Annotated in this window: 28 protein-coding genes; 17 read left to right on the forward strand and 11 right to left on the reverse strand. The window is 72.0% G+C overall.

Annotated features, from left to right (window positions below; all coding sequences use genetic code 11):
- The 4 genes from AOK00_RS03095 to AOK00_RS03110 form a co-directional block, all read right to left on the reverse strand.
- A partial coding sequence (locus AOK00_RS03095) for a maltokinase N-terminal cap-like domain-containing protein (RefSeq protein ID WP_437441380.1) occupies nt 1-420 on the reverse strand: 420 nt, incomplete at its 3' end.
- A gap of 246 nt (nt 421-666) precedes the next feature.
- Nucleotides 667-2,361 (reverse strand): maltose alpha-D-glucosyltransferase, encoded by a 1,695-nt coding sequence (treS, locus tag AOK00_RS03100; protein ID WP_055598780.1) that lies wholly within the window; start codon nt 2,359-2,361, stop codon nt 667-669.
- On the reverse strand, nt 2,358-4,343 hold the full coding sequence (locus AOK00_RS03105) for an alpha-1,4-glucan--maltose-1-phosphate maltosyltransferase (RefSeq protein WP_063886509.1): 1,986 nt from the start codon (nt 4,341-4,343) through the stop codon (nt 2,358-2,360). The genes treS and AOK00_RS03105 overlap by 4 nt, the downstream gene beginning before the upstream one ends.
- A 322-nt stretch (nt 4,344-4,665) precedes the next feature.
- Nucleotides 4,666-5,589 carry an SDR family oxidoreductase gene (locus AOK00_RS03110; RefSeq protein ID WP_079041817.1) on the reverse strand — a complete coding sequence of 308 codons (924 nt, stop codon included), beginning with the start codon at nt 5,587-5,589 and terminating at the stop codon, nt 4,666-4,668.
- Between the two features lie 118 nt (nt 5,590-5,707).
- Here AOK00_RS03110 and AOK00_RS03115 point away from each other — a divergent pair, with 118 nt between their 5' ends.
- The 6 genes from AOK00_RS03115 (at nt 5,708) to glgP (ending at nt 15,083) form a co-directional block, all read left to right on the forward strand.
- Entirely contained in the window at nt 5,708-6,691 is a 984-nt protein-coding gene (locus AOK00_RS03115; RefSeq protein WP_055598783.1) for an AraC family transcriptional regulator, read from the forward strand.
- Between the two features lie 217 nt (nt 6,692-6,908).
- Complete coding sequence (locus AOK00_RS03120; protein ID WP_055598784.1) at nt 6,909-8,339, forward strand: 4-hydroxyphenylacetate 3-hydroxylase family protein; 1,431 nt, start codon at nt 6,909-6,911, stop codon at nt 8,337-8,339.
- Complete coding sequence (locus AOK00_RS03125; protein ID WP_055598785.1) at nt 8,336-9,769, forward strand: MFS transporter; 1,434 nt, start codon at nt 8,336-8,338, stop codon at nt 9,767-9,769. Before AOK00_RS03120 ends, AOK00_RS03125 begins: the two co-directional genes overlap by 4 nt.
- A 93-nt stretch (nt 9,770-9,862) precedes the next feature.
- Nucleotides 9,863-10,969 carry a monodechloroaminopyrrolnitrin synthase PrnB family protein gene (locus AOK00_RS03130; protein WP_055598800.1) on the forward strand — a complete coding sequence of 369 codons (1,107 nt, stop codon included), beginning with the start codon at nt 9,863-9,865 and terminating at the stop codon, nt 10,967-10,969.
- Nucleotides 10,970-10,991: 22 nt separating this feature from the next.
- A complete protein-coding gene (locus AOK00_RS03135; RefSeq protein WP_079041818.1) occupies nt 10,992-12,377 on the forward strand; it encodes an FAD-dependent monooxygenase in 1,386 nt (461 codons plus the stop codon).
- 129 nt (nt 12,378-12,506) lie between these two features.
- On the forward strand, nt 12,507-15,083 hold the full coding sequence (gene glgP, locus AOK00_RS03140; protein ID WP_055598786.1) for an alpha-glucan family phosphorylase: 2,577 nt from the start codon (nt 12,507-12,509) through the stop codon (nt 15,081-15,083).
- 22 nt (nt 15,084-15,105) lie between these two features.
- Here the strand turns inward: glgP and AOK00_RS03145 are convergent, their stop codons facing one another.
- Nucleotides 15,106-16,647 (reverse strand): sensor histidine kinase, encoded by a 1,542-nt coding sequence (locus tag AOK00_RS03145; RefSeq protein ID WP_055598787.1) that lies wholly within the window; start codon nt 16,645-16,647, stop codon nt 15,106-15,108.
- On the reverse strand, nt 16,640-17,296 hold the full coding sequence (locus AOK00_RS03150; RefSeq protein WP_055598788.1) for a response regulator: 657 nt from the start codon (nt 17,294-17,296) through the stop codon (nt 16,640-16,642). The genes AOK00_RS03145 and AOK00_RS03150 overlap by 8 nt, the downstream gene beginning before the upstream one ends.
- A gap of 399 nt (nt 17,297-17,695) precedes the next feature.
- Between AOK00_RS03150 and AOK00_RS03155 the strand changes: the two genes are divergently transcribed.
- Together AOK00_RS03155 and AOK00_RS03160 are read left to right on the forward strand one after the other, a co-directional pair.
- On the forward strand, nt 17,696-23,968 hold the full coding sequence (locus AOK00_RS03155) for an RHS repeat-associated core domain-containing protein (RefSeq protein ID WP_254047221.1): 6,273 nt from the start codon (nt 17,696-17,698) through the stop codon (nt 23,966-23,968).
- Between the two features lie 30 nt (nt 23,969-23,998).
- Nucleotides 23,999-24,775 (forward strand): DUF4253 domain-containing protein, encoded by a 777-nt coding sequence (locus AOK00_RS03160; RefSeq protein ID WP_055598790.1) that lies wholly within the window; start codon nt 23,999-24,001, stop codon nt 24,773-24,775.
- Between the two features lie 95 nt (nt 24,776-24,870).
- On the opposite strand, the gene AOK00_RS03165 is transcribed toward AOK00_RS03160, so the two are convergent.
- A complete protein-coding gene (locus AOK00_RS03165; protein ID WP_055598791.1) occupies nt 24,871-26,901 on the reverse strand; it encodes a M4 family metallopeptidase in 2,031 nt (676 codons plus the stop codon).
- A 204-nt stretch (nt 26,902-27,105) separates the two neighbouring features.
- Nucleotides 27,106-28,020, reverse strand: coding sequence for a TetR/AcrR family transcriptional regulator C-terminal domain-containing protein (locus AOK00_RS03170; RefSeq protein ID WP_055598792.1), 915 nt, complete (start codon nt 28,018-28,020; stop codon nt 27,106-27,108).
- Nucleotides 28,021-28,145: 125 nt separating this feature from the next.
- Here AOK00_RS03170 and AOK00_RS03175 point away from each other — a divergent pair, with 125 nt between their 5' ends.
- Nucleotides 28,146-29,639, forward strand: a complete 1,494-nt coding sequence (locus AOK00_RS03175; RefSeq protein WP_055598793.1) for an MFS transporter — start codon at nt 28,146-28,148, stop codon at nt 29,637-29,639.
- 176 nt (nt 29,640-29,815) lie between these two features.
- On the opposite strand, the gene AOK00_RS03180 is transcribed toward AOK00_RS03175, so the two are convergent.
- The gene (locus AOK00_RS03180; protein ID WP_055598794.1) at nt 29,816-31,633 is read right to left on the reverse strand and encodes an ABC transporter ATP-binding protein; all 1,818 of its coding nucleotides are present in this window, start codon (nt 31,631-31,633) and stop codon (nt 29,816-29,818) included.
- A complete protein-coding gene (locus AOK00_RS03185; RefSeq protein ID WP_437441381.1) occupies nt 31,630-33,501 on the reverse strand; it encodes an ABC transporter ATP-binding protein in 1,872 nt (623 codons plus the stop codon). Before AOK00_RS03185 ends, AOK00_RS03180 begins: the two co-directional genes overlap by 4 nt.
- Nucleotides 33,502-33,670: 169 nt before the next feature.
- On the opposite strand from AOK00_RS03185, the gene AOK00_RS03190 reads away from it, so the two are divergent.
- Genes AOK00_RS03190 through AOK00_RS03205 form a run of 4 tightly spaced genes read left to right on the forward strand, consistent with a single transcriptional unit; the run spans nt 33,671 to nt 37,273 of the window.
- Complete coding sequence (locus AOK00_RS03190; protein WP_055598795.1) at nt 33,671-34,576, forward strand: ABC transporter ATP-binding protein; 906 nt, start codon at nt 33,671-33,673, stop codon at nt 34,574-34,576.
- Complete coding sequence (locus AOK00_RS03195; RefSeq protein WP_055598796.1) at nt 34,573-35,322, forward strand: ABC transporter permease; 750 nt, start codon at nt 34,573-34,575, stop codon at nt 35,320-35,322. Before AOK00_RS03190 ends, AOK00_RS03195 begins: the two co-directional genes overlap by 4 nt.
- A 14-nt stretch (nt 35,323-35,336) precedes the next feature.
- Entirely contained in the window at nt 35,337-36,635 is a 1,299-nt protein-coding gene (locus AOK00_RS03200; protein ID WP_254047222.1) for a sensor histidine kinase, read from the forward strand.
- Entirely contained in the window at nt 36,632-37,273 is a 642-nt protein-coding gene (locus AOK00_RS03205) for a response regulator (protein WP_055598797.1), read from the forward strand. Before AOK00_RS03200 ends, AOK00_RS03205 begins: the two co-directional genes overlap by 4 nt.
- A gap of 30 nt (nt 37,274-37,303) precedes the next feature.
- Here the strand turns inward: AOK00_RS03205 and glgX are convergent, their stop codons facing one another.
- A complete protein-coding gene (gene glgX, locus AOK00_RS03210; RefSeq protein ID WP_055598798.1) occupies nt 37,304-39,514 on the reverse strand; it encodes a glycogen debranching protein GlgX in 2,211 nt (736 codons plus the stop codon).
- A gap of 143 nt (nt 39,515-39,657) precedes the next feature.
- On the opposite strand from glgX, the gene AOK00_RS03215 reads away from it, so the two are divergent.
- The 4 genes from AOK00_RS03215 (at nt 39,658) to AOK00_RS03230 (ending at nt 43,797) form a co-directional block, all read left to right on the forward strand.
- Nucleotides 39,658-40,896: a L,D-transpeptidase family protein gene (locus AOK00_RS03215; protein WP_107097300.1), complete on the forward strand. Its 1,239-nt coding sequence runs from the start codon at nt 39,658-39,660 to the stop codon at nt 40,894-40,896.
- Nucleotides 40,897-41,091: 195 nt separating this feature from the next.
- Complete coding sequence (locus AOK00_RS03220) at nt 41,092-42,357, forward strand: L,D-transpeptidase (protein WP_079041820.1); 1,266 nt, start codon at nt 41,092-41,094, stop codon at nt 42,355-42,357.
- Nucleotides 42,358-42,442: 85 nt separating this feature from the next.
- The gene (locus tag AOK00_RS03225; RefSeq protein WP_030320435.1) at nt 42,443-43,210 is read left to right on the forward strand and encodes an enoyl-CoA hydratase/isomerase family protein; all 768 of its coding nucleotides are present in this window, start codon (nt 42,443-42,445) and stop codon (nt 43,208-43,210) included.
- 68 nt (nt 43,211-43,278) lie between these two features.
- Nucleotides 43,279-43,797: an ATP-binding protein gene (locus AOK00_RS03230; RefSeq protein ID WP_437441382.1), complete on the forward strand. Its 519-nt coding sequence runs from the start codon at nt 43,279-43,281 to the stop codon at nt 43,795-43,797.
- Nucleotides 43,798-44,287: the final 490 nt, after the last annotated feature.

Below are 44,287 nucleotides of genomic sequence, written 5' to 3' on the forward strand. Positions count from 1 at the left end.
GTGCAGGGGGCCGGTCCGGCCCGGGGTGCGCAGTCGCTCGTAGAGGAGGCCGGCGAGCCGCGGGTCGCGCAGCCCTTCGTACACGGCGCGTCCTGCGAGCGGCCCCTGCCGGATCCGTCCGATCAGGGCGGGGGCGAGGCGGGGCGGGAGCTGGGTCCTCACGCCCAGGAGCAGTTGGTAGCAGTCGGCGGGTGTTCCGGCCGGGCGGCCCGGCTGTTCGACCCGTACGAGCAGATGGAGGAGGCCGGGGCCCGCGCCGTCCAGAGGCAGCAGCTCGGTGGCCGCGTCCAGCGTGAATCCGGTGACTCGGCGGCCCTTGCCCGCGAACCAGCGCTGCCGTGGCAGCCATTCGTGGAGCAGGGGAGCGAGGGACGGAAGGAGGGCGTCCGGGGCCCGGGTGGTGGATGCGGTCTCCGGCATGGCATCGCGTCCTTTCCCCGGGGCGCGCAGTTGGCTGTCGTGTGCGTTCAAATGCGCAGAGTGTCCCGGATGGCGGCTGGGGCTGTCCGGATGTGCGGGACGTGTCGGAAGGGGAAGATCCGTATGGGCCCGGCAATAAGGCCCGTATGGACCTGAATCGTGCTGCGGAACGTGTGTGGGTCACAGTGCCCAGAGTGGGACGGGAGGAAACCGTCCCACCCAGGACGAATCCGAACTGACCAGCGGTCAGCCCTTCTTGAGACGGAACCAGTAGAAGCCGTGTCCCGCAAGGGTCAGGAGGTAGGGGAGCTGGCCGATGGCCGGGAACGTCACCCCTCCGATCAACTCCACCGGCTGGGTGCCGTCGAAGCGTCGCAGGTCGAGTTCGGTCGGCTGCGCGAACCGCGAGAAGTTGTTCACACAGAGGACCAGATCGTCACCGTCCTCACGGAGGAAGGCGAGCACCGCCGGGTTGGACGCCGGGAGTTCGGTGTACGTCCCCGTCCCGAACGCCCGGTTCTGCTTTCGGATCTCGATCATCCGCTTCGTCCAGTGCAGCAGCGAGGACGGCGAGGCCATGCCCGCCTCGACGTTGGTCACCTGGTAGCCGTGGACCGGGTCCATGATGGCCGGCAGGTAGAGCCGTCCCGGGTCGCAGGAGGAGAAGCCGGCGTTCCGGTCGGGGGTCCACTGCATCGGGGTGCGGACCCCGTCCCGGTCGCCCAGCCAGATGTTGTCTCCCATGCCGATCTCGTCGCCGTAGTACAGCACCGGCGAGCCGGGCAGCGAGAAGAGCAGCGCGGTGAACAGCTCCATCTGCTTGCGGTCGTTGTCGAGGAGCGGGGCGAGACGGCGCCGGATGCCGATGTTGGCCCGCATCCGCGGGTCCTTGGCGTATTCGGCGTACATGTAGTCGCGCTCTTCGTCCGTGACCATCTCGAGCGTGAGCTCGTCGTGGTTGCGCAGGAAGATGCCCCACTGGCAGCCGGAGGGGATCTCCGGGGTCTTGGCCAGGATCTCCGAGACCGGGTAGCGCGACTCGCGCCGTACGGCCATGAAGATCCGCGGCATGACCGGGAAGTGGAACGCCATGTGGCACTCGTCGCCGCCGGAGCGGAAGTCGCCGAAGTAGTCGACGACGTCCTCCGGCCACTGGTTGGCCTCGGCGAGCAGAACCGTGTCCGGGTAGTGGTCGTCGATCTCCTTGCGGACCCGCTTGAGGAAGGCGTGGGTCGCGGGGAGGTTCTCGCAGTTGGTGCCCTCCTGCTGGTACAGGTACGGCACCGCGTCGAGCCGGAAGCCGTCGATCCCCAGATCCAGCCAGAACTTCAGCGCGGACAGGATCTCCTCCTGCACCGCCGGGTTCTCGTAGTTGAGGTCGGGCTGGTGCGAGAAGAACCGGTGCCAGTAGTACTGCTTGCGGACCGGGTCGAAGGTCCAGTTCGAGGACTCGGTGTCGACGAAGATGATCCGGGCGTCCGCGTACTGCTTGTCGTCGTCGGCCCAGACGTAGTAGTCGCCGTACGGCCCCTCCGGGTCGCGCCGCGACTCCTGGAACCACTCGTGCTGGTCGCTCGTGTGGTTCATGACGAAGTCGATGACCACGCGCATCCCGCGCTGGTGGGCCGCGTCGACGAACTCGACGAAGTCGGCCAGGTCGCCGAACTCCGGCAGTACCGACGTGTAGTCGGCGACGTCGTAGCCGCCGTCCCTCAGCGGGGACTTGAAGAACGGTGGCAGCCAGAGGCAGTCCACGCCCAGCCACTGGAGGTAGTCCAGCTTGGACGTGATGCCCTTCAGGTCGCCGACGCCGTCCCCGTTGCTGTCCTGGAAGGACCGGACGAGGACCTCGTAGAAGACGGCCCGCTTGAACCAGTCGGGATCGCGGTCCTTGGCGGGGGTGTCCTCGAAGGTGTCGGGGACGGGCTCGTTGACAGTCATGATGTGGGTGACCCTCCGGTCTGCGGGGACGGTCGCAGGACGAGGACGTGCGCGGGTGTGACACCCGGCTCTAGGCGCACGTAGCTGGTCCTGCCCCAGTGATAGGTCTCGCCGGTGAGCTCGTCGCGCACCGGCACGGTCTCGTGCCAGTCGAGGCCGAGTTCCGGCATGTCCAACGAGAGCGTCGCCTCCTGGGTGTGGTGCGGGTCGAGGTTGACGACCACCAGAACGGTGTTCGAACCCGAGCGCTTGCTGTACGCGATCACCTGCGGGTTGTCCGCGTCATGGAAGGTGAGGTTCCGCAGCCGGCGCAGGGCCGGGTGACGCCGCCTGATCCGGTTCAGGGCGGTGATCAGCGGGGTGATCGTCGCCCCCGCGCGCTCCGCCGACTCCCAGTCCCGCGGGCGAAGTTGGTACTTCTCCGAGTCGAGGTACTCCTCGCTCCCGTCCCGCAGCGGGGTGCCCTCGCACAGCTCGTACCCGGCGTACATGCCCCACGAGGGCGACAGCGTCGCCGCGAGCACCGCACGCGCCTCGAACGCCGGCCGGCCGCCCTCCTGGAGGTAGGCGTGCAGGATGTCCGGGGTGTTCACGAAGAAGTTCGGCCGCATCTGCGCCGCCGTCTCACCGGACAGCTCCGTCAGGTACTCCGTGAGCTCCTCCTTGGTGTTCCGCCAGGTGAAGTACGTGTACGACTGCTGGAAACCGATCGCGCCCAGCGTCCGCATCATGGCCGGCCGGGTGAAGGCCTCCGCCAGGAAGATCACGTCCGGGTCGGCGGCGTTGATCTCGCCGATCACCCGCTCCCAGAACACCACCGGCTTGGTGTGCGGGTTGTCGACGCGGAAGATCCGCACCCCGTGGTCCATCCAGTGGCGGAGGATCCGCACGGTCTCCGCGACGATCCCGTCCATGTCGACGTCGAACGCGATCGGGTAGATGTCCTGGTACTTCTTCGGCGGGTTCTCGGCGTACGCGATCGAACCGTCCGGGCGGTGGTGGAACCACTCCGGGTGCTTCTCCACCCACGGGTGGTCGGGGGAACACTGGAGCGCGAAGTCCAGGGCGATCTCCAGACGCAGCTCCCGGGCCCGCGCCACGAAGGCGTCGAAGTCCTCGAAGGTCCCCAGGTCCGGGTGGAGCGCGTCGTGGCCGCCCTCCGGCGAACCGATCGCCCACGGCACGCCGACGTCGTTCGGCGCCGCGGAGAGGGAGTTGTTGGGGCCCTTGCGGTGGGTCTCGCCGATGGGGTGCACCGGCGGCAGGTAGACCACGTCGAAGCCCATCGCCGCCACCGCGGGGAGCCGCTCGGCGGCGGTACGGAAGTTCCCGGGAACCGTACGGCCCTTGACCTTCCGCACGCCCTCCGAGCGCGGGAAGAACTCGTACCAGGAGCCGAACAGGGCGCGCTCCCGCTCCACCTGGAGAGGCAACGCGGGCGAGGACGAGAGGAGTTCGCGCAGCGGATGCCGGTCGAGGGACTCGACGACCCGGGGGTTCAGGGCCGCCGCGAGCCGGACCGCGGCGGGCCGGGACGCGTCGCGCAGGGCGTCCGCGGCGGCGAGCACGGCCTCCCGGGCGCCGCCCTTCTTCGGGACGCCCTTCGCGGCCCGCTCGTGCAGCTCGGCGCCCTCGGCGAGGACCAGTTCGGAGTCGATCCCGGCCGGGATCTTGATCCTCGCCGTGTGGCGCCAGGTGGCCAACGGGTCGCTCCACGCCTCGACGGTGTACGTCCACAGGCCCTCGGCGTCCGGGGTGACCTCGGCCCCCCAGCGGTCGGTGCCCGGGGCCAGTTCGCGCATCGGGGTCCAGGGGCCGGGGCGGCCCGACGGGCCGTGCAGCACGACATTGGCGGCGACCGCGTCGTGGCCTTCGCGGAAGACGGTCGCCGTCACCTCGAAGGTCTCTCCGGCCACCGCTTTGGCGGGGCGTCGGCCACAGTCGACCAGCGGGCGTACGTCCAGTACGGGAATGCGTCCCATGAGCGGATTCACAGCATCACCTGACGGGTTACGGGGGTGCGGGTGGTGGTTGTGCGCTCTTTCTAGCTCCGTCGACGGCCGACGGGTTGCGGGCATGGCCGCTCCTGTCCGCGTTCACTCGGATGGGGGGTCCACAGGGATGAACAGGGGTCACGGGGAGAGAGGTTCGAGGGGTACCGCAGGAGCCTTCCACGGTCTTCGGGCGGGCAATCCAGGCGCTTTGTTAACTACTAGGGCGTAGCCGAAGCGGCAAGCACAGGACCCGGACAAAGAAAAGACCCCGCCCTTGTGGGGCGGGGCCTGTTCGCGCCGGACCGAGCCCTCAGGAGAGAAGGGTGTCGGAGGACCAGACCTGCCAGGGCTGGCGGGCCACCCATTCCTCCACCGGGGGCGGTTCGAGGGCCAGGACCTCCGTGGACACGCCGTCGTCGTCCGCCATCAGGAGCGGATCGGCGCCGCTCGCCATGAAGTGGTAGATCCCGGCCACCCCGGCCGCCGTCTCCGGGCCGAGCAGCTCGGCGAGGCTCCGTTCGAAAGAGGCCGGATCCAGCTCCTCGTACCGCACCGCCCGGCCGAGCCCCCGGCCGAACGCCGCCGCGAGCTCGCCGCCCGTCAGGGAGCGTTCCCCGCCGATGTCGAACGTCCGGCCCTCCAGGTCCTCCCGGGTGAGCGCCGCGAGCGCCGCCTCCGCCAGGCCCCGGTGCGACAGCCACGCCGTCCGCGCGGCCGCCGGCAGCGGATAGGCGAGCACGCCGTCGTCGACCAGGGCCGGCCCGTTCCACGGCGAGAACAGGTTGTCCAGGTACACCGGCGGCCGGATCACCACCAGCGGCACCCCGCTGTCCCGCAGCACCCGCTCCGCCAGCCGGCGCGTCTCGAAGGCGGCCACGTCCGTCGGACCCAGCGGGATCCGGGTGTTGGCGTTGAAGACCAGCCGCTCCGTGCCCGCCTCCAGGGCCGCCTCCGCGACGTTCCGCGCGTACGCCTCCACCCGCTCGCTCTCGTACACCAGCGGCATCGTCATGAACGCGTGCGTCGTCCCCTCGAAGAGCCGCCGCACGTCGTCCGGCCGTCCCAGATCGCCGGCGAGGAAGGCGGCCCCGGGCAGCGGCGGCCGGTCCGCCGACGGCCGCCGCGTCAGGGTGCGGACCCGGTGGTGCCGCTCGGCGAGAAGGCGGGCCACCGCGCCCCCCTGGAACCCTGTCGCGCCCACGACCGCCACCCGCATCGGAATCTCACTGGACATGTGTGTCTGAGGCCCTTCGATAGACTTTCCCGGCTGTCGTGTCGGCGTCCCTCCAGGCTCGCCGCCGCGGCTTCGGCCGTTCAATTAACAAACCGGGGCGGAAGTTGAAGGATCGTCCATGGCAATCGTGGGAACCGACCGTCACGCACAGCAGCCCGAGCAGGAAGAGCAGGACGACCTGCTGAGCGAACTGCTCAAACCCCTCCGGCTCACCGGAGTCTTCGACAGCCGCTGGCACGTCCGCGCCCCCTGGGCCATCGAGGGCGACGCCGAACGCAGCTGCGCCGTCCTCCACTACGTCGTCGAGGGCGACTGCTGGATCACCACCGAGGCCGAGGCCCCGGTCGAACTGCACGCCGGCGACCTCGTCGTCTTCCCGACCGGCACCGCGCACCGGCTTTCCGACCGGCCCGAACGCCAGGGCCTCCCGCTCAAGGCCGTCCTGCCCGAGCGGCTTCCCGGCACCTCCGGCGAGATCGTCATCGAGGGCAGCGGCCCCGAATCCCGGCTGCTCTGCGCCGGGCTGCACTACGACGCCAGCGCCGCCACCGGCCTCTACACCTCGCTGCCCTGGGCACTCGTCCTCGACGGACCGCAGGTCGACCGCGAGCCGCTGCTCCGCGACACCCTGCGGCTGCTCGCCGCCCCCGACCGGCCCGTCGGCCCCGGCGACCGGCTCATCACCCTGCGCGCCTTCGAGATGGCCCTGGTCCTGGCGCTCCGGCCGCTGCTCCGCGAACTCGCGGGCAACCCGGCCTCGCTGCCGCTGCTCCGGCACCCCGGGATCAGCCGGGCGGTCGTCATGATGGCCACCCGGTTCGCCGAACCCTGGACCATCGACTCCCTCGCCAGGGAGGTCGGCATGTCCCGCTCCGCCTTCACCGCCTCCTTCCGCGACCTGGTCGGCGAGTCGCCGGCCCGCTACCTCGCCGCCCGCCGGATGCAGGAGGCGGGCCGCCTCCTCACCGAGACCTCCCTGCCGCAGTCGGCGGTGCCCGCCCGGGTCGGCTACCAGAGCGCCGTCGGCTTCCACCTCGCCTTCCGCAAATGGTTCGGGGTGACCCCGGGGGAGTACCGCGCGGGAGCCGACCGGGCCGCCTGAAGGGCGGCGGACCGGCCCTCCGGAACGGCCGCGGGCCGGCCGTCCGGGCGGTGCCCGGCGGGCGTCCGCGCCGCCCCGGATCCACCGACCTGACATCTTCGGGATTCCCTGGCCGGTTCTTAAGGACCCCTGGACGGACGCTCATTGTCCGGACGGGTCGCCCCGGACAGGCTCGGGACCGGCACAGCCGTGACACCCGAGGAGAGGCGACACACCGGTGACGAGGTCCGGGCAGGAGTATCTGGAGGGGCTGCGCGACGGGCGCGAGATCTGGCTCGACGGGGAACGGGTCAAGGACGTCACCGCCCACCCCGCCTTCCGGTCCACCGCGGCCTCCTTCGCAGGGCTCTACGACCTCGCCGACGACCCCGTCCACCACCCGGCCCTCGTCCAGGGCGGGGTGCGCCGCGCGTACGCCGTGCCCCGCTCGTACGAGGACCTCGTCGCCCGCCGCCGCGCCTTCCGCACCACGGCCCGGGCCAGCTTCGGCTTCCTCGGCCGGACCCCCGACTACATGGCCGCCGGCGCGGCCGGGTTCGCCGCCGCGCCCGCCGTCTTCACCGGCGGCACCTTCGACGGCGCCGAGCACGCCCTCGCCTTCCACCGCCGGCTCACCGAGGGCGATCTGCACTGCGCGTTCACCCTCGGCAACCCGCCCCCGGGGCACGGCGGGGAGGACCTCACCCTGCGGGTCGTGGCCGAACGGGACGGCGGGATCGTCGTCCGCGGCGCCAAGACGGTCGGCACGGGCGCCGTCTTCGCCGACGAGATCCTCGTCGGCACCATCGAGCCGCTCCCCGCCGACGACCTCGCGCACGCCCTGACCTTCGCCGTACGGCTCGACACCCCCGGCCTCCGGCTGATCTCCCGCACCTCGTACGAGGAACGCTCCCGGTCCGTCTTCGACCACCCGCTGTCCTCCCGGTACGACGAGAACGACGCGATGCTGGTCTGCGAGGACGTCCACGTCCCCTGGGAACGGGTCCTCACCCACCGCGACCCGGCCATCACCGGCGCCGTCTGGTGGCAGACCCCCGCCTACCTCAACTTCGTCCACCAGTCCGCGACCCGCTTCTGGACCAAGCTGGAGTTCCTCACCGGACTCGCGATCCTCATCACCCGCTCGAACGGCACCGAGAGCCTCCCGCCCGTCACCCAGGCCGTCGGCCGGCTCCTCGGCATGGTCGCCCAGGCCAAGGCCTTCGTGCTCGCCGCCGAGGCCTCGTACGAGGAGGTCGACGGCGGGCGCGGCGGCGTCCGCCCCGGGCAGGACATCTCCTTCGCCCAGCGGATCATGGCCGGCGAGCTCTACCCGCGGGCCGTCCAGGACATCAGGCTTCTCGCCGGCGGCGCCCTCGTCCAGCTGCCCGCCAGCGGCCGTGACCTCCTCCACCCCGAACTCGGGCCGCTGGTCCGCCGCTACTTCGGCACCACCGGCCACCCCGCCGAGGACCGCGTGAAACTCCTCAAGCTCGCCTGGGACGCCCTCGGTTCCGAGTTCGCCGGACGCCACGAACAGTACGAGCGCCTCTACCACGGCGCCCCGCACGTCTATCTGACCATGCAGACCTGGGCCGGCGCCGCCGACGACTGCGAGAACCTCGCCCAGGCCTGTCTCGACGGCTACGGCCTCGGGACGACCCGGTGACGACGGCACCGGCACCACGGCGCGGGGCACTCACCCTGCTCGCCGCCACCCAGCTGCTGCTCATCATGGACACCGCGATCGTCAACGTCGCGCTGCCGTCCGTCGGCGAGGACCTCACCGCCGGCTCCACGGGCCTCTCCTGGGTCGCCAACGCCTACCTCATCACCTTCGGCGGACTCCTCCTCCTCGGCGGCCGGATCGCCGACCTCCTCGGCCACCGGCGGGTCTTCCTCGGCGGCCTCGGCCTGCTCGCCGTCGCCTCCGCCGCCGGTGGTCTCGCCCCCGGCGCCGACGCCCTCGTCGCGGCCCGTGCCGTCCAGGGCGTCGGCGCCGCGCTCGCCGCGGCCGCCGCCTTCGCCCTGCTCCTCCTGCTCTTCCCCGAGGGGCCCGCCCGGCACCGGGCGCTCGGCGCGTTCGCCGCGATGGGCGGCCTCGGCGGGGTCCTCGGCACGGTCCTCGGCGGCGTCGTCACCGACCTCCTCGGCTGGCGCTCCACGTTCTGGCTGAACGTGCTGCTCGCGGCCGCCCTCGCCGTCCTCGCCCGCCTGGTCCTCGACCGCCGCGCCGGCCCCGCCCGGCACGGCGGCTTCGACCTCGCCGGGGCGCTCACCGCCACCGCCGGACTCGGACTCGTCGCCTACGCGCTCGTCGGCGCGGCCGACGCCGGGTGGCTGTCCGCCCGTACCCTCGGCGCCGGAGGAACGGGACTCGCGCTGCTGCTCGCCTTCACCGCCGTCGAAGCCCGGGCCGCCGCGCCCCTCGTCCCGCCGTCCGTCCTGACCCGGCCCGCGCTCCGGCTGTCCAACACCCTGGCCGCGCTCGCCCAGACGACCCTGTTCCCGATGTTCTTCCTGGTCGGCCTCTACCTCCAGAACGTCCTCGGATACGCGCCCCTCGGCGGCGGCCTCGGCCTGCTGCCGCTGTCGCTCGTCGTCGTCGCGGTCGCCCCGCAGACCGGCCGGCTCATCTTCCGGATCGGCCTGCACCGGACCATGACCCTGGGGTTCGTCCTGCTGTGCGCGGGAACGCTGTGGCTGGCCCTGGCACTCACCCCCGACGGCGGCTTCGCGAGTACCGTCCTCGCCCCGAGCCTGCTCCTGGGCGCGGCCCTGCCGCTCGTCACGGTCACCACGAACGTGGCGGCGACGGCGGAGGCCGCGGCCGAGGAGACCGGACTCGCCTCCGGACTCGTCAACACCAGCCAGCAGTTCGGCTCCGTCCTCGGCCTCGCCGTCCTGGTGGCCGTCGCCACGAGCCGTACGGAGGCCGTCGACGCGGCCCGCGCGGCCGCCGAGACCTCCGGACACCGCGCCGCCCTGCTCACCGGCGCCGCCTTCGCCGCCGCGGCCGCACTCCTCTCCGTACGCCTCCACCCGCCCAGACGGGTTCCGGAACCGTCCCCCGGGCAACGGGTCCCGGACCGCCGCTGATCCGCCCCCCACCAGGAACACTGCCCACGACCACCGGCCGGTGCGCCGTGCCTCTTCGGCGAACCGAGCCCCGGCATACAGGAGCCCCCCGTGCTGTTGGGCGATCCGCGTCACCGCACCGAGGACATACGCGCCGCCGACCCGCTCGGCGCCGACGGCCTGCTCGCCGCCGTGCCCGCGATGAACGCCGACGCCGACGTCGCCGCGCTCACCGTCGCGCTGCGCGCCCTCGTGCCGGACATCGACCGGGCCGCCCAGTGGAGCGTCGGCCACGCGCTCGCCGCCATGCGGGACCTCGGCATCCTGATGGGCTCGCTGAAACGGCACGGCGTACAGCCCCTCGCCGCCGTGCCCGAGGCGCTGCCCGTCCTCGAACTCCTCGGCCGCCGCACCGACATGGTGCCGAGGGACACCGTCCACCACTACACGACCTGGAACCCGCCCGGCCCCCGCCGCCGCTCGTACACCGGCCACCTGACGGAGGCCCGGCTCCAGGACGCGGTACGGATGGTCTTCCCCGGCCTCGTCGCCGCGCTCGACGACTGCGGCCGGGTCGCCCGCCTCGAACCGTACGACCCGGGCTTCGCCACCGCCCTCGACCGGGTGGCCCGCCATGTGCGGGCGATGGTCGACTCCATCGACCTCACGGTGGCTCAGGTGCCCCCGGAGTACTTCGCGGTCACCCTGCGCCCCTACTTCGAGGAGATCGAGGTGGACGGCCGGGACTACCTCGGCCCGGCCGCCGCGCAGGTGCCGCTCTGGCTGGTCGACCTGACGCTGTGGCAGTGCGACCGCTCCGACCCCTCCTACGAGGCCTTCCTCGCCGAGTCCGTGCCGTACGCGCTGCCGGCCTGGCGCGCCTTCCACACCCGGCACCGGGGCGGGGTCTCGGCGGTGAGCAAGCTGTCGGCCGCCGTCAGCTGGGAGGGCGCGGACCGGCTGCCGCCCTCGCTGACCGCGTCGGCGGAGGCACTCGGCCGGGTGCTGCGCCTCCTGAAGACCTTCCGCGCCCGGCACCTCGGCATCGCCCGCAAGGCCTACAGCGAGGAGACCCGGCTGTACGAGGAGGGCAGCGGCGGGGCCCCGGTCGCGCTGCTGCGCTCGATCCTGGATCTGACCAGGGAGAACGAGACCATGGTGCGCCGCGCGACCGTGCGGCGCCGTCCCGCAGGGGCCCCCGTCGGGCCGTCGGCCGCGTAGCGGCGCCGAAGGAGCAGTCGTCATGTCCCCCCACACCCCCTCCGCGTTCCTGCCGGTCCACGGCCGTGGCCGCCGTCCGGCACCGGACTACGGGCAGAGCCCGCACATCGTGATCGCCGGCGGCGGCGTCGCCGGCCTCACCGCCGCCCTCTCCCTGCACGCCGCCGGCTTCGAGCGGGTGACGGTCGTGGAGGCGGCGCCCGCGATCCGCCCGGTCGGCGCCGGGCTCAACCTGATGCCGAACGCCGTCCGCGAACTGGACGCGCTCGGCCTGCTCGACGCCCTGGAGGCGGGTGCCCTGCGCACCCGCGAACTGCGCTACTACCACCGCTCCGGCGGGCTGATATCCCGGGAGCCGCGCGGCCTCGGCGCGGGCCACCACTGGCCGCAGCTCTCGGTCCACCGCGGGCACCTCCAGCAGGTCCTCGCCGGCGCCGTGCGAGCCAGGCTCGGCCCCGCCGCCCTGGTCACCGGGGTCCGGGTGAGCGGCGTGGAGCCGACACCGGACGGGCGGCCCCGGCTGCGGCTCGAACACCGGGAGGGCGCCGTGCACGGCCGCGCCTCCCTCGAACCGGACGTCCTCGTCGGCGCGGACGGCATCCGCTCGACGGTGCGGGCGGCGCTGCACCCGGGGGAGGGCGGGCCGTCGTGGAACGGGATGCTGGTGTGGCGGGGAGTGTCCCGGATGCCGGCCAGGGCGGTGGGCTCGTTCATGCTCATCGCCGGCGACGACCGGCAGAAGGCCGTCGTCTACCCGATGGGCCGGCCGACCGGGCCCGACCGGGAGGTCCTGGTGAACTGGGCGGTGGCCCGCCCGGCCGAGCACACGTGCGGGTCCGGGACGGCCTCGGGGGAGGAGCGGCTCCTCGGCGACTGGAACCGGTCCGTCCCCGTGGAGACGTTCCTCCCGTTCTACGAGGGCTGGGAGTTCGACGGCGTCAGCGTCCCCGACATCCTGCGCGCCGCCGACTCCGCGTACGCGTACCCGATGGTCGACCGCGAGCCCCTGGGCCGGTGGACCCACGGACGCACCACCCTCATCGGCGACGCCGCCCACGCCATGTACCCGACCGGCTCCAACGGGGCGACCCAGTCGGTCGTCGACGCGCGCGCCCTCGCCCACGCCCTCGCCCGGCACGCGGACCCGGAGGACGGCCTCGCCGCCTACGAGCGGGACCGCCGCCCCGTCACCACCGCGCTCCAGCGGGCCAACCGCGAAATGGGCCCCGAGGTCGTCATCGACCTCGCGCACGCGCGCGCCCCGCACGGCTTCACCGACATCCACGAGGTCATCCCCGCCGAGGAACTCGCCGCCATCGCCAGCCGGTACGCCGCCACCGGCGCCTTCGACCCGGCGACCGTGAACCAGGGCTCCCCGTACGAGGTCCCCCTGCCGGCCATCGGCTGACACGCGCCCCACCGCTCCCCGTGCGCCGTCGCACGGCGGGAGCGGTGTGCCCTAACGTCTGAGCGGAACGACGGACGCACAGCGTGGTGCGTCCACTCCGCTCCGTACTCGCCTGCGAAGGTGGAACGCGTGAAGGCAATCCGTCGATTCACCGTGCGTCCCGTCCTCCCCGACACCCTTCGACCCCTCGCCGACCTCGCGCACAACCTGCGCTGGTCCTGGCACGAACCCACCCGCGCCCTCTTCGACTCCCTCGAACCCCCCGGCCCGGCGACGCCTTCCGGCGGCACCGACCCCGCCCGGATCCTCGGCGCCCTCGAAGCCCCCCGGCTCGCCGCGCTCGCCGCCGACCAGGACTTCCTGGCCCGGCTCCGGGCCGCCGCCGAGGACCTCGACACCTATCTCCATGCCCCCCGCTGGTACCAGCAGGCCTCCGAACGAACAGCCGGCGCGCCCGCCGCCATCGCCTACTTCTCGCCCGAGTTCGGCGTCACCGCCGCCCTGCCCCAGTACTCCGGCGGCCTCGGCATCCTCGCCGGCGACCACCTCAAGTCCGCCAGCGACCTCGGCGTCCCGCTCATCGGCGTCGGACTGCTCTACCGGCACGGCTACTTCCGCCAGTCCCTCGGCCGGGACGGCTGGCAGCAGGAGCAGTACCCCGTCCTGGACCCCGGCGAGCTGCCGGTCACCCTGCTCCGCGAGGCCGACGGCGCCCCCGCCCGGATCACCCTCGCCCTGCCCGGCGGGCGCAGCCTGCACGCCCACCTCTGGATCGCGCAGGTCGGCCGCGTCCCCCTCCTCATGCTCGACTCCGACGTCGAGGAGAACGCCCCCGGCGAACGGAGCGTCACCGACCGGCTGTACGGCGGCGGCAGCGAGCACCGGCTCCTCCAGGAGATGCTGCTCGGCATCGGCGGCGTCCGCGCCGTCCGTACGTACACCCGGCTCACCGGCGCCCCCGCGCCCGAGGTCTTCCACACCAACGAGGGCCACGCCGGCTTCCTCGGCCTCGAACGCATCCGCGAACTCCAGGGCGAGGGACTCGATTTCGAGAGTGCCCTGGAGACCGTCCGCGCCGGGACCGTGTTCACCACCCACACCCCCGTCCCGGCCGGCATCGACCGCTTCGACCGCACCCTGGTCGCCCGCCACCTCGGCGAGGACGGCGCGCTCCCCGGCGTCGACACCGGGAAGGTCCTCGCGCTCGGCGACGAGACCCCGCTGGGCGGCGAACCCGGCGTCTTCAACATGGCCGCCATGGGCCTGCGCCTCGCCCAGCGCGCCAACGGCGTCTCCACCCTCCACGGGGCCGTGAGCCGGGCCATGTTCGCCGGGCTCTGGCCGGGCTTCGACGCCGACGAGGTGCCGATCACCTCCATCACCAACGGCGTCCACGCCCCCACCTGGGTCGCCCCCGAGGTCGGCCGGCTCGGCCCCGACCCCGCCGACCGCGAGCTGTGGGAACTCCGCCGCACCCTGCGCGAACGGCTCGTGACCGACGTACGGGAGCGGCTGCGGGCGTCCTGGCGGCAGCGCGGAGCGGCAGCCGCCGAACTCGGCTGGACCGACTCCGTCCTCGACCCCGACGTCCTCACCATCGGCTTCGCCCGCCGGGTCCCCTCCTACAAGCGGCTCACCCTCATGCTGCGGGACAAGGACCGGCTCCGGGCGCTGCTCCTGCACCCCGAGCGGCCGGTGCAGCTCGTCGTCGCCGGGAAGGCCCACCCCGCCGACGACGGCGGGAAACGGCTCGTGCAGGAACTCGTCCGGTTCGCCGACGACCCCCGGGTCCGGCACCGGATCGTCTTCCTGCCCGACTACGGCATGGCGATGGCCCGCGGCCTCTACCCCGGCTGCGACGTCTGGCTCAACAACCCCCTCCGCCCCCTGGAGGCCTGCGGCACCAGCGGCATGAAGGCCGCGCTCAACGGCTGCCTCAACCTCTCCGTCCTCGACGGCTGGTGGGACGAGTGGTTCGAGCCGGACTTCGGCTGGGCGATCCCCACCGCCGACGGGGCCGCCGCCGCGGACGAGGACCGCCGCGACGACCTGGAGGCCGCCGCCCTCTACGAGCTGATCGAACGCCGGGTCGCCCCCCGCTTCTACGACCGGGGCCCCGACGGCGTCCCGGCCGGCTGGACGGCGATGGTCCGCCGCACCCTCACCGACCTCGGCCCGAAGGTGCTCGCCGACCGCATGGTCCGCGAGTACGTCGAGCGTCTGTACGTCCCCGCCGCGGCCGCCCGCCGGGCGCTCACCCCGGACCGGGCGCGGGACCTCGCCGCCTGGAAGGCCCGGGTCCGGGAGGCCTGGCCCAAGGTGACCGTCGACCACGTCGAGGTCGGCGACGACCTCGCGGACGACCTCGCCGACGCGGAGCTCGGCGCGACACCGGTCGTCCGGGTCCGGGTCGCCCTCGGCGCCCTCGCCCCCGACGACGTCGAGGTGCAGGCCGTCACCGGCCGGGTCGACGCCGACGACACCCTCGCCGACACCCGTACCGTCCCGCTGAAGCCGGCGGGCGGCCCGGACCTGGAGGGCAGGCAGCCGTACGCGGGCACCCTGGCACTCGACCGCACCGGCTCCTTCGGCTGCACGGTCCGCGTCCGCCCCTCCCATCCGCTCCTCGCCCACCCGGGGGAACTGGGCCTGGCGGCCCTGCCGGAGGAGACGACGGGGGAGGGCGCGGGGGTGCTGCTCCGGTAGGGGCGTGACCGCGCCCCGCCCCCTAGGGCACCTCCGCCTTGTCGGCGAGGTGCCCGCCGACGAAGCACAGCCGGTACACCGGCACGGCGGCCAGCATCGTCGAGCGGTAGTACCGGCACTCGTCCATCCCGGGCGGCTCCGGCGGAGCCATCCGCGGTGCGCCGTCCAGCGGATGCTCGGGCCAGTCGTCGACGGTCTCGTCGAGCTGCGCGGGGGTCTGACCGATCCTGATCCTCGCGTAGTCGTCCGGCTCCAGGTACGACTGGGCCTGCGTCCACGCGGCGACCCCCAGCATCAGCGCGCCGAGTGCGGCGAGGAGCGCGAGCGGGATCCAGATCGCCCGCGCCAGACCCTTGCGGACCTCGCGGCGCGCCCGGTCCAGCTCCCTGGCCGAGGTGGGGGCGGCGGGCAGTGGCGCGGGGGCCGTGCGGGGCAGCACGGCGGTCAGGGCGAAGCCGCCGTCCCCGGTGGCGCGGTGGGTCAGGGTGCCGCCGGCGAGGCGGACGCGTTCGCCGAGGCCGACGAGGCCGGTGCCACCGGAGCCGGACCCGGGGGAGGGCCCGCCCGTGCCGGGACCGCTGACCACCTCGACCCGTACCGTCGCCGCCTCGTCGTCCTCCGGGGTGACGGCGATCGAGACCGCCGCGCCGGGCGCGTGCTTGGCAGCGTTGGTGAGGCCTTCCTGCACGACCCGGTGCAGGGCCATCCCCGACATGCCCGGCAGCGTGGGCACCGGCGTCGCGGCGAGGGTGACCGTGAGCCCCGACGCGCGGGCGCGGGCCGCCAGTTCCTCGACCGTCTCGCCGGCCGGGCTCGTCGGCGCCGCTTCGTCCCCCTCGCGCAGGACGCCGATGATGTCGCGCAGCCGGGCCGTCGCGTCCGCCGCCGCGCGACGCAGCTCGCCCGCCGCCCGCTGCTGGTCGGGGCCGAGCTCCGGGGAGACCTCCAGGGCGCCCGCGCGGATCGCGATCAGGGCCAGGTCGTGGCCGAGCGAGTCGTGCATGTCACCCGCGATCCGGGACCGCTCCCGCAGCCGCTCCCGGTCGGCGACCGCCGCCTGCTCGCGTTCCATCCGGTCCGCCAGCTGCCAGCCGCTCCGCACGAGGCGGTCGTACTGGCGCACGTACCGGCCGATCAGCCAGGGCGCGACGACGGCGAGGGCGAGCGCGAGCAGCAGCGTGAACCACTGGCCGAGCGAGGTCCGGGTGACCCAGGTGAGGACGAGACCGGTGGCCGCGATCGCGCCGAACAGCCAGAGCGCGGCCCGGGTGTGGTCCTGGCGCCGCCCCGCGAGGTAGCCGAAGGCGACCAGGGCCAGGCTGTACGAGGGGGTGAACAGCTCCAGTGTGGCCGGCAGGCTCGCCGCGACCGTGGCCGCGAGCGACACCAGCGGCCACCTCCGGCTGACCGCGACGCAGCCCGCGAGGACCACCACGCCCACGGCGACCCGGGTCCAGCTGCCGCCGTCGTTCGGGTCCGACCTCAGCAGGACGGGGACGCAGAGCAGCAGCCACAGGAGGAGGTCGAAGAGGCGCTCGCGGACCGCGCTCGGTGCCTCACGCATCGGTCACCAGGCCCGCCTCGTACGCGAGGACCGCGAGCTGGACCCGGTTGCGCAGGCCCAGCCGGCCGAGGACCGCGCTGACATGGGCCTTGACGGTGCCCTCGACGACGTACATGCGGTCCGCGATCTCCTGGTTGGAGAGCCCGGCGCCGAGCAGGGCGACGACCTCCCGCTCCCGGCCGGTGAGCTGGTCGAGGCGGGCGCGCGCAGCGGCCGCGCGGGTGAGGCGCTGGCCGCCGAGGGTGTCGATGACCCGGCGGGCGACGGTGGGGGAGAGGGCGGCGCCGCCGCCGGCCACGGCCCTGACCCCGGCGATCAGTTCGCGCGGGTCCCCGGACTTGAGCAGGAAGCCGCTGACGCCGCTGCCGAGGGCCCGCGCGATGTACGCGTCCTCGGAGAAGGTGGTGAGCATGACGACGGCCGCGCCCGGGACGGCCCCGCGCAGTTCCTCGGCCGCGCCGAGTCCGTCGAGCCGGGGCATCCGGATGTCCAGGAGGACGACGTCGGGGCGGTGCTCGCGGGCGAGCTCGACGGCCTCGTGGCCGTCGCCGGCCTCGGCGACCACCTCGATCCCGGGGTCGGTGGCGAGGATGGCCCTTACCCCGGCCCTGATCATCGTCTCGTCGTCGGCCAGCAGCACCTTGATCATGCGGCAAGGGTATCCCGAGTCATTTGCCGTGCCGCGGGTGAAAACCCTTCGGATTTCTTTCCGTTCTTGAATGCCCGCGGTTCCGGTTCCCTTTTCTCATTCTGTTGCCGGGGGTGATTTCCGAATCCTTTGTGAGTGATGCACCGTCGACCGCATCCGGCTGGCGAGGTCGACGTGGGACGGCAGGTCAACCCACGCCTGAACAGGCACCTTTGCGTGCGATGGGTGGTTCGTCCGATTTCTTGATCGGAGATCAACTTTGCCTTGATTTCACATCTTGAGTGCCGGTCCTGCGGGTGCGGAACGGAATTCGGGCGGCTGCTAGCCTGACCCGGAAAAATTCCATACGAATTTACCTAGGGGTGGGTGTTGAAACGCAGAGGTTCGAGAGGGCTGGCGGTGGCATTGGCCGCGGCGGTCCTCGGCGGTGTGCTGCCGACGGTGGCCGTCGCGGCAGAGGGGGGACCGTCGCTGCCGGAGGTACGGCAGCCGAAGGCCGTTCCCGTGACGGAGATGCGGTCGGGCGGCGAGAAGCGCCCTGACGCGGCTGCCGGAAACCTGAGGCCGAAGGCCACGTGGCCCACGGCCGGAACAGGCTCGGTCCCGCTGGCGCGGGGAGGTCGGGCCGGATCGCTCCCGGTCCGGGTGGAGTCCGCCGCCCCGCGGCCGAGGACCAAGGCCGGCGAGGCCGCGGCGGCGGCCCGTCCCGCCACCGCCACCGGCGATGTCCGGGTGACACTCGGCGACCGCCGGGCCGCCCACGAGGCGGGCATCGAGGGCATCGTGCTGTCCGTCGTCCGGACCGGCGCCAAGGGCGCCGCGGCCGACCCGACGCGGATCGAGGTCGCCTACGACTCCTTCCGCGGCGCGTACGGCGGCGACTGGGCCGGGCGGCTCCGTCTGGTGGAGCTTCCGGCCTGTGCCCTGACCACGCCGGAGAAGCCCGCGTGCGGCACACGGAAGCCGCTGAAGACGGAGAACGATCCGACGACGGGCACACTGTCCGCCGTCGTCTCGCTGGCCGGGGCACCCATGGTCCTGGCGGCGACGGCCACCGACGGCGGACCGACCGGCACGTTCAAGGCGACGTCCCTGCAGTCCTCGGGGAACTGGAGCGCGGGCGGAGCGACCGGCGCCTTCACCTGGACCTACCCGATCGAGGTCCCCGGCGTCCCGGGCGGCGCCGCTCCGAACATCAGCCTGGGCTACAACTCCCAGGCGGTCGACGGCCGCACAGGAGCCACCAACTCCCAGGCGTCCTGGATCGGCGACGGCTGGGACTGGGAACCCGGCTTCATCGAGCGCAAGTACACGTCGTGCGACGACGACAAGACCGGCGGGACGAACACCACCAAGGTGGGCGACCTGTGCTGGTTCAACGACAACGCGACGCTGTCGCTGAACGGTCGCACCACCGAGCTCGTCTTCGAGGCGGGCAAGGGCTGGCACCCGCAGGGCGACGCCGGTGAGGACGTCGAGAAGCTGACCGGCGCCGCGAACGGCGACGGCGGCACCGACGGCGTCGACGGCAAGGGCGAGCACTGGAAGGTCACCGGCACCGACGGAACCCAGTACTTCTTCGGCCGGAACCGGCTGCCCGGGTGGAGCGACGGCGGCACCATCACGCCCGAAGACGACGACCCGGTGACCAACTCCACCTGGACCGTCCCCGTCTTCGGCAACCACGCGGGCGAGCCCTGCTACGACGCCGCCTTCGCCGACGCCTCGTGCAAGCAGGCGTGGCGCTGGCAGCTCGACTACGTGGTCGACCCGCGCGGCAACGCGATGGCGTACTACTGGAAGACCGAGGCCAACAACTACGGCCGCAACGTCTCGGAGACCACGGGCAAGGCCACCGTCACGCCCTACATCCGGGGCGGCTGGCTCGACCGGATCGACTACGGCCTGCGCGACGACGCCGTCTACGACGGCAAGCCCATGGGCCAGGTGCAGTTCGCCGTGGACGAGCGGTGCATCACCGGCTGCGGCACCTTCGACGAGACGAACGCCAAGAACTGGCCGGACGTCCCCTACGACCTGTACTGCAAGGACGGGGCCACCGAGTGCAAGAGCCAGTACTCGCCGAGCTTCTGGTCCCGCAAGCGCCTGACCGGCATCACCACCAAGCTGCGCACCGGCGGTGCGCTCAAGGAGGTCGACACCTGGACGCTGGACCAGAACTTCCCGCCCTCCGGTGACGGCATCTCCACGCCGATGTGGCTGAAGTCCATCCAGCGCACCGGCAAGGCCGGCGGCACCCTCGGGTTGCCGGCGGTCACCTTCCTCGGTGAGCAGAAGGCCAACCGCGTCGACAGGACGGGTGACGGCCTCGCGCCCTACGTCAGGCTGCGCATGTCGCAGATCAACACCGAGACCGGCGGCACCATCGGGGTCTACTACTCCCCGGAGGACTGCACCCCGGCGACCCTGCCGCAGCCGGACGCGACCAACACCACCCGCTGCTACCCCGTCAAATGGGCCTGGGAAGGTGATGTCGCCCAGCTCGACTGGTTCAACTCGTACGTCGTCACCCGTGTCGTCGAGGGCGACAACCTGGTCGAGTCCCCGGACCAGGTGACCTCGTACAGCTACCTCGGCGGGGCCGCCTACGCCAAGAACGAGGACGAGTTCACCAAGGCCGAGGACCGGGTGCACTCGATCGTCCGTGGCTACGAGCGGGTCCAGACCCGTACGGGTGCCGCCGACGACCCCCGCACCCTGACCGAGACCCGCTACTTCCGCGGCCGCGACGGCCAGGCGGTCGTGGACTCCTTCAACGACTCCGTCACCGACCGTCCCGAGTTCGCGGGCATGGTCCGGCAGAGCCTGACGTACAACGGCGACGACACGTCGAAGCTCGTCACCTCGACCTCGTACATCCCGTGGCGCTCCGCCGCGGTCGCCACCCGCGTCCGGCCCGGTCTGCCGGCGCTCGTGTCGTACAAGACGAACGTCCAGAAGGACATCACCCGCACCACCGTCACCGGCGGTGTCCGCACCACGGAGCGGACCCGCGGCTTCGACGCCTACGGCATGCTCACCACCGAGTCGTACACCGGTGACATCGACGTACCCGGCGACGAGCAGTGCACGACGACGAGCTACGCCCGCAACACCGCGGCCCACATCCTGGACCCGGTCAGCCGCGTCGAAAGCGTCTCCGTCCCTTGCGGCGGCACCGTCAGCCGCCCGGGCGACGTCATCGACGACGTCCGCAACTACTACGACCACGGCACCTTCGGCACCGTCCCGGGCTCCGGCTTCCTCACCCGCACCGAGAAGATCAACGGCAAGGGCGACGGCTACGACGTCCAGTCCTCGATCCCGAAGGACTGCGGGACCAGCCGTGACCAGGCCTGCGTCGACGTCTACGGCCGGTCCCTGTCCGTCGCGGACCCGTTCGGCAAGGTGACCACCACGTCGTTCACGCCGGCCGCCGGCGAGGCACCCACCGGCATGGTGGAGACGAACCCGCTCGGCCACGTGACCACCACCGTCTACGACCCGCTGCGCAGCCAGCCGACCCAGGTCACCGACGCCAACAACAGGGTGACGACGACCGCGTACGACCCGCTGGGCCGCGTCTCCAAGGTGTGGCAGCCGACCCGCTCGGCGGTCACGTACCCCGACTCGCCGAACTACGTCTTCGACTACCTGGTCCGCAAGGACGGGCCCATCGTCACCACGACGAAGGTCCTCGGCCACGACTCGACCTACCGCACGGCGTACGCCTTCCAGGACGGCCTGCTGCGCGAACGGCAGTCGCAGGAGCCGTCGCCGGACGGCGCCGGCCGGCTCGTGACCGAGAAGTTCTACGACACCCGCGGACAGGTCTGGCGCGACTCCGGCCGGTTCTTCGCGACCGGCGCGGCCGAGCCCGCCCTCGTCACCGGCCAGGACCTGAACTACCCGGCGTCCACGGACACCGAGTACGACGGCGCGGGCCGCGTCACCGCCGTGATCTCGAAGCGCTTCGGTGACGAGACCAAGCGCACGACCACGGTCCACAACGGCGACAGCACCACGGTGATCCCCCCGCAGGGCGGCATCGCCACCACCAAGGTCGTCGACGGCATCGGACGTCCCACCGCCCTCGTCTCGTACACCACGGCGGACCGCACCGCGTCGGAGACCACCCGGTACACCTACGACAAGCAGGGCCGGCTGAGCGCGGTGGCCGACCCCTCCGGTGCCTCGTGGACGTACAAGTACGACGTCCGCGGCCGCGAGACCGAGATCAACGACCCCGACAAGGGCACCTCCAAGTTCACCTACGACGCCGCGAACCGGGTCACCGACGTGACCGAGGTCGGCCGCGGGATCACCCTGCACACCGACTTCGACGCGCTGGGTCGCAAGACCGCCCTCAAGAAGGGCACGACCACGCTCGCGGAGTGGACCTACGACACGGCCACCAACGGCAAGGGGCAGCCCGCCAAGTCGGTCCGCTGGGTGAACGGCCAGGCGTACGAGTCCGCCACCACCGCGTACAACGCCTTCTACCAGCCGGTCCTCCAGCAGGTGACCATCCCGTCCGTCACCGGCCAGACGGCACTGGCGGGCACGTACAAGTGGACCAACTCGTACAACGCCAACACCGGCCAGGTGATGTGGGTGATGCAGCCGGCCGCCGGCGGGCTGCCGGCGGAGAAGCTGGCCAACAGCTACACGGCGGGCGCCGGACTGCTGAACACCGTCGGCGCCGGCAGCGACGCGCTCATCTCCGCGAACACCTACGACCACTACGGCCGGAACGTCAAGCAGGAGTACGGGGCCTTCGCCCAGCACCTGTGGGTGTCCCGGCAGTACGACGAGCACACCGGACAGCTCACCCGCTCCTACCTGGACCGGGAGGTGGCGCCCCAGCGCATCGAGGACGTGAAGTACTCGTACGACCCGTCCGGCAACATCACCTCCATCGCCTCGGCCTTCGGCCAGGACGCCGGACGCACCACCGACACCCAGTGCTTCCGGATGGACGCCCTGCGCCGTGTCACCGAGGCGTGGACCAACACCGGTGAGGCCTGCGCCGCGGCGCCCTCGACCGCGGTCGTCGGAGGCCAGGACGCCTACTGGACGTCGTACACCTACGACGCCGTCGGCAACCGCAAGACCGAGACCGACCACAGGACGGCCTCCGGCCCGACCGCTGACACCCTCCGCACCTACGCGGCCCCGCCAGCCGGCAAGCACAACCTGCCCAAGGTCACCCAGACCGGCACCGACCCGCACGAGGAGCTGTTCACCTACGACGCGTCGGGCAACACCGAGACCCGCAAGATCGGAGCGGCCGCGCAGCAGACCCTGGTCTGGAACGACGAGGGCCGGCTCGCGTCGGTCGTCCAGGGCACCAAGACCAGCGGCTACGTCTACGACACCGAGGGCAACCGGCTGCTGCGCACGGACTCGACCGGCACCACCCTCTACCTGCCCGGCGGCAACGAGCTCAAGCTCGACAAGACGACCGGCACCGTCACCGGAACCCGCTACTACACCGTGGGCGGCCAGGCCGTCGCCATGCGCACCGGCGGCAAGCTGACGTTCCTCTTCAACGACCACCACGGCACCGGCTCCACCCAGGTGTCGGCCGACGCCGCGCAGACGGTGGTCCGGCGCAAGACGGGCCTCTTCGGCGAGACGCGCGGCGTCCAGCCGGCGACCTGGCGCGGTGACAAGGGATTCGTCGGCGGCACCAAGGACGCCGACACGGGCCTGACCCACCTGGGTGCCCGCGAGTACGACCCGGCCATCGGCCGCTTCGTCTCGGTCGACCCGATCATGGACGTGGCGGACCCGCAGCAGACGCACGGGTACACGTACTCCAACAACAACCCGGTGTCGCTGTCGGACCCGAGCGGCCTGAAGCCGGACGACTGTCTGTTCGTCGACTGCAAGCTCACGAGCGGCGGCTGGGAGGTCAGCGACAAGCCCAAGGGCCACGGCAATTCGCCCGCACCGAAGACGACCACGTACCAGAACCAGGACTCGGACAACCGGGTCGCCACGACGAACAAGCAGCGGGCCAAGGAGCAGCGCGAGAAGCGGCTCCACCAGATCATGGAGGAGCACAAGTTCTACATCGGCAAGTACATCGAGGAAATCGATGACGCCAACAAGCTGGCCTGCCGAATGACGCCAGGCCCCGAGAGGGCGGGCTGCAACTTCAACCGGTACGCGAACCTCTACGGCGCCAGTCTCTTCGGCCTGGAGTACGGGGGCCTCGAAGGCATGGTCAAGGAGACGCTCGAACGCATCGACGAGTCGGCGCTGTCGGGGAACAAGCCTGGCGAGTTCGGCTTCGAGGAAGAGGAGTTCGAGATCGCGTTCATGCTGGCCAAGGAAGGACGCACAGTTGTCGCACGCAGCTCGGACACCGGTGCTCCTGGTTCCCTCGAAGGCAAGAAGAGCTTCGATGCCTGGGTGGACGGCGTCCGCACCGAGTTCAAGGAACAGGACAGCAACAAGCCGAAGACGATCGCTCGTGAGATCCGCAGTGCGGACGAACAGGGAGCCGACGCCGTGATCATCCATCTGCCGGAAGGGAACGAGAGGCTCGCCCGCGCGGCCATCGCGAGTGCCAAGAAGACGGCCTTCACCTCGAACACCCCTTTGCGGCTGAACAGCATCCGGTTCGTCGGCGACGGGTGGGGCTTCACCGAGCACCTCCCGTAGCATCGTAGGAAAGGACGACGGAAGCGGGATATGGACAGGGACCAGGTAGCGGAGACCCTGCGGACGGTGGGATCCGCCGTCGCGTACACGGACGTCGAGGAGGCGGTCGCGCCCTCAGGCGCCCGTGTGCTGGGGCGTCCGGTGCCCGAAGAGGAGGCCGCGGGCATGTGGCGGCGGCTGCTGGCCCTGCGCGGCAGCACGGGGTTCCACCCCGTGCTGTCCACCCGGCCTCCCTCGGCCCTGGTGGACGCACCCTCCTCGGAGCCGTACGTCTTCGACGAGCGGGCTTTCACGGCACCCCGTGAGGTTCTTGCCGAGATCACGGAAGCGGCGCTGACGGACTGCCTCCGCTTCGCCGACGAGGAGGAAGCGGAGGAGTGGCGAGCCGAGTTCGATCCGGAGCGGCTGGCCAGGGCCATCGCACCGGAGCCCCGGCTGCCCGACCGACGGCGTAACTACAGGCCGTCCTGGTTGTGTCTGGTCGAATCCACGACCGGGTACGCCGTGCCGGGCCTCCTGCCGGGACGTCCTAACGGACGCAACTGGCGTCATGGGCCGAACGGGCGGGAGATGCTTCCGTCGGACCACGTGGCGTTCCTGCACGCCTGGCACGACCGGTTCGGGGCCGAGTTGTGCTACCTCGCCGACTCGGTGCTGATGCTCGATGTCGCCCGGCCTCCGCAGGAGCCGGTCGCTGTGGCCGAGGCCGCCATCGAGCAGTACGCCTACAGTCCCGACGGACGTGACGCGATCTCCTACGCGAACCGCCAGACCCGTACAGGGCACTGGCAGTTCTGGTGGGACTGAGCGGTCCAGGTATGCGGTCATGAACGCACGGGCGCCCGGAGGGAGAATTCCCTCCGGGCGTCCGGCACTTGTGATGCGGGGTGGTGCTACTGGCCCTACGGGAAGGTCAGCTTGAAGTTGTTGATGTAGCCGGTGTCGATCGAGGCCTTGTCCTGGACGCGGAGCTTCCAGGCACCGTTGGCGACCTCCGAGGAGGCGTTCACGGTGAAGGTCTGGACGATGTTGTCGGCGCTGCCGCCGGAGCGGTTGCTCAGGCTGTAGGCCGAGCCGTCCGGGGCGACCAGGTCGACGACGAGGTCACCGCGGTAGGTGTGGACGATGTCCACGTCCACCTTGAGGGTCGAGGGCGCGTTGCCGGCGATGCCGGTGACGTTGACCGTCGAGGTCACCGCGGCGCCGTTGTCCGGGATGGAGACGTCCGCGGCGTTCTCGAAGACCTTGCCGGGCTGCGGCTCGCCGCCACCCGGGCGGGTGCCGACGTTGACGCCGGCCCAGGCGTGCTGGACCGCGAGGACCTCGGGGCTGTTGGCGCCGTACAGCTCGGTGGCCACCGCGACGGTGCCCGTGCGGGCGCCGGCGTAGTTGGTGGACGAGTTGAACTTGGTGGTGAGCGCCTTGAACCAGATCAGCGAGGCCTTGTCACGGCCGATGCCGGTGACGGGCAGGCCGTCGGAGGTCGGCGAGTCGTAGTTCACGCCGTTGACGGTCTTGGCGCCGCTGCCCTCGGAGAGCAGGTAGTACCAGTGGTTCGCCGGGCCCGAGGAGTAGTGGACGTCGATCGAGCCGATGCCCGAGTACCACGCGTCCTTGGACGAGCCGTCCTTGCTCGGCTTGTCCATGTAGCGCAGCGGGGTGCCGTTGCCGCGGATGTCGATCTTCTCGCCGACGAGGTAGTCGCCCTTGTCCTGGGCGTTGTTGGCGTAGAACTCGACGGCCGCCGCGAAGATGTCCGAGGTGGCCTCGTTGAGGCCGCCGGACTCACCGCTGTAGACCAGGCCCGCGGTGACGGACGTGAGGCCGTGCGTCATCTCGTGCGCGGCCACGTCGATGGACGTGAGCGGCTTGGTGTTGTTCGCGCCGTCGCCGTACGTCATGCAGAAGCAGGAGTCCTGCCAGAAGGCGTTGACGTAGGCGTTGCCGTAGTGGACCCGGGAGTACGCGCCGGCGCCGTCGCCGCGGATGCCGGACCGGCCGTGCACGTTCTTGTAGTAGTCCCAGGTGAGGGCGGCGCCGTAGTGCGCGTCGGCGCCCGCGGTCTCCGCGTTCTGCGGGGTGCCGTCGCCCCAGATGTCGTCGGAGCCGGAGAAGAGCGTGCCGGTGCCGGACGTACCCCGGTTGAGGTTGTACGTCTTGTGGTTGCCGCGGCCCGTGTCGGTGAGCGTGTACGAGGGCGCGGTGCCGAGGGTCACCTGGCCGCTGTACTGGGTGTTGCCCGTGCCGGTGTGCACGGCCTGCCACTCGTACAGCTTCGCGCCGCTCTTGGCGTCCGTCACGACGTGCAGCTCGTTCGGGGTGCCGTCGTGCTGGAGGCCGCCGACGACGGTCTCGTACGCGAGGACGGGCGAACCCTGCGCCATCCAGACGACCTTGCGCGGGGCGCGCTCGGCGGCGGTCTTCTTCGAGCCGTCCGCCTGGGCGAGGCCGAGGGCCTGCTTCTCGGCGGCGGCCGGGGCGACGGCGGCCGAGAGGTCGACGTTCTTGAGCTCCGCCCGGGAGGACTTGGTGACACCGGTGGTCGCGCCGGCCTTGGTCTCGGCGACGATCAGGTCGCCGCCCAGGACGGGCAGGCCGGCGTAGGTGCGCTCGTAACGCGTGTGGGTCGTGCCGTCGCGGTCCTGCACGACGTCACGGACGACCAGCTTCTCCTGGGCGCCGAGGCCGAGCTCCTTGGCCGTTGCGGCCTTGTCGGCGTCGGCCGCCTTGATGAGCGCGGTGCGCTCGGCGGGGGTGAGGTCGGCCGGGAGCTTGCCGGGGTTCGCCGAGGTGCCCTGCTGGGCCTTCGGGGCGATGCTCCAGGGGGCGTCCGCCGCGGTGGCGGCACCCGTCTGGACGCTCACGGCGAGCATGGCGGCGGCAGCGATCAGAGCGCCGGTCGCGGTGGCGCGACGGCTGGGCGTGGATCTCACGCAGACTCCTTCTTGCGAGGGGGGTACCGGCGGACTGGGTCGGCCCGGCCGGGCGGAGCAAGCAGAGCTGTGGAGCACGTTCGGGTGAAGCGGCGAACTCTGGTGCGAAGAGCCGGGGAGAGAGTGACAGGAATGACGAGGACCTGTCAGGAGTGCGTCGACAAGTTGGCCGGAAATCGTTCGCTGCTCGTAAGGCCGTGTTCGTTAACCGGACGTTTCATCGATCAAGGACGCGATGCCGTCCAATGTTCGCCCGAGCCCGAATTCGAAGAGCGTCCGCAGATCGAGACCGAACCCGTCGCCGCTCGTCACCGAAGCCAACTCCGGGTACGCGCCACCCGAATGGATCGCGTCGAAGCGTGGCTCGTTCTGTTCCATCCACTCGCCGTCAGAAATGCCCGAATCCTGTCGGGCCTGCTCCTCCAGATCGTTCGCCATCGACAGCCCCTGGACGTAGGCGAGGAGCATCAGATGGGTGTGGAGCTTCTGGGAGTGGGTGAGTGGCGTGCCCCTCATCGCCCGCAGCATCCACTCCGTGTACGCCATCGCGTTCGGCGTCGCCACGGGCCGCGTGTACGAGGCCAACGCGTGCGCCAGCCACGGGTGCCGGGCGTACACGTCACGCAGCCAGCGCGCGCCCCGCTCCAGGCCCGTCCGCCAGTGGGCCGGCACCGGACCGAGCGGGACCTCGCCGCAGGCCGCGTCCGCCATCAGCCGGATCAGCTCCGGCTTGCCCGGGACATGACGGTACAGGGCCATCGTCGAGACGCCGAGCCTCGTCGCCACCCTGCGCATCGTGAGGGTGTGCAGCCCCTCCGTGTCGGCGAGTTCGAGGGCCGCGGCGACGATCTCCTCGCGGGCGAGGGGAGCCACCGCCCCGCCCTCGCCCCGGGTGCCCTTCGCCGCCGGCACGACCACCGTGCCCACCCCCGGCTCGGGCCGGGCCAGGCCCTCCTGACGCAGGACCGCGAGCGCCCTCGTGGCCGTCGCCATGGCCACGCCCCACTCGCGGGTGATCGCCCGCGTCGACGGAAACCTGTCCCCCGGCCCCAACTCGCCCACCTGCACACGGCGACGGAGCTCGGCGGCGATCGCGAGGTAGGGCGGTTGCGTCGTCATGCGAGGAGCGTACTAGTGCGCCCAGAGAGCCGTACAAGCCCCTGAACTGCCCTTTGGTAAAAGAGAGTCCAGGTGCACTAGGGCGGGAGTGGCGACGTACACACCCCGCTGCTTCCCTCCTCCCCATGACCTTCACCGCACAGTCGGACCCCGCGGCCGGCCCCGGCCCCGCTCGCGCCGGCCGCCGTGAATGGACGGCCCTCGGCGTCCTCATGCTGCCGCTGCTCCTCGTCTCCATGGACGTGTCCGTCCTCTACTTCGCCATCCCCTCCATCAGCGCCGACCTGCGGCCCGGAGCCACCGAACAGCTCTGGATGCTCGACATCTACGGCTTCGTCCTCGCCGGGCTCCTCATCACCATGGGCGCGCTCGGCGACCGCGTCGGGCGACGCAAGGTCCTGCTCGGCGGCACGGCGCTGTTCGGCCTCGCCTCCGTGGCCGCGGCGTACGCGCACACCCCCGGCGCCCTGATCGGCGCCCGCGCGCTGCTCGGCATCGGCGGAGCCTGCCTCATGCCCGCCACGCTCGCCCTGCTCCGGGTGCTGTTCGCCGACCCGGCCCAGCGCGCGAAGGCCATCACCCTGTGGACCTCGGTGATGGCGAGTGGCATCGCCCTCGGGCCCGTCGTCAGCGGCGCGCTCGTCGAGCACTTCTGGTGGGGGTCCGTCTTCCTCGTCAACCTGCCGGCCATGGCCCTGCTCCTCGTCCTGGCGCCGCTGCTGCTGCCCGAGTCCAAGGGGGCCGCCTCCGGACGGTTCGACGTCCTCAGCGCCGCCCTCTCGCTCGGCGCCCTGCTGCCGCTCATCCACGGCGTCAAGGAACTGGCCGAGGACGGCTGGGCGCCGCTTCCGGCGGGCGGTGCGGCCGTGGGGCTGCTCGTCGGTCTGCTGTTCGTCCGCCGCCAGGCACGGCTCGCCCACCCCATGGTCGACCTCGCCCTGCTGCGGAACCGGGCCTACGGAGGTTCCGTCCTCGCCAACCTGCTCGCGATGACGGCGACGGTCGGCTTCGCCGTCTTCCTCACCCAGTACCTGCAGTCCGTCCTGGGCCAGAGCCCCTTCGAGGCGGCGCTCTGGAGCCTCGTGCCGACCGCGGGCGTGCTGGCCGCCGCACCCGCGACCGCGGTGCTGGCCCGGAAGACCGACCGGGCCCACGTGATGGCCGGCGGGTTCCTCGTGTCCGCCGCCGGCTTCACCTGGCTGGCCGGCATCGACCGCGCCACGCCCCTGTGGGTGGTCATCGCGGCCAGTGCCGTCTACGCCGGCGGCCTCGTCTCCGCGATGACGCTGGCCAACGAACTGGCTCTGGGCGCCGCGCCGCCCGAGCGGGCGGGGTCCGCCGCCGCCGTCCTGGAGTCGGGAGCCGAGCTGGGCGGAGCGCTCGGCATGGCGCTCCTGGGCAGCCTGGGGGCGGCGGTCTACACCGGCGCGATGCCCGCGGACGCACCCACGGTGGCACGGGAGACCTTGGGCGGTGCGCTGACAGCAGGGCCCGAGGTGATGGGAGCGGCCCGCACCGCGTTCGTCGAGGCGATGGGAGCGGTCGCCGTGGGGGCGGCGGTGCTGATGGTCGGGGCAGGGCTGCTGTCTCTCGTCCTGCTGCGGAAGGCACGACGCTGAAACACGCCCCTGAAACAGGAGTGGGGGACGTGGAGGGGGCCGCGTTCGGGACGTGAAGCGTGATGTGCGGCGCAACAAGAGCGTCCAGCGGATACTGCGCCAGAGGCGCCGTAAATCACGCAGTCCCGAACGCGGCCCCCGGAACGGCCCCCACGGCACCCCCACGGGGTCGAGCCTCAGCCCACCAGACTCTCCCGCCAAGCCTGGTGCAGCCCCGCGTAGTGGCCCTCGTCGGTGACCAGGTCCGAGGGCGCGCCGTCCTCGACGATCCGGCCCGACTCCATCACCAGGACCCGGTCCGCGACCTCGACCGTGGACAGACGGTGGGCGATGACGACCGCGGTGCGACCCGCCAGGACCGTGTCCATGGCCCGCTGCACCGCCCGTTCGCCCGGGACGTCCAGCGAGCTGGTGGCCTCGTCCAGGATCAGTACCGCCGGGTCCGCGAGCAGCGCCCTGGCGAAGGCGACCAGCTGGCGCTGGCCCGCCGAGATGCGGCCGCCCCGTTTGCGTACGTCCGTGTCGTAGCCGTCCGGGAGGCCCTTGATGAAGTCGTGGGCCCCGATCGCGCGGGCCGCGTCCTCGATCTGCTCGCGGGTCGCGTCCGGCCGGCCGATCGCGATGTTCTCGGCGACCGTTCCCGAGAAGAGGAACGCCTCCTGGGTGACCATGACGATGCCCCGGCGGAGGTCCGGGGTGGTCAGGTCGCGGAGGTCCACACCGTCCAGGCGCACCGCGCCGTCCGTGGGGTCGTAGAAGCGGGCGAGGAGTTTCGCCAGGGTGGACTTGCCCGCACCCGTCGCCCCCACCACCGCCACCGTCTGGCCGGCGGGGATGGTCAGGTCGAAGGCGGGGAGGACCTCGCCGCCCGTGCGGTAGGCGAACCGGACCTTGTCGAAGGTGACCTCGCGCCCCGGGGAGCCCGTGCGGGCGGGCAGGGTGGCGGGGGCCGTCGCCTCCGGGACTCCGGGCTCCTGCGCCAGGAGGCCCGCGATCTTGGTGAGGGACGCGGCCGCCGACTCGTACGAGTTGAGGAACATGCCGAGCCGGTCGATCGGGTCGTACAGGCGCCGCATGTACAGGACCGCCGCCGCCAGGACGCCCAGTTCGAGGGAGCCCGAGGCCACCCGGTAGGCGCCCCAGAGGCACATGCCGGCGACCGCCGTGTTGGCGACGAGCCGCGACCCCACGACGTAGCGGGCCATCTCCAGGAGCGCGTCGCCGTTGCTGCGCTCGTGCCGGTGGTTGAGCGCCGCGAACTCGGTCTCGTTCACCCGCTCCCGGCGGAACGCCCGTACCGGACGGATGCCGTTCATCGTCTCCGCGAACTTCACGATGACTCCGGCGATGGCCGTGGACCGCTCGGCGTACACCGCTCCGGCCCGTCGCCGGTAGACGCGCACCAGGAAGGAGAGGGGCAGGAAGGACGCCACCGCCACCGCGCCGATGCCCAGGTCGAGGTAGAGGAGGATCGCCGAGATCGAGACGAAGGAGAGAACGACGCCGATCAGTTCCTGCAGCCCCTCCGAGAGGAGCTCCCGGAGGGATTCGACGTCGGTGGTGGAGCGGGAGATGAGCCGGCCCGAGGTGTACCGCTCGTGGAAGTCGACGCTCAGGATCTGCGAGTGGCGGAAGATGCGGCCGCGCAGGTCGAGCAGGACGTCCTGGTTGACGCGGGCCGCGCCGCGGACGAAGACGTACTGGAGGACGCCCGAGAGCGCCGCGCAGAGGAGGTAGCCGAGGGCCACCGCGAGGACGGGGCCGTGGTCGCCCGCGCGGAAGGCGGGGACGCCCTCGTCGATGGCGTACGCGACGAGGAGGGGGCCGGCCTGGACCGCGGCCTCCTTGACGAGGAGCACCAGGGCGGCGACCGTGACCCGTACCCGGTGGGCGGAGAGGAGCGAGCGGAGCAGGGCGCCCGTCGCTCCGGGGGGTGCCGGGAGGTCGTCGCGGTCGAAGGGGTCGCTGGTCCGCTGATCCGTCTGTGCCGTCATCGGGCTCCGCCCTCGCCTTCGCCGGACATCAGCCAGGCGTACTCCGCGCTGCTCCGCAGCAGTTCGTGATGGGTGCCCACGGCCGCGATACGGCCCCGGGAGAGCAGCGCCACCCGGTCGGCCAGCATCACCGTCGACGGGCGGTGCGCCACCACGAGTGCCGTGGTGTCCCGCAGGACCTCCCGCAGGGCCGCCTCCACGCGGGCCTCCGTGTGGACGTCGAGTGCGGACAGGGGATCGTCCAGGACCAGGAAGCGGGGGCGGCCGACGACCGCCCTCGCCAGGGCGAGCCGCTGGCGCTGTCCGCCGGACAGGCTCAGGCCCTGCTCACCGACCTGGGTCGCGACGCCCTCGGGCAGCCGCTCGACGAAGCCGTCGGCCTGCGCCACGCCGAGGGCGCGGCGCAGTTCCGGCTCGCCCGCCGTTCCGTCCGCGCCCATGAGGACGTTCTCCCCGACGCTGGCGGAGAAGAGGGTCGGCTCCTCGAACGCCATCGACACCAGGGACCGCAGCCGGTCCCGCTCCATCAGGGCGATGTCCTCGCCGTCGAGGAGGATGCGGCCGCCCGACGCCTCGTGCAGCCTCGGTACGAGGGCGGTGAGCGTGGTCTTGCCGGAGCCCGTGCCGCCGACCAGGGCCAGGGTCTCGCCGGGGCGGATGTGCAGGTCGATGCCGTCCAGGACGGGCGGGGCGTCCGCCGGGGCGTCCGGGTAGCGGAACGACACGCCCTCGAAGCGCACCCCACCCGGTCCGCCGGCCGTCGTGCCCGAAGCGGCCGTCGTGCCCGGGCCGGCCGGGGTGCTCAGGGTGCCCCCGGTGGCCGGGCCGGTCTCCGGCTCCTCCTCGGCGTCCATCACCTCGAAGTACCGTTCCGTCGCGGTCGCCGCCTCCTGGCTCATCGCCAGCAGGAAGCCGATCGACTCCACCGGCCAGCGCAGCGCCAGGGCCGTCGACAGGAACGCGACGAGCGTGCCCGCCGACAGGTCCCCGTCCGCCACCTGGACCGTGCCGAGGACGAGGGCCGCACCGATGGCCAGTTCCGGCACGAAGGTGATGACCGCCCAGATCAGCGCGAGCAGCCGGGCCTTGACGAGTTCGGTGCCGCGCAGCCGGCCGGAGAGCTCCCGGAAGGCCGTCGCCTGGCTGCGATGGCGGCCGAAGCCCTTGACGATGCGGATGCCGAGGACGCTCTCCTCGACGACCGTCGTCAGATCGCCCACCTGGTCCTGGGCGCGGCGCGCGACCACCCCGTACCGGCCCTCGAAGATCGAGCAGACGATGACGAGCGGGATGACCGGGGTGAGGAGGACGAGCCCGAGGGACCAGTCCTGGGCGAGCAGCAGGACGTAACCCGCGAGGATCGTCACGGCGTTGACCAGCAGGAACGTCAGCGGGAAGGCCAGGAACATCCGGACCAGCATGAGGTCGGTCGTGCCGCGGGAGAGAAGCTGGCCCGAGGCCCACCGGTCGTGGAAGGCGATCGGGAGCCGCTGGAGCCTGCCGTACAGATCGGCCCGCATCCGTGCCTCCACCCCCGACAGGGGCCGGGCGACCAGCCACCGCCGGTACCCGAAGAGCACCGCCTCGGCGACGCCGAGCAGCAGGAGGTAGAGCGCCCCCAGCCACACGCCGCCCGGGTCCCGGTCCGCGACCGGCCCGTCGACCAGCCACTTGAGGACGAGCGGGATGACGAGCGAGAGACAGGACGCGACGATCGCGACGAACGCGGCCGTGAACAACCGCGTACGCACGGGCCGCACGTACGGCCAGAGGCGGAGCAGCGTCCGCACCGCGGACCGGTCGTGGCCGTCGTGGCCGTCGTGGGGATCGGGGGCGGGGGGCTCTGGGGCGACAGGTTTCTCGGGCATCAGGTCCGACCTTACGGTTCACCACTGACACGTCTCATCCTGTTTTCCGGCCAGGCGCGGGCACGCCCCGGACGGCCGTGAGTCGTACCGCCGTCAACCGATCGGTTGATGGCCAGGACGAGCGAGATGGCCGATACCCGTGCCGCGCCCCGGCCGACAGCCTTGGGGCATGACAGCGATCGAGGTGCAGGGACTGCACAAGACGTACGGCGGCCGGAAGGTCGTCGACGGGGTCTCCTTCGACGTCGGCGAGGGAGAGATCTTCGGGATCCTCGGCCCCAACGGCGCCGGCAAGACCACCACCGTGGAGTGCGTCGAGGGGCTGCGGACCCCCGACGAGGGGCGGGTGCGGGTCTGCGGGTACGACCCCACGACCCAGCGCACCGAACTCACCGGGGTCCTCGGGGTCCAGCTGCAGGAGAGCGAGCTCCAGGCCAAACTGACCGTCCGCGAGGCGCTCGACCTGTACGCCTCCTTCTACGAGCGGCCCGCCGACCGGCACGCGCTCGCCGAGCGGCTCGGGCTGCTGCCCCACCTGAAGACCCGGTTCGGGAAGCTGTCGGGCGGACAGAAGCAGCGGGTCTTCATCGCCCTCGCCCTCCTCGGCGACCCCCGGGTCGTGGTCCTCGACGAGCTCACCACCGGCCTCGACCCGCGGGCCCGCCGCGAGGCCTGGGAGCTCGTCGAATCGATCAGGGACAGCGGGGTGACCGTCCTGCTCGTCACCCACTTCATGGAGGAGGCGCAGCGCCTCTGCGACCGGATCGCCGTCCTCGACCGAGGCCGGATCGCCGCGCTCGACACCCCGGAAGGGCTGATCGGCCGGTCCGCCGCCGCCAAGGAGATCTCCTTCGCCGCGGACACCCCGCTCGACCCCGCGGAGCTGCGGGCGCTGCCCGGGGCCGCCTCCGTCGCGACGAAGGACGGCCGGACGATCGTCAGCGGCACGGAGGAGACCGTCGCCGCCTTCGTCTCCCTCCTCGCCCGCCGGGGCGTCACGGCCGGGCAGCTCCGGGTCACCGACGCCACCCTCGACGACGCCTACCTCGACCTGACGGGAGCCGAACTCCGATGAGCACCACCAGCCCTGCCGCGGCCGTCCTGCGGACCGAGATCCGCCTCTTCACCCGCGAACCCGGCGCCCTGTTCTGGGTGATGGCCTCACCGACGGTGCTGACCGTGATCCTCGGCCTGATCCCTTCCTTCCGGGAGGCCTCCGCGGACCTCGGCGGTCGTCGCGTCATCGACCTCTACGTCCCCGTCTCCGTTCTCTTCGCCCTCATCATGGCCGCGGTCCAGTCCATGCCCGCGGTCCTCTCCGGCTACCGCGAACGAGGCATCCTGCGCCGCATGTCCACCACCCCGGTCCGGCCCGCGACGCTGCTCGCCGCCCAGATCGCGCTGTACGCCGCGGCCACCCTGGTCTCCGCGGTGCTGGTGGTCACGGTGGGGCGGCTCGCCTTCGGCGTCGCCCTGCCGGGCAACCTCGTGGGATACGTCCTCGCCCTGCTGCTGACCGTGGCGAGCGGTCTGGCCCTCGGCGCCACCGTGTGCGCGGTCTCCCGGACCCAGGGCATCGCCTACGCCGTCGGCTCGGCCGTCGCCTTCCCCGCCATGTTCACGGCCGGGGTCTGGGTGCCGGTCCAGGCCATGCCGGATACGCTGCAGCGGATCGTCGGGCTCAGTCCGTTCGGCGCCGGCTCGCAGGCTCTCGACGCGGCCGCCTCGGGCGGCTGGCCCGGATGGACGGAGCTCGGGGTGCTGGCCCTGTGGACGGCCGTGCTGACCGGCGCCTCGGTGCGCTGGTTCCGCTGGGAGTGAGAGGGGGCGGCGGGGTGCCCACCACCGTCGAGGAGCGCTGGGGCCAGTTCTTCCGCTGGGGGCCGTACGGACTGCTCGGCGTCGCCGCGGCGATCGCCGCGGCGTCGGCCGACGTGTTCATGGACCGTACGGAGCGGGTGACGGCCATGGCCCTGGTGGCGGCCGCGCTCCTCCTCCACGTGCTGTGGGACCGCCGTTGCCGGCGGGTGGTCGCGGCCACCGGGTGGGGGCCCGAGCGGCCCGACGGCGGACCCGTTCTCGTGCCGGGGGCGCCGGGGCCCGCCTCCGTCGTCCACTTCGTCCTCCGTACCGCCCTCGCCTTCGCGTTGACCTGGCTCAACCCGTTCTTCGCGATCTACGCCTGCGTCGGCTACTTCGACGCCGTCCACCTGCTGCCCCGGCGTCTCGCCCACGCCGGGCTCCTCGCCACCGCCGTCACCATGGCAGGCTCGCAGTCCGGCGGGCTGCCGCCCGCCTCGCTCACGCAGTGGCTCGCCTTCGGCGGACTGTTCGCCCTGAACGCCTGCCTCGCCATGGGCTTCTCGCACCTCGCCACCAAGGACGCGGAGAAGGCCGCCGAGCGCGCCGCCACCATCGCCGAACTCGGCCGTGCCAACAGCCGCCTCGAACAGGCCCTCGCCGAGAACGCCGCACTCCAGGCCCAGCTGCTCCTCCAGGCCCGCGAGGCCGGGATCGCCGACGAGCGGCGGCGGCTCGCCGCCGAGATCCACGACACCATCGCCCAGGGCCTCACCGGGGTCATCACCCAGCTCCAGGCCGCGCACGCCACTCCCGACCGCGAGCGCGCCGATGCGCACCTGCGGCGGGCCGCCGACCTCGCCCGGCACAGCCTCGGCGAGGCCCGCCGCTCCGTGCGGAACCTGAGCCCGGCCGCCCTGGAGCACGACGCCCTTCCGGAGGCGCTGCGCAAGACGGTCGCCGAGTGGGCCGAACGCACCGGCGTCGACGCCCGGTTCACCGTGACCGGGGCCGAGGAACCGCTCCACGACGAGGTGGCCGCCACGTTGCTGCGGATCGCCCAGGAGGCGCTGTCCAACGCGGCCCGTCACTCCGGGGCCGCCCGCGCCGGCGTCACCCTCTCCTACATGGGCGACGAAGTCACCCTGGACGTACGGGACGACGGCCGGGGCTTCGACCCGCTGGCGCGGCCCGAACGCGGGGGCGACGGCGGGGGGTTCGGCCTCGACGGCATGCGGGCCCGCGCCGAGCGTCTCGCCGGCTCCGTCGCCGTGGAGACCGCTCCGGGCGAGGGCACGGCGATCTCCGCTCGCGTACCGTTGGGCGCGCCATGACTGACATCACGCTTCTGATCGTCGACGACCACCCCGTCGTACGGGACGGCCTGCGGGGCATGTTCGCCGCCGAGGGCTCCGGCTTCCGCGTCCTGGGCGAGGCCCCCGACGGCGTACGGGGAGTCGAACTCGCCCTGGAACTCGACCCCGACGTCGTCCTCATGGACCTGCGCATGCCCGGCGGCAACGGCGTCGACGCCATCGCCGAGCTCACCCGTCGCGGCGCCCGCTCCCGCGTCCTCGTCCTCACCACGTACGACACGGACACCGACACGCTCCCGGCGATCGAGGCGGGCGCCACCGGCTACCTCCTCAAGGACGCGCCCCGGGAGGAGCTGTTCGCCGCCGTGCGGGCCGCCGCCGAGGGCCGTACCGTCCTCTCCCCGGCCGTCGCCTCGCGTCTGGTCACGGCCGTCCGCGCCCCCGCCGTCACCGACCGGGTGCTCTCCGCCCGCGAGGCCGAGATCCTCGCGCTCGTCGCGAAGGGCACGGCGAACCGGGCGATCGCGGCGGAGCTCTTCATCAGCGAGGCCACGGTGAAGACCCACCTCACCCACATCTACGCCAAGCTGCTCGTGAACGACCGCGCGTCCGCGGTGGCCGCGGGGTACGACCGGGGGATCCTCGGGCGCGGCTGAGCGGCCCACCGGCGACAGGGCCGCGGCCCCTCACGCCCGCACCCGCAGCAGCACCACCGACCTGGCCCCCACCGTGATGGTCCCGCCGCCCGGGTGTTCCGTGCCCGGTGGCGCCGACTGGTCCTCGCGGCCCGTGTCCACGACCAGTTCGTACGTCTCCGCCCACGGGGCGCCCGGGAGGCGGAAGTCCAGCGGGCGGGGGCCCGCGTGGAGGACGGCGAGGAAGCTGTCGTCGGTGATCTGCTCGCCGCGCTCGTCCCGGCCCGGTATGTCACGGCCCGACAGATAGAGGCCGAGCGTCGCCGTCGGCGCGTACCAGTCGGGTTCCGTCATCTCGGCGCCCTCCGCGGTGAACCAGGCCAGGTCCCGCAGCCCGTCCGCGCCCTGGGGACGACCGGAGAAGAAGGCGCGGCGGCGCAGGACCGGATGGTCGTGGCGGAGGGCGAGCAGTCGGCGCGTCAGGGCGAGGAGCTGGGCCCGGCCGGGGGCGTCCGGGAGGGTCCAGTCGAGCCAGCCGATGGCGTTGTCCTGGCAGTAGGCGTTGTTGTTGCCGCCCTGGGTGCGGCCCATCTCGTCGCCGGCGACGAGCATCGGGACGCCGGTGGAGAGGAGCAGGGTGGTGAGGAGGTTGCGCTGCTGGCGGAGACGGAGGGCGTTGACGCCGGGGTCGTCGGTCTCGCCCTCCACCCCGCAGTTCCAGGAGCGGTTGTCGTGGGTGCCGTCGCGGTTGCCCTCGCCGTTGGCCTCGTTGTGCTTGCGTTCGTACGTGACGAGGTCCCGCAGGGTGAAGCCGTCGTGCGCGGTGACGAAGTTGACGGAGGCGTACGGCCGGCGCCCGCCCCAGGCGTACAGGTCGCTGGAGCCTGAGAGCCGGTAGCCGAGGTCCCGGACGTCGGGCAGCGCGCCGCGCCAGAAGTCCCGCACGGCGTCCCGGTAGCGGTCGTTCCACTCCGTCCAGAGCGGCGGGAAGGCACCCACCTGGTAGCCGCCGTTGCCCACGTCCCACGGTTCGGCGATGAGTTTGACCCGGCGGAGCACCGGGTCCTGGGCGATGACCGCGAGGAACGGGGAGAGCATGTCGACGTCGTGCATCGAGCGGGCCAGGGCGGCCGCCAGGTCGAAGCGGAAGCCGTCGACGCCCATCTCCGTGACCCAGTAGCGGAGGCTGTCGGTGATGAGCCGCAGCACCTGCGGCTGCACGACGTGCAGGGTGTTGCCGCAGCCGGTGTAGTCCGCGTAGCGGCGGGCGTCGGACTGGAGCCGGTAGTAGCCGCGGTTGTCGATGCCCTTCAGGGAGAGCGTGGGGCCGAGCTCGCCCGCCTCCGCCGTGTGGTTGTAGACCACGTCGAGGATGACCTCGATCCCGGCCGCGTGCAGTGCCCGCACCATCCGCTTGAACTCGCCGACCTGCTGGCCGGTCGTCCCCGAGGAGGAGTAGCCGGCGTGCGGGGCGAAGTAGCCGATGGAGTTGTAGCCCCAGTGGTTGCGCAGGCCCCGCCGGAGGAGGTGGTCCTCGTGCGCGAACTGGTGCACCGGCAGCAGCTCCACCGCCGTCACCCCGAGGCGTACGAGGTGCTCGACGGCCGCCGGGTGCGCCAGACCCGCGTACGTGCCGCGCAGATGCTCGGGGATGTCCGGGTGGAGCCGGGTGAAGCCCTTCACGTGCAGCTCGTAGATGACCGAGTCCTGCCAGGGCGTCTTGGGCCTGCGGTCGTCGGACCAGTCGTCGTCGTCCTGGACGACGACGCCCTTCGGGACGTACGGCGCCGAGTCCCGCTCGTCGCGGACGGTGTCGGCCACATGCTGCTGCGGCCAGTCCCGGACGTGCCCGTACACCTCGGGCGGCAGTCCGGAATCGCCGAAGTCGCCGTCCACGGCCCGCGCGTACGGGTCGAGGAGCAGCTTCGCCGGGTTCCAGCGGGCCCCCGTCCAGGGGTCCCAGCGGCCGTGCACCCGGTAGCCGTACCGCTGCCCGGCCCCGATCCCCGGCACGAACCCGTGCCAGATCTCGTGCGTCAGCTCCGTCAGCGGCAGCCGCAGCTCCGTGCCGTCCGGGCCGAAGAGGCACAGCTCGACGGCCTCCGCCCCGCCCGCCCACAGGGCGAAGTTGGTGCCGGCCACCCCGTCGGGGCCGACCCGGCAGCGGGCCCCGAGCGGCGTCGGCGCGCCCGGCCACACGGGCGGCCCGGCCCGCTCCGGGGCATGGTCAGGTACCGCCTCCTGCTCGGCTGCGCTCGTCACCGTCCCGGCCTCCAGCGGCTCGTCGGGCCCGCACCCGGGGGAGCGGCGGCGTCCCGGCCGCCGCTCCCGCGGGTGGTTCTCCCCCTGTTCTGCCCGGACAGCCCGGCTCCCAACATGACCCGCACGCACGTTTCCCCTGGAGGGTGCCTGTCGTTGGGCCGAGCGTGACACTTGTATGGAAGCGGGCGAGGTACGCCCTCGCGGTGGCGGGACTGTTGGCGGGCCTCGTGGGCTGCACGGCGCCGGACGGTGAAGGCGGGATCGACATCGGCCTGCCGGGCAAGGCACGGGCCCCCGGTGACGTCATCCGGGTCAGCCCGGAGGACGGCAGCCGGGGGTTGCCGGCCGAGGGCCCGGTCGAGGTGACGGTGGACAGCGGGCGACTCGAACGGGTGAGCGTCGTCCAGGTGGAGGACGGCAGACGGGCCCAGGTGGCCGGGGAGATCTCCGCCGACGGGCTGCGCTGGCGGCCCCGGCCGGAGACCCGGCTGGCGCTGGCCGCGAAGTACACCGTGGACGCCGTCGCGCTCGACGCGCACGGCCGCCGCTCCGCCCGGCACACCACCTTCACCACCGTGGTGCCCGAGAGCCGCTTCATCGGCTACTTCAAGCCGGAGAACCGTTCCACTGTCGGCACCGGCATGATCGTTTCCTTCGGCTTCAACATGCCGATCGAGAACCGGGCGGCGGTCGAGCGGGCCATCCGGGTCACCTCCGTGCCGCCGGTGGAGGTCGTCGGCCACTGGTTCGGCAAGGAGCGGCTCGACTTCCGCCCTGCGACGTACTGGAGGCCGGGCACCGAGGTCACCGTCGAACTCGGCCTGCGGGACGTCGAGGGAGCACCCGGCGTGTACGGCATCCAGCGCAAGACCATCGGTTTCACCGTCGGCCGCTCCCAGGTGTCCCTGGTCGACGCCGCCGCCCACACCATGGAGGTCAGGCGGGACGGCGACGTCCTCGCCACCCTGCCGATCACCGCGGGAGCGCCGAAGACCACCACGTACAACGGGAAGATGGTCGTCACCGAGCTGTACGACGTGACCCGGATGAACGGGGCCACGGTCGGTTTCGGCGGAGAGTACGACATCAAGGACGTACCGCACGCCATCCGTCTCACCGAATCGGGCACCTTCCTGCACGGCAACTACTGGGCCGATCCGAGCACCTTCGGCTCCGCCAACGTCAGCCACGGGTGCGTCGGGCTCAGGGACGACAAGGGCGGCAGCGCCGAGTCCCCGGCGGGCTGGTTCTTCGAGCGGACCCTCATCGGCGACGTGGTGGAAGTGGTCAACTCCCGTGACCGAAAGGTCGCTCCCGACAACGGCCTCGGAGGCTGGAACATGGAGTGGAACCGGTGGAAGGCCGGCTCCGCGCTGAGCTGACGCCCCCGTCCCCCTCGTACCGCCCGGCACGTTCGGCCTCTTTCGTTGTCTTAGCAGGTCGATCGGGACGGAACGGTGACATTCACGAGGATCTTTCGTGTCCTGCGGTGTGATTATCTAGCGCCGTGTGCGCGAGTGGATGCGCACGGGGGTGGGGCCGGGCGGTGCCGGGCCGTGCGAGGGGAGAAGACCACAGTGAACGGGCAGCCGATATCGGGGGCATCGGTCGGAGCGACGGGGCGGCGCGGCCGACGCGGGGGCGTCAGGCTGCAGGCCCTGGCGGCGGGAGCACTGCTTCTGGTGCTCACCGCCTGCGGCGGCGGCGAGACGGCGAACGGCGGCGGTACGGGGGGCCAGGGGCCGGCGGCCCAGGGCGGCGGCCAGCAGGAGAACGCGGCCTCGCAGGCGGTCGTGACGATCCTCCCGAAGGACGGCGCCGAGTCGGTCGCCACCAGCGGGGTCCTCAAGGTCACCGCGGCGCAGGGCAAGCTGACCACGGTCACGGTCGCCGACTCCAAGGGCACCGCGGTCGAGGGCAGGATCTCGGCGGACGGGGCCAGCTGGTCGCCGACCGCACACCTGGCCGCGGCCACGCAGTACAAGGTCCACGCGATCGCGAAGGACGCCGACGGCCGTGAGTCGGCGAAGGACACCACCTTCACGACCCTCGTCCCGAAGAACACCTTCATCGGCCAGTACACGCCGGAGGACGGTTCGACCGTCGGCGTCGGCATGCCGGTGTCCATCAACTTCACCCGGGGCATCACGGACCCGGAGGCCGTCGAGAAGGCCATCAAGGTGACGGCCGAGCCGTCCGTGCCGATCGAGGGCCACTGGTTCGGCAACGACCGCCTCGACTTCCGGCCGGAGAACTACTGGGCCGCGGGCACCAAGGTGACCGTCCACCTCAACCTGGACGGCGTCGAGGGCCGCCCGGGCGTCTACGGCAAGCAGAAGAAGACGATCACCTTCACCATCGGCCGCCGTCAGGTCTCCACCGTCGACGCGAGCGCCAAGACGATGAAGGTCGAGCGCGACGGCAAGATCATCAAGACGCTCCCGATCACCGCGGGCGCGCCGTCCACGACCACGTACAACGGTCAGATGGTCATCAGCGAGAAGTACAAGGTGACCCGCATGAACGGGGCCACGGTCGGCTTCGGCGGCGAGTACGACATCAAGGACGTGCCGCACGCGATGCGCCTGTCCACCTCGGGCACCTTCGTGCACGGCAACTACTGGGCCTCGGCGGGCACGTTCGGCTCCGCCAACGTCAGCCACGGCTGCGTCGGCCTCCAGGACGCGCGGGGCGCGGGCGACGGCTCGATGCCGGCCGCCTGGTTCTACGACCGCTCGATCATCGGTGACGTGGTCGTCGTGAAGAACTCGAAGGACAAGCAGATCCAGCCGGAGAACGGCCTCAACGGCTGGAACATGGACTGGTCGGAGTGGATCAAGTAATCCACCGCTCGTACGTCCGAGGGGCCCGGTGCTGTGAGCAACAGCACCGGGCCCCCCGGCGTTAACGGACACTAACCTTCCTCCCATGACTGTGAACCTCGAAGTCGCCGAAGGCGTCGGCACGATCCGCCTCGACCGCCCCCCGATGAACGCGCTGGACATCGCCACCCAGGACCGGCTGCGGGAGCTCGCCCAGGAGGCGACCGACCGCGACGACGTGCGGGCCGTGATCATCTACGGCGGCGAGAAGGTGTTCGCGGCGGGCGCGGACATCAAGGAGATGCAGGTCATGGACCACGTGGCCATGGTCAAGCGCTCCCGCGCCCTCCAGGACTCCTTCACCGCCGTCGCCCGCATCCCCAAGCCCGTCGTCGCGGCCGTCACCGGCTACGCCCTCGGGGGCGGCTGCGAGCTCGCGCTCTGCGCCGACTACCGGATCGCCGCCGACAACGCCAAGCTCGGCCAGCCGGAGATCCTCCTCGGCCTGATCCCCGGCGCCGGCGGCACCCAGCGGCTGGCCCGGCTCGTCGGCCCCTCCAAGGCCAAGGACCTCATCTTCACCGGCCGGATGGTCAAGGCCGACGAGGCCCTGACGCTGGGTCTGGTCGACCGGGTCGTCCCCGCCGCCGAGGTGTACGAGCAGGCGCACGCCTGGGCCGCCAAGCTGGCGCAGGGCCCGGCCGTCGCGCTGCGGGCCGCGAAGGAGGCGATCGACCAGGGCCTGGAGGCCGACATCGACACCGGACTCGCCATCGAGCGCAACTGGTTCGCGGGCCTGTTCGCGACGGAGGACCGCGCGAACGGGATGCGCAGCTTCGTCGAGGAGGGCCCGGGGAAGGCGAAGTTCGCCTGACGTGACAGACGTCCCTTCGTGGGGGCCGATTCCACCGGAACGGCCCCCGCGATCGGCTCCGTGCGGCCATGATGGGGGGCATGGCGGGCCTGGAGGGTAGGGAACAACCGTGGCAGCGCACTGGCGCCGCCGCAGCGCGGTGGTCACCGGCCGCGGAGGACGAACAGGCCGCCGACGCAGTGGAGTTGTACGGTAATCCGGCGGACGAGGATGTCCGGCTGCCGTCCCGGCCCGAATCCGCGTGGGTGGCCCGCAGACTCACCCAGCACGTCGTGCTGCGGCAGTGGGCACTCGGCCCGCAGATCGCCGAGCACGCGGTGCTCCTGGTGTCGGAGCTCGTCGGGAACGCGGTCCGGCACACTGGTGCGCGGGTCTTCGCGCTGCGGTTGCAGCGGCGGCGGGGGTGGATCCGGATCGAGGTGCGGGACCCCTCGCGCGGGCTGCCCTGTCTGATGCCGGTGCACGAGCTCGACACGAGCGGCCGGGGGCTCTTCCTGGTCGACAAGCTCTCGGACCGGTGGGGTGTGGACCTGGCGCCCCGCGGCAAGACGACCTGGTTCGAGATGCGGGTCGCCGACCGCCCCTGAGGGCTCGGGGACACCCTCCGGACACACGGAAGCCCCCGTGCGCCCTGGTGGGGCGCGTGGGGGCTTTCGTGTGGTGCGCCGTGGACGGGGGGGTGTATCCACGGCTGCTATGTCGACCTGGCCCGGGTCAATGGGGGTCGTGCCACCGACTATGGCAGACAGGTGGCCATACCGCCAAAAGTCCCTACCGGGGCAAACTGTGCTAAAAACGGACACTTTAATAGTGAATCGTTGGTGACGTGTGGCACTCACCTTGCAAACAATGAATGACTATGCGGTTCTGTGATTGTTCCTCGGGGTCGTCCGCATGTTGGACGCCCCTCGTCGAGCCGTAAACGTCCTGAATTGGCCTAATCGTAATAAACCGGGCGCTATCGGCCTTAAATGGTCGCGTGAAGCCGATCGACCGCCGCGGAGCCCTCCGGGCCGGTGCGGCCGCCGCCCTCGCGGGAGCCCTGGCCACCGCCTGCGGCACGACCCCCCGCCCCGC

The organism is Streptomyces aureus (genome assembly GCF_001418135.1).
GTDB classification, from domain to species: Bacteria; Actinomycetota; Actinomycetes; order Streptomycetales; family Streptomycetaceae; genus Streptomyces; species Streptomyces aureus_A.

Coding starts and splice junctions, on each gene's coding strand:
- AOK00_RS03110 (WP_079041817.1), bottom strand. CDS start 5,589: ATGTCCAGTGAGATTCCGATGCGGGTGGCGGTCGTGGGCGCGACAGGG.
- AOK00_RS03170 (WP_055598792.1), bottom strand. CDS start 28,020: ATGACGACGCAACCGCCCTACCTCGCGATCGCCGCCGAGCTCCGTCGC.
- AOK00_RS03145 (WP_055598787.1), bottom strand. CDS start 16,647: ATGCGTGAGGCACCGAGCGCGGTCCGCGAGCGCCTCTTCGACCTCCTC.
- AOK00_RS03205 (WP_055598797.1), top strand. CDS start 36,632: ATGACTGACATCACGCTTCTGATCGTCGACGACCACCCCGTCGTACGG.
- AOK00_RS03230 (WP_437441382.1), top strand. CDS start 43,279: ATGATGGGGGGCATGGCGGGCCTGGAGGGTAGGGAACAACCGTGGCAG.
- AOK00_RS03105 (WP_063886509.1), bottom strand. CDS start 4,343: ATGGGACGCATTCCCGTACTGGACGTACGCCCGCTGGTCGACTGTGGC.
- AOK00_RS03115 (WP_055598783.1), top strand. CDS start 5,708: ATGGCAATCGTGGGAACCGACCGTCACGCACAGCAGCCCGAGCAGGAA.
- AOK00_RS03195 (WP_055598796.1), top strand. CDS start 34,573: ATGAGCACCACCAGCCCTGCCGCGGCCGTCCTGCGGACCGAGATCCGC.
- AOK00_RS03160 (WP_055598790.1), top strand. CDS start 23,999: ATGGACAGGGACCAGGTAGCGGAGACCCTGCGGACGGTGGGATCCGCC.
- AOK00_RS03150 (WP_055598788.1), bottom strand. CDS start 17,296: ATGATCAAGGTGCTGCTGGCCGACGACGAGACGATGATCAGGGCCGGG.
- AOK00_RS03185 (WP_437441381.1), bottom strand. CDS start 33,501: ATGCCCGAGAAACCTGTCGCCCCAGAGCCCCCCGCCCCCGATCCCCAC.
- AOK00_RS03225 (WP_030320435.1), top strand. CDS start 42,443: ATGACTGTGAACCTCGAAGTCGCCGAAGGCGTCGGCACGATCCGCCTC.
- AOK00_RS03180 (WP_055598794.1), bottom strand. CDS start 31,633: ATGACGGCACAGACGGATCAGCGGACCAGCGACCCCTTCGACCGCGAC.
- treS (WP_055598780.1), bottom strand. CDS start 2,361: ATGACTGTCAACGAGCCCGTCCCCGACACCTTCGAGGACACCCCCGCC.
- AOK00_RS03175 (WP_055598793.1), top strand. CDS start 28,146: ATGACCTTCACCGCACAGTCGGACCCCGCGGCCGGCCCCGGCCCCGCT.
- AOK00_RS03135 (WP_079041818.1), top strand. CDS start 10,992: ATGTCCCCCCACACCCCCTCCGCGTTCCTGCCGGTCCACGGCCGTGGC.
- AOK00_RS03190 (WP_055598795.1), top strand. CDS start 33,671: ATGACAGCGATCGAGGTGCAGGGACTGCACAAGACGTACGGCGGCCGG.